Source organism: Klebsiella sp. V115_8, assembly GCF_029967715.1.
Taxonomy (GTDB): domain Bacteria; phylum Pseudomonadota; class Gammaproteobacteria; order Enterobacterales; family Enterobacteriaceae; genus Klebsiella; species Klebsiella quasipneumoniae.
Genome location: NZ_JASCAR010000027.1, coordinates 56,564 through 113,424, shown reverse-complemented (window position 1 = coordinate 113,424; position 56,861 = coordinate 56,564). Strand labels below are relative to the sequence as shown.

Below are 56,861 nucleotides of genomic sequence, written 5' to 3'. Positions count from 1 at the left end.
CAGATAGTCGAGAGCCGCGTTCAGGTTCTCCTGCAGGATAAAAGTCATCACCAGACGGCCGCCGGGATAGAGCTGCTGCCACGACCAGTCAATCAGTTCGTCGAGACGGCCGCCGCTGCCGCCCATAAAAATGGCGTCGGCCCGCTCGGTAATCACCATCGGCGCTTCACCGGGCAGGATCTCAATATTGCCGCAGGTGAAATGCTGGCGATTTTCGTCCAGCAGCCGGAGAGCCGCGGGGTTGCGTTCGATGGCGGTTACCTGCAAAGAGGGATACTGCAGCGCCGCCTCAATCGACACGCTGCCGGTACCGGCGCCGATATCAATCAGGTGGCTTGCCCGGTGCAGTTCAAGTTTGGCCAGCGCCAGCGCGCGAACCGCTTCTTTGGTCATCGGCACCTTCTCGCCGCGCAGAAAAAGCTCATCTTTCATCGAGGATCACCACCGCGTTCATCTCATATTCGGCATCGACCTCACTGACCGGTAGCCAGTGGATCCGCTCGTTATCCATCGCCAGATTTTCGCCAATCACCATCCAGCGATACCCTTTACCCCGAGCCGCCAGCTGGGCGGCGATTTCCCGCGGCCCGCAGCGCCCGTCGGTCACCATCGCCACCTTGCGCTGACGCGCCAGCTCATCAAAACAGACGTCTCGCCCGTGGCTGCTGGTCAGCCAGATATCATTCATATCGATACCGGCCTTCGCGCAGAGATACTGCACCGCGCTGATACCGGGAATAATGCGCACGCGATCGATGCCAAAGTGGGCTATCAGCCGCGTGCCGATCCCGTAAAAGAGCGGGTCGCCTGAGGCCAGCACCACCACCTTCTGCGCTGCGCGTTCGCCGAGCCAGACCAGCAGTTCGGCAATATTGGCGCCCAGCGCAAACCGTTCGCCGCGAAATCCGGGGAACTGCTGCAAATGCCGCTTACCGCCTACCAGCGCATCCGCACTGGCGACCGCATCTTGCGCCGCCGGCGTCATCAAATGCAGGCCTGACGGCCCCATGCCAACCACCGTTAACATGACATCTCCCGCGCAATCTCGGCCACCGGGCGATTGCTGCCGAGGACCTTGTTATCAAAGGAGAACATGATGGCGTCGCAGACGGGCGGCGTTTTGGTAAAACGCAGCATCTGCATCACCCGCAGGCAGATGCGTTCAGCAAGATGGTTATAGATAGTCTGAAAACCGTACGCGTCAATGTGCTCCATCGCCGCTTCGGTGGTATCGCATTCGCTCACCAGTTGCAGCAGCGCCAGCGGCGCCCCCAACAGCGCCAGATGCGCGACCAGCGTTTCCATGCGCGCATCGGCGATATGGCTGTGGGTATGGAAGATCCCGGCGGCGACTTTAATCAGCTTGCCGGGATGGCCAATCAGCACAATCTGACGGAACCCGAGGCGGACGGCCTCTTCAATCATGTAGCCGACGAAGTTGCTCATGGTGACCACCACCTGCGAGTCGATGCCCATCTGCTCGCGTACGAAGCGTTCACCGTGGTTGCCCGGCACCAGCACCACCCGCTCCAGCCCCGCCGCGCGCTTAATTTCCAGCTCCAGCGACAGCGAACGCTTCCAGCTCTCTTCCGACATCGGCGTCACGATACCGGTGGTGCCGATAATCGAGATACCACCCAGGATCCCCAGCCGCGAGTTATAGGTTTTCTGCGCCCGCTCCTCGCCCTCCGGGGCGAAAATCTCTACCGTCGCCCCACGCGACGGGCCTATCGCTTCGCGCACCGCCGACTCAATGGTGTGGCGCGGGGTGCGGTTTATCGCCGGGCTGCCGATAGGCAGGCCGATTCCTTTACGGGTGATGGTGCCGATACCTTCGCCGCCGCGCAGGGTTATCTCGCCGGAGTCGTCGAGCGTCACGCGGGCGAAAATCAGCATCCCGTGGGTGGCGTCAACGTCATCGCCGCCGTCTTTACGAATCGCGGCGATCGCCTGCTGCCCTTCGACGTGCGGCGATTCGACGTTAAGACACAGGGTGACGCCGGAAGGAGTCACAATGGAGACCTGATGAATGAGGTGCTGGCGCATCACCATCAGCGCCGCGACCTTTGCCGCCGCCGTCGCGCAGGATCCGGTGGTATAGCCTTTACGCAGCGCCTTGCCGTTGTGCCACACCGGGGCGTCGAAGGATTGCTCGCTCATCTCGCCCCCTGTAAGTGGTATAAAATGGCGTTGACGATAGCGGCGGCGACGTTGCTGCCGCCTTTACGACCCAGCGCGGCAATGCCCGGCAGGCCGCTCTGCGTCAGGGCGTCTTTCGACTCCGCCGCGCCGACGAAGCCGACCGGCACGCCAATCACGCCGTTGACCGCGACATCATGCTCCAGCAGACGAAACAGCGCGGTGGGCGCATTGCCGAAAACAAACACCTTCTCGCCCTCTTCGGCAACCGCAATATCGACCGCCGCCATCGAGCGGGTCATCCCCTGCGCTTTGGCCTCCGCCACCACCCGCGGATCGCTGATATAGCAGCGGCACTCGCCGCCGAATTTCGCCAGCAGAGTTTTATTGATCCCGGAAAGGGCCATGGTGGTATCGGTATAAAGCGTGCAGGGCTGGCTCAGGGCGGCGCTTAAGCGAGGAAGCACGTCGGGTGAAAACCACAGGATATCCAGCCAGTCAAAATCGGCGGTGGTGTGGATCACCCGCTTGATAATGGCTTCGTGTAGCGGGCTGGCAAAGCGGTAGTCCGGGCGGGTCTGCGCAATAATGTCGCCAATAATGTCGAAGCTTTTCGCCTCAATCGCCTGCGGTTGCTGGATATAGTGCATTCATTTGTCCTCAGGCTGCGCCGACCAGCCAGAACCGGATCGCCATAAACAGCGCCAGCGCCAGGGTCGAAGACACCCACATCAGTCGAATCGTTCGGGAAATATCGTCTACGGAAACGTCGCGCGTCGCCTCGCCAATCCACGGCTTCTCCACGCGCTGACCAAAGTAATCGTTAGGGCCGCCAAGCCGAATGCCGAGCGCCCCGGCGACGGCGGCCTCCGACCATCCGCAGTTCGGGCTGCTGTGGTTGTAGCGGTCGCGCCAGCCGATGCGCAGCGCGCGGCCGCCCGCTTCACCGCAGAGGAGCGCGGCGAGGCTGATAAGCAGCCAGCTCAGGCGAGCGGGGATAAAGTTGGCGACATCATCGAGGCGGGCGCTGACCATGCCGATGGCGCGGTATTTTTCGTGCTTATAGCCGACCATCGAATCCAGGGTGTTGACCGCTTTATAGGCCATCGCCAGCGGTGCGCCGCCGAGCAGCAGGAAGAAGAGCGGCGCGATAATCCCGTCAACGGTGTTTTCCGCCACCGTCTCAACAACCGCGCGATTAATCTGCTGCGGCGCAAGCTGCGTCGTGTCGCGGCCGACAATCCATGAGAGTTTGACGCGGCTTTCCGCCAGATCCCCCGCGCGCAGCGGTCGCTCGACGTCCCGCGCCGACTGCGCCAGGCAGCGTCCGGCCAGCACGGTGAAAATCATCCAGACCTCAGCCAGCCAGCCAAGCCACGGATGAATCCTCTGCGCCAGCGTCAGCACGCCCCAGCAGATGCTCCACGTTAGCCCGACCACCACCAGCCACATCACCCCGCCGCCGACGCGCAGGGCGACATCGCTGCGGCAATAGCGGCGCACGCCGCGCTGAACGGCGGCGATCAGGCTGCCAATCCAGCGCACCGGATGCGGCCAGCTCTGCGGATCGCCGATGATAAAATCGAGGAGCCAGGCAACGCCCCATGCCAGCAGCGTCATAGCGCGCTCCTTGCCGCAGCCAGCCAGTGGTTGAGCATGGTGGGGCGCTGCGCAAAGTGCAGGTGCAGATAGCTGGCGAACGTGTTGCCCACCTGCCAGCCGCCGGACCACTGCTGAAGGGTCATACCGTCGCGGACCTTGCGGCAGGCCAGAACCGCCGGGGACTCGGGAGTAAAATCCGAGTAGTGAAATTCATGTCCGCGCAGGGTTTCGCCGGGCGCCGCCAGCAGCGTTTGCCGCATCGCTCGCGCCTCGCAGTAGCCAAAGCGGGTAAGCCGTTTACCCATTTTGCTATGGCCGGGAATAAGGTTGGCCATCGGGTAGATGTCACCGTTGGCGTCTTCCAGGGAGCTGCCGAGGTACATCAGACCGCCGCACTCGGCGTAAATCGCCACCCCGCGCCGGTGCGCCTCCCGCAGCTGCGCCAGCATCGGCGTATTGGCCGCCAGCGCGGCAGCATGAATTTCCGGATAGCCGCCGCCGAGCCAAATCATCTGGCACGGTGGCAGCTCGCTATCGCGCAGCGGGCTGAAGCGCACGATATTCACTCCGCAGCGTTCAAGCAGCGAGAGGTTATCCGGGTAGTAAAAGTTGAAGGCCTCGTCGTCGGCCAGCGCCAGCGTCAGGCCCGCGCCAGCATCAGGGGACGGCAGCGCCGGCCACTCCCCGGTGGGCAGAATGGAGAGCTGGCTAAGAGCAAGGAGCCGTTCAATATCCAGGGTTCGCGCCAGCGTGTGGGCAAAATCGCGCCACGGCTGCTGGTTAACCAGCGACTCGCGAGCGGTAACCAGCCCCAGATGGCGTTCGGGTAACGCCACCCCTTCCATTCGCGGTACGTAGCCGAGCACCGGCAGCCCGCAATAGCGTTCAATGGCGCCTTTGAGAAGCTGATAATGGGATTCGCTGTTGACGCGGTTGACGATAACGCCGGCAATGTTGAGGCTGGGGTCGAAGTGTTGAAATCCCATCACCGTGGCGGCGATGGAGGTGGAAACCGCTTTGCCATCTACCAGCAAAATGACCGGACAGCCGAGCTGTTTAGCCATCGCGGCGGTGCTGCAGTAGCCAGGGTCGGTACCGAAGCCGTCATACAGCCCCATCACGCCCTCAATGACCGCGATATCCGCCCGCTGCATCTGTTCGCAAAATAGCGCGTTAAGCACCGGCTCCGGGAGCATAAAGCTGTCGAGGTTGTGGGAAGCGACGCCGCTGACGGCGGTGTGCCAGCCGGTGTCGAGGTAGTCCGGGCCGACTTTGCAGGGCTGAACCCGCATGCCGCGCTGCTTCAACAGGCTGAGCAGGCCAAGCGTGACCGTAGTTTTACCACAACCGCTGCCGGTTCCTGCGAGAATAAATGCGTGCTGCCTGGCTGCCATACCCCGATCCTGTGCCGGGTGGTAGGGCTGCGTGCATTCCCAGTCTTTCGACTGTACGCATCTGAGCAACCCACTTCCCACCGAAGTTGTTGATTATTACCGACAGGCAGGTCTTCTGGCTTAGCGTCGTCCTCTCCCATCCTTCCCAATCCGGTAAACAGATCAGTGGCTAAATATGGGTTCGTCAGCATCACAGCAGCGGGGGCTGCGGGGGATTCACACCCCCTTCCCTGGCGCCTGTCGGTTTAGTCCGTCATGATTCGAGCGGGATGAAACCCACTTGAATGATTCCCGGAACATCTTACGGAAGCAGGATGGCTTCCGTCGTGTTTAATTTTTAAATACCAAAGCTATTTCATTACGCCGATGGCGCGCTGAAAGCCATTTCGGATATCACTCTATCCCATCAAATAAATAAAAACTGGTGCAGTTTATCGCTCTCTCATTATTATTTTGTTGCGCTATGACAATTTATTGCTGTGAATGAGATATTTTCATTTTAGAATGAGCAGGATACGCGTGTATAACAAAAACCGGCGATAACAAATTATTGCCATTTAAACTGACTCAGTTTGTGATCTGGCGTTAATTTGCTGACGATAGGCCTGCGGAGTCACCTGATAGGCCTGGCGAAAAACTTTGCAAAAATAGCTGGTTTGCGAAAATCCTAAATTCCGCGCAATGCTGGCGATGCTCCAGTCGCTGTGGCATAGCAGCTCTTTGGCGCTCACCATCCGCTGATGGTTGACCCAGGCATTAAAGCCGATACCCTGATATTTTTTGAACAGCTTACTGAAGTAATAGGGGCTGAGATAAACGTGAGCGGCGACGTCTTCCAGGCGAAGCTCGTCGGATAAATGGGCGTCAATGTAGCGCAGCGCCTTCTTCATTTTGCTGTCATGAGGGCTGGCGACCCGGCTGGCGCGCGCAGGTTCCGGCTGCTGGGGATTATCTTTAATCACCACAAAGTTGAGCTGTTTTTTAAGGCAGTTTTCGACGATAAGCTTCAGTAAATCAGCAGAAGCAATCACTCTGGCGTAGTCCATTTCCGGCACGTCGCGAAACGCTTTAAGCAGCTCGGGGTCGGCCTGCCAGCGGTCATCCACGTTGAGGATATCGACCAGTTCAACATCGTTGCTTAAGCGCACCTGGCCGCAAAGCACAAAGCCCACAAGGTGCCCGGCAATGACCAGAGGAATGGAGAAATCGGTTAACCCGGCGTGGCAGCGGTAGATACAGAGCTGATCGGTTTTAGACGCCTCAAGCCCGCCGCAGCGGTCGCTCATTCGACAGCGGGTGCTGTGCTGGGGATGCTGGCGCATCAGCTGGCAAAAAGGGGTGAAGTTAAACAGTTCAGATATTTCATCACCATGAATATTGACGACCACCACCGCCAGACTGGTGGCCTGCGCAAAATCCTGTGCGATTTTATTAATGAGTTCTGAGTTCAGTGTGCTCGCAGAAATCATGATAAAACCTCTCAGTTAATTTTTTGTTATAAATAAAACATTTCTTTAATATTTACTTCCTTTCATCATCCATTGCCGCTAACGATAAAAGAATAATACGATAGCAAAAGTCTCCCATCCGTGGGAGACGTTTTTGGCGAGTTCGTGATACCGGTTCATGAAAATTTTTGGCTATTTCAGCCGTGACCTTAATCCTCTAATTTACAGGTATTACACGGTAGATTATTACCAATCAGATAACGATAGATGGCCGCGCCGAGACAGGCGCCGATCAGTGGCGCAATAATCGGCACAATAAAGTACGGAATATCCCTTCCGCCGGTCATCGCGATATCGCCCCAGCCCGCCATCCACGTAAACAGCTTCGGCCCAAAATCACGCGCCGGATTCATCGCAAAGCCGGTTAGCGGCCCGGTTGACGCGCCAATGACCGCCACCAGCAGGCCGATCAGCAGCGGGGCCAGCGGCCCTTTCGGTACGCCGTTGCCGTCGTCGGTCAGCGCCATAATCATCCCCATCAGCATGGAGGTGATCACCACTTCAACCAGCGCCGCATGCCAGATGCTCAGCGATGCCGCCGGGTAGGTGCTGAAAATACTCGCCAGCTGCAGGCTCTCTACGCTGCCGCGCGCGATATGGTGGGCGGATTCAAACTCGGTAAACATCGTGCTGTACAGCACATAGGCCAGCACCGCGCCGCCGAAGGCGCCGGCAACCTGTGAAACGATATAGGGAAAAACTTTTCGGCCGGGAAAGCAGGCAAACAGCCATAACGCGACGGTCACCGCCGGGTTGAGATGCCCGCCGGATATTCCCGACGTCAGATAGACGGCAAGCGAGATCCCCAGACCCCAGATAATGCATATCTCCCACAGTCCGAGGCTGGCGCCCGCCACCTTTAACGCGCTCAGGCAGCCGATGCCGAAAAACAAAAACAGCCCGGTGCCCAGAAACTCGGCGGTACATTGCGCTTTTAACGAATCATTCATGGTGACACCTTCTTAGCAGAGTTCGTGTCCTGACCAGCCAACATCCTGCTGGCAGTAGAGTACAACGCGCACCACTATATGAACTCCCGTCCGCAAATTGTTGGCAACCTGCTGACGGCAGCCTCCGGAAAATTCGGGTATCAATAACAAATTATTGTCATTAAATAACGCAGAATTGCATTGCTCACGCGCGGCTTTCGCCATTATGCCAACGCCATGGCATGCAAAAATATTGCTAAAACCAGCTTATCGTTTTCCAACAAACATCACAAATCAGTTTCTCGCGCATAGCAGATAAAATTAAAATCGTCATGAACAAATTTGTAAATATGGAATATACAAAACAAGATAATCACATCAGCGAAAATAAAAACAACAAATAACATCAAACACTTAAATAAATAAACGACAATTTTATCTTATCCAATACCCACTATTTTTTCACCATCACATTGAAGTCAGCCATTCTTTTTCCTCGCATCTTCTTATAGTCCCCACTATCGGAACACTCCATGCGAGGTCTTTATGCAACAAGAAGCACTAGGAATGGTAGAAACCAAAGGCTTAACCGCAGCCATAGAGGCCGCTGATGCAATGGTTAAGTCAGCCAATGTGATGTTAGTGGGCTATGAAAAGATTGGCTCCGGGCTGGTAACCGTCATCGTGCGCGGCGATGTTGGCGCGGTAAAAGCGGCCACCGATGCGGGCGCCGCCGCCGCACGTAACGTGGGTGAAGTGAAAGCCGTACACGTCATCCCACGCCCTCACACCGATGTAGAAAAAATCTTACCGAAGGGAATTAGCCAATGAGCAGCAATGAGCTGGTTGAACAGATCATGGCTCAGGTGATTGCCCGCGTGGCAACGCCGGAACAGCAGGCCATCCCTACTGAAAACCATCCAATACGAGAGACGGCTATGGCAGAAAAAAGCTGCAGTTTAACGGAATTTGTCGGGACCGCTATTGGCGACACCCTGGGTCTGGTTATCGCCAACGTCGATACCGCCCTGCTGGACGCGATGAAGCTTGAAAAGCGCTATCGCTCCATCGGCATTCTCGGCGCCCGTACCGGCGCAGGCCCGCACATTATGGCGGCGGACGAAGCGGTGAAAGCCACCAACACCGAAGTGGTCAGCATTGAGCTGCCGCGCGATACCAAAGGCGGCGCGGGCCACGGTTCGCTGATTATTTTAGGCGGCAACGACGTGTCCGACGTTAAGCGCGGGATTGAAGTGGCGCTGAAAGAGCTCGACCGCACCTTCGGCGATGTTTACGGCAATGAAGCCGGACATATCGAGCTGCAGTACACCGCCCGCGCCAGCTACGCCCTGGAAAAAGCCTTCGGCGCGCCGATTGGCCGCGCCTGCGGCATTATCGTCGGCGCACCGGCCTCCGTTGGCGTGCTGATGGCCGATACCGCCCTGAAGTCAGCCAACGTGGAAGTCGTGGCGTATAGCTCTCCGGCGCACGGCACCAGCTTCAGTAACGAAGCCATCCTGGTGATTTCCGGCGACTCCGGCGCGGTCCGCCAGGCAGTCACCTCCGCGCGCGAAATCGGTAAAACCGTCCTTGCGACCCTCGGTTCTGAACCGAAAAACGATCGCCCGTCCTACATCTGATACCCACGAGGCTGATTCATGAGATCGAAAAGATTTGAAGCACTGGCGAAACGCCCTGTGAATCAGGACGGCTTCGTTAAGGAGTGGATCGAAGAAGGCTTTATCGCGATGGAAAGCCCGAACGATCCGAAACCGTCGATAAAAATCGTTAACGGCGCGGTGACCGAGCTGGACGGGAAACCGGTGAGCGATTTTGACCTGATCGACCACTTTATCGCCCGCTACGGCATTAACCTGAATCGCGCCGAAGAAGTGATGGCGATGGATTCGGTTAAGCTGGCCAACATGCTGTGCGATCCGAACGTTAAACGCAGCGAAATCGTCCCGCTGACCACCGCGATGACGCCGGCAAAAATTGTCGAAGTGGTTTCGCATATGAACGTCGTTGAGATGATGATGGCGATGCAGAAAATGCGCGCCCGCCGCACCCCATCCCAGCAGGCGCACGTCACCAACGTCAAAGATAACCCGGTACAGATTGCCGCCGACGCCGCCGAAGGCGCATGGCGCGGATTTGACGAACAGGAAACCACCGTTGCGGTAGCGCGCTACGCGCCGTTCAACGCCATCGCGCTGCTGGTCGGCTCGCAGGTAGGCCGTCCGGGCGTACTGACTCAGTGCTCGCTGGAAGAAGCCACCGAGCTGAAGCTCGGCATGCTGGGCCACACCTGCTACGCCGAAACCATCTCTGTCTACGGTACCGAACCGGTCTTTACCGACGGCGACGACACGCCGTGGTCGAAGGGTTTCTTAGCCTCCTCCTACGCCTCTCGCGGTCTGAAAATGCGCTTCACCTCCGGCTCCGGCTCCGAAGTGCAGATGGGCTACGCCGAAGGCAAATCCATGCTTTACCTGGAAGCGCGCTGCATCTACATCACCAAAGCCGCGGGCGTACAGGGGCTGCAAAACGGTTCCGTTAGCTGCATCGGCGTGCCGTCTGCGGTGCCTTCCGGCATTCGCGCGGTGCTGGCGGAAAACCTGATCTGTTCGTCGCTGGATCTGGAGTGCGCCTCCAGTAACGACCAGACCTTCACCCACTCCGATATGCGTCGTACCGCGCGCCTGCTGATGCAGTTTCTGCCGGGGACCGACTTTATCTCTTCCGGTTATTCCGCGGTGCCGAACTACGACAACATGTTCGCCGGTTCCAACGAAGATGCCGAAGACTTTGACGACTACAACGTCATCCAGCGCGACCTGAAGGTGGACGGCGGTCTGCGTCCGGTTCGCGAAGAAGATGTTATTGCCATCCGTAATAAGGCTGCCCGCGCGCTGCAGGCCGTTTTTGCCGGAATGGGGCTGCCGCCGATTACCGATGAAGAAGTTGAAGCCGCGACCTACGCCCACGGTTCGAAAGATATGCCGGAGCGCAACATCGTCGAAGACATCAAGTTCGCCCAGGAAATCATCAATAAAAACCGCAACGGCCTGGAAGTAGTGAAAGCGCTGGCGCAGGGCGGGTTCACCGACGTTGCCCAGGACATGCTCAACATCCAGAAAGCCAAGCTGACCGGAGACTATCTGCATACCTCCGCAATTATCGTCGGCGATGGGCAGGTGCTGTCAGCCGTCAACGATGTTAACGACTATGCCGGTCCGGCAACGGGCTATCGCCTGCAGGGCGAACGCTGGGAAGAGATTAAAAACATCCCTGGCGCTCTTGATCCCAACGAGATTGATTAAGGGGTGAGAAATGGAAATTAATGAAAAATTGCTGCGCCAGATAATTGAAGAAGTGCTCAGCGAGATGAAGGGCAGCGATAAACCCGTCTCGTTTACTGCGCCAGCGGCCTCCGCGGCGCCCCAGGCCACGCCGCCCGCCGGCGACGGCTTCCTGACGGAAGTGGGCGAAGCGCGTCAGGGAACCCAGCAGGACGAAGTGATTATCGCCGTCGGCCCGGCTTTCGGCCTGGCGCAGACCGTCAATATCGTCGGCATACCGCATAAGAGCATTTTGCGCGAAGTCATTGCCGGTATTGAAGAAGAAGGCATTAAGGCGCGCGTGATTCGCTGCTTTAAATCCTCCGACGTGGCCTTCGTCGCCGTTGAAGGCAATCGCCTGAGCGGTTCCGGCATATCTATCGGCATCCAGTCAAAAGGCACCACGGTGATTCACCAGCAGGGGCTGCCGCCGCTCTCTAACCTGGAGCTGTTCCCCCAGGCGCCGCTGCTGACCCTGGAAACCTATCGCCAGATTGGTAAAAACGCCGCCCGCTATGCGAAACGCGAATCGCCGCAGCCGGTCCCGACGCTGAACGACCAGATGGCGCGGCCAAAATACCAGGCGAAATCGGCCATTTTGCACATTAAAGAGACCAAGTACGTGGTAACGGGCAAAAACCCGCAGGAACTGCGCGTGGCGCTTTGATAAAGGATAACTCCATGAATACCGACGCAATTGAATCGATGGTGCGCGACGTATTAAGCCGCATGAACAGCCTGCAGGGCGAGGCGCCGACGACGGCTCCGGCGGCAGACGGCACGTCCCGTAGCGCAAAGGTCAGCGACTACCCGCTGGCGAACAAACACCCGGAATGGGTGAAAACCGCCACCAATAAAACGCTGGACGACTTTACGCTGGAAAACGTGCTGAGCAACAAAGTTACCGCCCAGGATATGCGTATTACCCCGGAAACGCTGCGCTTACAAGCTTCTATCGCCAGGGACGCGGGCCGCGACCGGCTGGCGATGAACTTCGAACGCGCCGCCGAACTGACCGCGGTACCGGACGATCGCATTCTTGAAATCTACAACGCCCTCCGCCCCTATCGCTCGACGAAAGAGGAGCTGCTGGCGATCGCCGACGATCTCGAAAGCCGCTATCAGGCGAAGATTTGCGCCGCTTTCGTTCGCGAAGCGGCAACGCTGTACGTCGAGCGTAAAAAACTCAAAGGCGACGATTAATTACAGGGGTATGTGATGCGATATATAGCTGGCATTGATATCGGCAACTCATCGACGGAAGTCGCCCTGGCGACTCTGAATGAGGCTGGCACGCTGACAATCACCCACAGCGCGCTGGCGGAAACCACCGGGATCAAAGGCACGTTGCGTAACGTGTTCGGTATTCAGGAGGCGCTCGCCCTCGTCGCCAGAGGCGCCGGGATCGCTGTCAGCGATATTTCGCTCATCCGCATTAATGAAGCGACGCCGGTGATTGGCGATGTGGCGATGGAAACCATTACCGAGACCATCATCACCGAATCGACCATGATCGGCCATAACCCGAAAACGCCCGGCGGCGCGGGGCTTGGCGTGGGCATCACCATTACGCCGCAGGAGCTGTTAACCCGCCCGGCGGACGCGCCCTATATCCTGGTGGTGTCGTCGGCGTTCGATTTTGCCGATATCGCCAGCGTGATTAACGCTTCCCTGCGCGCCGGATATCAGATTACCGGCGTCATTTTGCAACGTGACGATGGCGTACTGGTCAGCAACCGGCTGGAAAAACCGCTGCCGATTGTTGACGAAGTGCTGTACATCGACCGCATTCCGCTGGGAATGCTGGCGGCAATTGAGGTCGCCGTCCCGGGAAAGGTCATCGAAACGCTCTCTAACCCCTACGGCATCGCCACCGTATTCAACCTCAACGCCGAGGAGACGAAAAACATCGTCCCGATGGCTCGCGCGCTGATTGGCAACCGTTCCGCCGTGGTGGTCAAAACGCCATCCGGTGACGTCAAAGCGCGTGCGATACCCGCCGGTAACCTTGAGCTGCTGGCCCAGGGCCGGAGCGTACGCGTAGACGTTGCCGCTGGCGCCGAAGCCATCATGAAAGCGGTCGACGGCTGCGGCAAGCTCGATAACGTCACCGGCGAGTCGGGGACCAATATCGGCGGCATGCTGGAACACGTGCGCCAGACCATGGCCGAGTTGACCAACAAGCCCAGCAGCGAAATATTCATTCAGGACCTGCTGGCCGTCGATACCTCGGTGCCGGTGAGCGTCACCGGCGGTCTTGCCGGGGAGTTCTCGCTGGAGCAGGCCGTGGGCATCGCCTCAATGGTGAAATCGGATCGTCTGCAGATGGCGATGATTGCCCGCGAAATCGAGCAGAAGCTCAATATCGACGTGCAGATCGGCGGCGCCGAGGCCGAAGCCGCCATTCTGGGCGCGCTGACCACGCCGGGTACCACCCGACCGCTAGCGATCCTCGACCTCGGCGCAGGCTCCACCGATGCCTCCATCATCAACCCCAAAGGCGAAATCATCGCCACTCACCTCGCCGGAGCTGGCGATATGGTGACGATGATTATTGCCCGCGAGCTGGGGCTGGAAGACCGCTATCTGGCGGAAGAGATCAAGAAGTATCCGCTGGCCAAGGTGGAAAGTCTGTTCCATTTACGCCACGAGGACGGCAGCGTGCAGTTCTTCTCCACGCCGCTGCCCCCCGCCGTATTCGCCCGCGTCTGCGTGGTGAAACCGGACGAACTGGTGCCACTACCCGGCGACTTAGCGCTGGAAAAAGTACGCGCCATTCGCCGCAGCGCCAAAGAGCGGGTCTTTGTCACCAACGCCCTGCGCGCACTGCGTCAGGTCAGCCCCACCGGCAACATTCGCGATATTCCGTTCGTGGTGCTGGTCGGCGGTTCGTCGCTGGATTTCGAGGTCCCGCAGCTGGTCACCGATGCGCTGGCGCACTACCGCCTGGTTGCCGGGCGGGGAAATATTCGCGGCAGCGAGGGCCCCAGAAACGCGGTGGCCACCGGCCTGATTCTCTCCTGGCATAAGGAGTTCGCACATGGACAGTAATCACAGCGCCCCGGCTATTGTGATCGCCGCCATCGACGGCTGCGACGGCCTGTGGCGCGAAGTGCTGCTGGGTATCGAAGAGGAAGGCATTCCTTTCCTGCTCCAGCATCACCCGGCCGGGGATGTCGTGGACAGCGCCTGGCAGGCGGCGCGCAGCTCGCCGCTACTGGTGGGCATCGCCTGCGACCGCCATACGCTGGTCGTGCACTACAAGAATTTACCCGCATCGGCGCCGCTTTTTACGCTGATTCATCATCAGGACAGTCAGGCCCAACGTAACACCGGTAATAACGCGGCACGGCTGGTCAAAGGGATCCCGTTCCGGGATCTGAATAGCTAAGCAACAGGAGAACAGCAGTATGAATAACGCACTGGGACTGGTTGAAACAAAAGGGTTAGTAGGCGCCATTGAGGCCGCCGATGCGATGGTGAAATCGGCCAACGTGCAGCTGGTCGGCTACGAAAAAATTGGCTCGGGTCTGGTGACCGTCATGGTTCGCGGCGATGTCGGCGCGGTCAAAGCGGCGGTAGATGCGGGCAGCGCGGCGGCAAGCGTCGTAGGCGAAGTGAAATCCTGCCACGTGATCCCGCGTCCGCACAGCGACGTTGAGGCCATTTTACCGAAATCAGCCTGATTGATGGCGAATAAGGAGCACCGCGTGAAGCAATCACTGGGATTACTTGAAGTTTGTGGTCTGGCACTGGCTATTAGCTGCGCCGATATCATGGCGAAATCCGCTTCTATCACGCTGGTCGCCCTCGAAAAGACCAATGGTTCAGGCTGGATGGTCATTAAAATTACCGGTGATGTGGCCTCAGTACAGGCGGCCATCACCACCGGTGCACAGTTTGCCGAACAGCGAAACGGTCTGGTGGCTCATAAAGTCATCGCCAGACCCGGAGAAGGGATCCTGCCCGCAGAGGCTCCCCCACCCTCCGTCATGGAACCTGAGCCTGAAGAGTCAGAGACGGCTAATGTCGTTTCTGAAGCGCCAGCAGAAGAGCCCCTCCAGCAACAAGGCGTGGTCAGCTGCAACCTGTGCCTGGATCCCAAATGTCCGCGCCAGAAGGGCGAGCCGCGCACCCTTTGCATTCATCCCGGCAAGCGAGGTGAAGCGTAATGGATAAACAGCTTCTCGAATCAACGGTCAGTAAAGTCCTCGACGAGATGCGTCTGCGGCCCATTCCGCTGGGGGTTTCAAATCGTCATATCCACCTGTCGGCGTCGGATTATGAACGCCTGTTTCCTGGCCATCCCATCAGCGAGAAAAAAGAGCTGCTGCAGCCGGGACAGTACGCTGCGGAGCAAACCGTCACCCTGGTAGGGCCGAAGGGGCAGCTTAAAAATGTGCGCCTGCTCGGCCCACTGCGTTCGGTAAGCCAGGTGGAAATATCGCGTACCGATGCCAGAACCCTGGGGGTTGCGGCGCCGCTGAGAATGTCCGGCGATCTGAAAGGGACGCCGGGCATCCGTCTGGTCAGCCCCTATGGCGAACTGACGCTGTCGTCAGGAGTTATCGTCGCGCAACGGCATATTCATATGTCGCCGCTCGATGCGCTGATCCTGCGGGTTTCCCACGGCGATAGGGTCTCCGTGGTCATTGAAGGCGACGCGCGCGGGCTGGTTTTCAACAACGTGGCGATTCGCGTTTCACCGGATATGCGTCTCGAAATGCACATTGATACCGATGAAGCCAACGCCGCCGGCGCCGATAATCCGCAGGCCTTTGCCCGGCTGGTAGGCCCGCGATGAACGGCGAAGTTCTGCAGCGCATCGTGGAGGAAATCGTCTCCAGGCTGCAGCGTCGCGCCCATAGCACGGCGACGCTGAGCGTGGCGCAGCTGCGCGATGCCGACTGCCCCGGGCTGTTCAGCCAGCACGCCTCGCTGCGCATCCTGCTTGTCGACCTGCCGCTGCTGGGCCAGCTGACGGAGGCGGAAACCGACGATCCTGCGGCCCGGAAAATTCACGACGCGCTGGCTTTCGGCATCCGCGTGCAGCTCACCCTGCACAGCCAGCTGCTGCCGGTTATCCCGGTCAAAAAACTGGCGCGCCTGCCGGCGATCTTCACCGACGAGCGCGGGCTGCCGCTGATCCTGCACGCAGGATCGGTGCTGAGCTATCGCGACGTCGCGCAGCTGGGTCAGGGTCGCCTGGTTATCCACCGCAAATGCATCGTGACCGCGCTGGCGCGCGAAGCGGCACAGGCGCGGCATGTTCAATTAATTAAGCAGGAGTAAATCATGCATCTGGCACGAGTCACGGGCGCGGTTGTCTCCACGCAAAAATCGCCTTCCCTGATCGGCAAAAAGCTGCTGCTGGTGCGGCGGGTCAGCGCCGATGGCGAGCTTCCCGCCTCGCCGACCTCCGGTGATGAAGTCGCCGTGGATTCCGTCGGCGCGGGGATCGGCGAGCTGGTTCTGCTCAGCGGCGGCTCCAGCGCCAGGCACGTTTTTTCCGGGCCAAACGAGGCCATCGACCTCGCCGTTGTCGGCATTGTCGATACGCTTTCACGTTAAGGAGCGAATATGGCGATTTATACCCGAACGGGCGACGCTGGCACCACCTCACTCTTTACCGGCCAGCGGGTGAGTAAAACCCACCCGCGGGTTGAAGCCTACGGCACGCTGGATGAGCTGAACGCCTCGCTGAGCCTGTGCGCCTGCGCCGCCGCGGATGAAAATCACCGCGCCTTACTTGAGGCCATCCAGCAGCAGCTTTTTTGGTTTAGCGCAGAACTGGCCAGCGACAGCGAACGGCCGTCGCCGAAACAGCGCTACATCAGCAGCGAAGAGATTTCCGCTCTGGAAGCCGCCATCGATCGGGCCATGGCCCGCGTCGAGCCGCTGCACAGCTTTATTTTACCCGGCCGCTGCGAAGCCGCGAGCCGCCTGCATTTTGCCCGCACGCTGGCCCGCCGGGCCGAACGGCGACTGGTTGAGCTGGCGGCGGAAGTCAACGTGCGCCAGGTGCTGATGCGCTACATCAATCGCTTGTCAGACTGCCTGTACGCCCTGGCGCGCGCGGAAGATAGCGATGCGCACCAGAACAACATCATTCGTGAAGTGAGCCGGCGCTATCTGGCCGCCACTCTGCCGAGCCGCAGCAAGGAGAAGACGCCCGTGGCCCTCTCATTCCACGATCTGCACCAGCTCACCCGCGCCGCCGTTGAGCGTGCGCAGCAGCTTCAGGTGCCGGTGGTGATCAGCATCGTTGACGCACACGGCACCGAAACCGTGACCTGGCGGATGCCGGACGCCCTGCTGGTCAGCAGCGAACTGGCGCCGAAAAAAGCCTGGACCGCGGTGGCGATGAAAACGGCGACCCATGAGCTGAGCGAGGCCGTTCAGCCGGGCGCCGCGCTTTATGGCCTCGAAACGCATTTGCAGGGAAAAGTGGTGACCTTTGGCGGCGGTTACGCCCTGTGGCGCGACGGCTTATTAATCGGGGGTCTTGGCATCAGCGGCGGCAGCGTTGAACAGGACATGGATATCGCACAGACCGCCATCGCGGCCATTAACGTGGGAACTCATCAATGAATACTTCTGAACTCGAAACGCTTATTCGCACCATTCTTAGCGAACAGTTAACCCCAGCCCAAACGCCAAACCCGCCGCAGGGCAAAGGGATTTTTCAGTCCGTGAGCGAGGCCATTGATGCCGCGCATCAGGCGTTCTTACGTTATCAGCAGTGCCCGCTAAAAACCCGCAGCGCCATCATCAGCGCAATGCGTCAGGAGCTGACGCCGCATCTGGCCGCCCTGGCGGAAGAGAGCGCCAATGAAACGGGGATGGGCAACAAAGAAGATAAACTTTTGAAAAACAAAGCTGCGCTGGACAACACGCCGGGCGTGGAAGATCTCACCACCACCGCGCTGACCGGCGACGGCGGCATGGTGCTGTTTGAGTATTCGCCGTTTGGCGTTATCGGGTCGGTCGCGCCGAGCACCAACCCGACGGAGACCATCATCAACAACAGCATCAGCATGCTGGCGGCGGGCAACAGCGTCTATTTCAGCCCGCACCCGGGAGCAAAAAAGGTCTCTCTGAAGCTGATTAGCATGATTGAAGAGATTGTTTTCCGCTGCTGCGGCATCCGCAATCTGGTGGTCACCGTGGCGGAACCGACGTTTGAAGCCACCCAGCAGATGATGGCCCATCCGCGCATTGCGGTTCTGGCCATTACCGGCGGCCCGGGTATTGTGGCGATGGGCATGAAGAGCGGTAAGAAAGTCATTGGCGCCGGCGCGGGTAACCCGCCCTGCATCGTTGATGAAACGGCGGATCTGGTTAAAGCGGCGGAAGATATCATCGACGGCGCCTCGTTCGATTACAACCTGCCCTGCATTGCCGAGAAGAGCCTGATTGTGGTGGAGAGCGTCGCCGAACGTCTGGTGCAGCAAATGCAAACCTTCGGCGCGCTGCTGCTGGGCCCTGCCGACACTGACAAACTCCGGGCCGCCTGCCTGCCTGAAGGCCAGGCGAATAAAAAACTGGTCGGCAAAAGCCCATCAGCCATGCTCGAAGCGGCCGGGATCGCCGTTCCGGCGAAAGCGCCGCGTCTACTGATAGCGCTGGTTAACGCCGACGATCCGTGGGTTACCAGCGAGCAGCTGATGCCGATGCTGCCGATAGTGAAAGTTAGCGATTTCGATAGCGCGCTGGCCCTGGCGCTGAAGGTTGAAGAAGGACTGCATCATACCGCCATTATGCACTCGCAGAACGTGTCGCGCCTGAACCTCGCGGCCCGCACCCTGCAAACCTCGATATTCGTCAAGAACGGCCCCTCTTATGCCGGGATCGGCGTCGGCGGCGAAGGCTTTACCACCTTTACTATCGCCACGCCGACCGGTGAAGGGACAACCTCGGCGCGCACGTTTGCCCGCTCCCGTCGCTGCGTGCTGACCAACGGCTTTTCCATTCGCTAACCGAGGTCGCGATGAAAACTTTCTCACTACAAACGCGGTTGTACAGCGGTCAGGGTAGTCTGGCGGTGCTCAAACGCTTTACCCGCAAGCACATCTGGATTATCTGCGATGGCTTTCTTGCGCGCTCGCCGCTGCTGGAAACCCTGCGTCAGGCGTTGCCCGCAGATAACCGCATTAGCGTCTTTAGCGAGATAACCCCGGACCCCACTATCCACACCGTGGTACAGGGCATTGCGCAAATGCAGGCCCTGCAGCCGCAGGTGGTCATCGGCTTCGGCGGCGGATCGGCAATGGATGCGGCGAAAGCTATCGTCTGGTTCAGTCAGCAGAGCGGCATCAGCATCGAAACCTGCGTGGCTATACCGACCACCAGCGGTACCGGTTCAGAAGTAACCAGCGCCTGCGTAATTAGCGATCCGGATAAAGGCATCAAGTACCCGCTGTTCAACAATGCGCTCTATCCCGATATGGCGATCCTTGACCCGGAGCTGGTGGTCAGCGTGCCGCCGCAGATTACGGCCAACACCGGCATGGACGTGCTGACCCACGCGCTGGAGGCGTGGGTCTCTCCGCACGCCAGCGACTTTACCGACGCGCTGGCGGAAAAAGCCGCCAAACTGGTGTTCCAGTATCTGCCCACCGCGGTGGAAAAAGGCGACTGCGTGGCGACGCGCGGGAAAATGCACAATGCCTCAACGCTTGCCGGGATGGCGTTCAGCCAGGCGGGGCTGGGGCTTAACCATGCTATCGCCCACCAGCTTGGCGGGCAGTTTCATCTCCCGCACGGACTGGCCAACGCGCTGCTGTTGACCGCGGTTATCCGCTTTAACGCCGGTCATCCGCGCGCCGGAAAACGCTACGCGCGGCTGGCCAAAGCCTGCGGCTTTTGTCCGGCAGATGCCAGCGATAGTACGGCGATCAATGCGCTGATCCAGCAAATCGAACGGCTCAAGCAGCGCTGTGCGCTGCCGTCACTGGCGGTCGCGCTGAAAGAGGGACGTGCCGCGTACTCAGCGCGCATTCCGGCCATGGTGCAGGCCGCACTGGCTGACGTGACCTTGCGCACGAATCCTCGCCCGGCCAGCGCCGGGGAAATTCAGGAACTGCTGGAGGAACTGCGATGAGTACCGCCGTCAACGCTGTTGAAATGGCCAGAAGCGCCGAGGAGATCCGCGAGCGCGTGCGTGCTGCGGGCGTCGTCGGCGCGGGTGGAGCGGGTTTTCCCGCCCACGTGAAGCTGCAGGCGCAGGTGGAGATCTTTCTGGTTAACGCCGCCGAGTGCGAACCGATGCTCAAGGTCGACCAGCAGCTGATGTGGCAGCAGGCTGCACGTCTGGTACGCGGCGTGCAGTACGCGATGACGGCAACCGGCGCGCGCGAAGGGGTGATTGCCCTGAAAGAGAAATACCGCCGGGCTATCGACGCCCTTACCCCGCTGCTGCCTGCCGGTATTCGCCTGCATATTCTGCCGGATGTCTATCCCGCAGGCGATGAGGTGCTGACTATCTGGTTGGCTACCGGTCGCCGGGTCGCGCCCGCCGCGCTGCCAGCCAGCGTTGGGGTCGTGGTGAATAACGTACAAACGGTGCTCAATATTGCCCGTGCGGTTGAGCAGCAGTTCCCGGTGACCCGCCGCACGCTAACCGTTAACGGCGCGGTCGCCCGACCGCTGACCGTCACCGTCCCCATCGGCATGTCGCTGCGCGAAGTGCTGGCGCTGGCGGGCGGCGCGACGGTCGACGACCCCGGTTTTATTAACGGCGGCCCGATGATGGGCGGCCTGATTACCTCGCTGGATAACCCGGTGACCAAAACCACCGGCGGCCTGCTGGTGCTGCCCAAAAGCCATCCGCTTATCCAGCGGCGGATGCAGGACGAGCGCACGGTGCTTTCCGTGGCCCGTACCGTCTGCGAGCAGTGCCGACTGTGTACCGATCTCTGCCCACGGCATCTGATCGGCCACGAACTCTCCCCGCACCTGCTGGTGCGGGCGGTGAACTTTCATCAGGCCGCCACGCCCCAGCTGCTGCTGAGCGCGCTCACCTGTTCGGAATGCAACGTCTGCGAAAGCGTGGCCTGCCCGGTGGGGATCTCGCCGATGCGCATCAACCGCATGCTGAAACGCGAGCTGCGCGCGCAAAACCAGCGCTATGAAGGGCCGCTCTATCCGGCCGACGAAATGGCGAAATATCGCCTCGTGCCGGTGAAGCGACTGATCGCCAAACTGGGGCTGAGCCCTTGGTATCAGGAGGCGCCGCTGGTGGAAGACGAACCGGCAGTAGAAACAGTGACTTTGCAATTGCGCCAGCATATCGGCGCCAGCGCGGTAGCGAACGTTGCAGTGGGCGACCGCGTGACGCGTGGGCAATGCGTTGCCGATATCCCGGCAGGCGCATTAGGCGCGCCGGTTCACGCCAGCATCGACGGCGTGGTTGCGGCCATCAGCGAACAGGCCATCACGGTGGTAAGAGGTTAACCATGTCTCAGGCTATAGGAATTTTAGAACTCACCAGCATTGCCAAAGGAATGGAACTCGGCGATGCGATGCTGAAAAGCGCCAACGTCAATCTGCTGGTCAGCAAGACTATCTGCCCGGGTAAGTTTCTGTTGATGCTCGGCGGGGATATTGGCGCTATCCAGCAGGCCATTGAAACCGGCACTTCGCAGGCCGGCGAAATGCTCGTCGACAGCCTGGTGCTGGCGAACATCCATCCCAGCGTACTCCCGGCCATCAGCGGCCTGAACAGCGTAGACAAACGCCAGGCAGTCGGCATCGTTGAAACCTGGAGCGTTGCGGCCTGCATCAGCGCCGCGGACCGGGCGGTGAAAGGCTCCAACGTCACCCTGGTACGGGTGCATATGGCCTTCGGCATCGGCGGTAAATGCTACATGGTGGTGGCGGGCGACGTTTCCGACGTCAACAACGCGGTTACGGTAGCCAGCGAAAGCGCGGGTGAAAAAGGGCTGCTGGTTTATCGTTCGGTGATCCCGCGACCGCATGAAGCCATGTGGCGACAGATGGTGGAGGGATAATGGAAAGACAGCCAACAACGGATCGCATGATTCAGGAATACGTTCCCGGGAAACAGGTCACCCTCGCGCACCTGATTGCCAATCCCGGGAAAGATCTCTTTAAGAAACTCGGCCTGCAGGATGCGGTGTCCGCCATCGGCATCCTCACCATTACGCCCAGCGAAGCGTCGATTATCGCCTGCGATATCGCCACCAAATCCGGCGCGGTGGAGATCGGTTTTCTTGACCGCTTTACCGGCGCCGTGGTGCTGACCGGCGACGTTTCCGCCGTCGAGTACGCCCTCAGGCAGGTGACGCGCACCCTGGGCGAGATGATGCAGTTTACTACCTGCTCAATAACCCGGACGTAGCGCGATGAAACGTCTGATGTTGATCGGCCCCAGCCAGTGCGGCAAAACCTCGCTGACCCAGGGCCTGCGCGGCGAAGCGCTCCATTACAAGAAAACCCAGGCGATTGAATGGTCGCCGATGGCCATCGACACACCGGGCGAATATCTGGAGAACCGCTGCCTTTATAGCGCTCTGTTGACCAGCGCCTGCGAGGCCGACGTTATCGCTCTGGTGCTGAACGCCGACGCCCAGTGGTCGCCGTTTTCTCCGGGTTTTACCGCCCCGATGAACCGCCCGACGATTGGTCTGGTCACGAAAGCCGACCTTGCCGATGCGCAGCGGATATCGCTAATCGGCGAGTGGCTCAGGCAGGCTGGCGCCCAGCAGATTTTTATCACCAGCGCGCTGAATAATCTGGGGCTTGATGCCGTGCTGGATTTTCTGAATTCGAAGGAACCTTTATGTCTTACAAAATAATGGCCATTAATGCCGGCAGTTCATCGTTAAAATTCCAGCTGCTGGAGATGCCTCAGGGCGATATGCTCTGCCAGGGATTGATCGAGCGTATCGGCATGGCAAACGCCCAGGTGACCCTCAAAACGCCGGCGCAGAAATGGCAGGAAACGGCGCCCGTAGCCGATCACCGTGAAGCCGTCACCCTGCTGCTGGAAAAGCTCCTCGACCATCGGATTATCCAGAGTTTGCGGGATATCGATGGCGTCGGCCACCGCGTGGCGCACGGCGGGGAGCGCTTTAAAGATTCGACGCCGGTGACCGATGAGACCTTAGCGGAAATCGAGCGCCTGGCGGAGCTGGCCCCGCTGCATAATCCGGTCAACGCGCTGGGCATTAAAGTTTTCCGCCAGCTGCTGCCCGACGCGCCGTCGGTGGCGGTGTTTGATACCGCTTTTCACCAAACGCTCGACGAGCGCGCGTTTATCTATCCGCTGCCCTGGCGCTACTACAGCGAGTTGGGCATTCGCCGTTACGGCTTCCACGGCACCAGCCACAAGTACGTTAGCGCGACGCTGGCGGAAAAGCTGGGCGTACCGTTGAGCGCTCTGCGCGTGGTGAGCTGCCATCTCGGCAACGGCAGCAGCGTATGCGCAATCAAAGGCGGGCGCTCGGTTAACACCTCAATGGGCTTTACGCCGCAGTCCGGCGTGATGATGGGCACCCGCAGCGGCGATATCGATCCGTCGATTCTACCGTGGCTGGCGTTGCATGAGGGAAAAACGCCGGAGCAGCTTAATCAGCTGCTGAATAACGAGTCCGGCCTGCTGGGGGTTTCCGGCATCTCGCACGATTATCGCGATGTCGAGCAGGCGGCGGACGGCGGCAATCGTCGGGCGGCCCTGGCGCTCTCGCTGTTTGCCGAGCGCATTCGCGCCACCATCGGCAGTTATATTATGCAGATGGGCGGCCTGGACGCGCTGATCTTTACCGGCGGCATCGGCGAAAACTCCGCCCGCGCCAGGAGCGCCATCTGCCATAACCTGAATTTCCTCGGGCTCTCGGTCGATGAAGAGAAAAACCAGCACAACGCTACCTTTATTCAGGCCGAAAATGCGATGGTCAAAGTGGCGGTCATCAATACCAATGAAGAGCTGATGATTGCCCGCGATGTGATGCGCCTGGCGCTGCCGCAGGCGCACGAGCTGGCGGTGTCGGTATAAACGGCGCCTCTCCCCTTGCGGAGAATCATGGTAACCGGCGAATCGCCGTGCCACTATGCGCCCTGGCGAAGGTAAGCGGAAAGGTGAAAACGTGGCCGTTGCACAATGTCCCGCCTCGTGCGGAGAACTTATCCAGGGCTGGATCCTCGGCAGCGAGAAGCTGGTCTCCTGCCCGGTGGACTGGTACAGCACCGTCGAGGTCGAGACCGGCACGCCGCGAAACGATGAGCGGCCACTGTCGCGGGCGATGGTCGACCAGCTGCTGGCCCACTGGGGCTACCCGGCGGCGCTGAGTCAGCAGATCCGCATCACCCTGCACTCGACGATCCCGGTCGCCAAAGGGATGGCCAGCAGCACCGCCGATATCGCCGCCACCGCGGCGGCTACCGCCCATCATCTGGGCCACGCGCTGGATGAGCCGACGCTGGCGCGCCTGTGCGTCGCGCTGGAGCCCACCGACAGCACCCTGTTCCGCCAGCTGACGCTGTTCGACCATAATACCGCCGCCACGCAAATCGCCTGCCCTGCGCCGCCGGCGCTCGACCTGTTAGTGCTGGAGAGCCCGCTGACGCTGCGCACCACTGACTACCACCAGCTGCCGCGCGAGCCGGGTCTGCTGGCTAACGCCTCCCGGCTGCAGCTGGCGTGGGAGAAAGTGCAGCAGGCCTGCCAGCGCGGTAGCCCGCAGCTGCTGGGCGAAGCGGCGACCATCAGCGCCATCGCCAGCCAGCGGCTGTTGCCCAAGCCGGGGTTTGACGCGCTGCTGGACCTGGTGGAAAGCGCAGGGCTCTATGGCCTTAACGTGGCGCACAGCGGCAGCGTCGTCGGCCTGCTGCTGGACCGCCGTCGTCATGACGTCGACTTTTTAAAATGGCGGCTGGCAGAAAGCGACATCGCCGCCCACTGGCCTCTGCAGCACTTGCTGGCGATGGTCCCGGGGGGCGTCACCCTGCAATAGGGCTCAGGCCAGCGCCCGGCGCAGCGCCGCCAGCAGCTGGTCGTTTTCGCCGGCGCTGCGGATCGCCACCCGGAAATAGCGGCTATCAAGCCCCGGGTAATTCGCGCAGCTGCGGATCAGCACATGCTGGCGCAACAGGGCATATTGCAGGTCAAGCTCTGGTCTGTCGCAGCGCAAGAACAGGTAGTTGGCGCGCCCGGGCCACACGGTCAGCCCGGCTATCTCCTGCAGCTGCGCGTAGAAACGCGCCCCCTCCTCCTGCAGCCACTGCCAGGTGGCCCGCTGATACGCCCGGTCCTGGAGGATGATCTCGCCGGCCAGCGCGGCATACGCATTGATGGACCACGGCATTTGTCGCTCGCGCAGTCGGGCTACCGCCTGCGCGTCAGCATTGAGCAGGTAGCCAAGACGCAGTCCCGGAATGGCATAAAACTTAGTGAGCGAGCGCAAAACCCAGACGTGCGGATACTGCGCCAGCAGGGGAATAAACCCCTGCTGGTCGGGGATAAAGTCAAGGAAGGCCTCATCGAGGATCAGGCTGATGTTCAGCGCCTGGCAACGCCGGGCAATGGCTTCCAGCAGGCCCCGCTCTGGCAGCAGGCCGGTGGGGTTGTTCGGCGTGCAGAGAAACAGGCAGTCCAGCGCCGGGGTGAGGGCATCGAGGATCGCGTCGGTCAGCTGCCAGCCATCGCACTCCCGAAGGGCATACTCCACGACCGCGCAATCCACGGTTTGCAGCGCCCGCCGGTACTCCGCGAAGCCAGGAATGACGATCATTGCCCGCCTCGGCTTAAGGCCGTGGGCGAGGGTGAAGATCGATTCGGTTTCGCCATTGCCGGCGAGGATATGCCCCGCCGGCAGCTGATGGTGGGCCGCCAGCGCCTGGTGCAGCTGTTGATATTCGACGTCAGGATAGCGCTCGGCGCAGCCGAGGTTATCGACGATCGCCTGCCTGAGCGAGGCAGGCATTCCCAGCGGATTGATGTTGGCGCTAAAATCCAGCAGCTCGTTGGGGGCAACGCCCAGCAGGGCGGCGGCCTCGCGGATATTGCCGCCATGGGCGCTTTTCAGTAAGGCCATATCCTTTTCCTGTGTGGTTATCCACGCCGGGCCAGCGTCGCGCCGTCGGCGAAGTACGCTTTAATCCCTGCAAGGATCGACTCGGCCACCTCCTGCTGGAATTTGGCCGTTTTCAGCTTCCGCTCCTCTTCCACGTTACTGATAAACGCCGTCTCCACCAGAATGGAGGGGATATCGGGTGCCTTGAGCACCGCAAAGCCCGCCTGCTCTACCCGATTTTTGTGCAGATTATTGATGTTACCCATTTTCTCCAGCACCGCCTTACCAAATTTGAGGCTGTCGGCGATGGTGAGGGACTGCACCATATCGAACATGGTGTGGTCGACATAGCGATCGCCGCTCTTGCTGACCCCACCGATCAGATCCGAGGCGTTCTGCGTCTGGGCGAGATATTTTGCCGCGGTACTGGTGGCTCCCTTGGTGGAGAGCGCAAACACCGAGGAGCCGCTGGGCTGGCGGCTGGTAAAGGCGTCGGCGTGAATCGATACGAACAGGTCGGCGCGCTGTTTCTGCGCCTTGGCGACACGCACCTTCAACGGGATAAACACGTCTTCGTTGCGGGTCATATAGGCCTTCATATTGCCTTCTTTGTCGATCAGCGCCCGCAGGCGACGGGCAATCTGCAGCACCACGTCTTTCTCGCGGGTGCGATACTTGCCCACAGCGCCCGAATCTTCGCCGCCGTGCCCGGGATCGAGCATAATGACAATCGGCCGATCGCGCCCGGCTTTACCCGGCTGCGGCCCGCTTTGCGCCGGCGGTACCTGACGCTGCAGATCGCCTTTGTTGTAATCCTCGAGCAGCGCCAGCAGCGGATCCTGCACATCGGTGGCGTTGGCGGGGTAAAGATCCATCACCAGACGCTCTTTAAAGCCGGCCACCGGCGCAAGGGCAAACAGCTGCGGCTTAACGTTCTGCTTGAGCTCGAAGACCATGCGCACGGTTTGCGGATCAAACTGGCCCACGCGGGCGGACTTAATAAAGGGATCGTCATCGCGGATCTGCCCCCCCATGCCTTTCAGCACCGAGTTCAGATTAACCCCTTCCAGATCCACCACCACCCGTTCCGGATTACTGAGGGCAAACTGCCGGTATTTCAGCACATGATTCGATTCCACCGTGACGCGCGTGTAGGTCGATGCAGGCCAGACGCGAACGGCAACCACCCGCGCGGCGGCGGCCAGCCCAACGGGGCTCACGCTCATTAACCACATGGCGCCCGCGCCCTGCAGCAGACGGCGACGGCTTAATCCAGAGTTGTATCCCGACATGCCACTCCCAAGCAATAAAACGCATTTATACCCAAAACAAACAGATTGACCAGAAACTTTAACGAAAGGCATATAACCTGTCATCTATAAAAGGGTAAACATTCATTGACACCCTGCGCCGGGTCACATGTTTTTCAGGGCTTAGCCTCAAATTGGGGCTTGCGTTTAACGGCAAAACAGAATAAAAATACAATAATTACGAATAATCATGCATTGAGGGTTTGTCATGGTGAAGGAACGTCGCACTGAACTGGTAGAAGGATTCCGCCATTCTGTTCCCTATATTAATGCCCATCGGGGAAAAACGTTTGTCATCATGCTGGGCGGCGAAGCCATTGAGCATGAAAATTTCTCAAATATTGTCAATGACATAGGGTTATTGCATAGCCTGGGCATTCGCCTGGTGGTGGTCTATGGCGCCCGCCCGCAGATTGACGCTAACCTCGCCGAGCACCATCACGAGCCGGTCTATCACAAGCAGACGCGAGTGACTGACGCCAAAACGCTGGAGCTGGTTAAGCAGGCGGCGGGGATGCTGCAGCTGGAGATCACCGCCCGCCTGTCGATGAGCCTCAACAACACCCCATTGCAGGGAGCCCATATCAACGTCGTCAGCGGCAACTTTATCATTGCCCAGCCGCTGGGCGTTGATGACGGCGTTGATTATTGCCACAGCGGCCGCATTCGCCGCATTGACGAAGAGGCGATTCATCGCCAGCTCGACAGCGGCGCCATTGTGCTGATGGGGCCGGTCGCGGTGTCGGTCACCGGCGAAAGCTTTAACCTGACTTCGGAAGAGATCGCCACCCAGTTGGCTATCAAGCTGAAAGCAGAGAAAATGATCGGCTTCTGTTCTTCGCAAGGGGTTTACAACCAGGCCGGGGAAATTGTCTCCGAACTGTTCCCCAATGAAGCGCAGGCCCGCGTCGAAGAGCTGGAAGCGGACGAAGATTATAACTCCGGTACCGTGCGCTTCCTGCGCGGGGCCGTGAAGGCCTGCCGCAGCGGCGTGCGGCGCTGCCATCTGATCAGCTATCAGGAAAATGGCGCGCTGCTGCAGGAGCTATTCTCACGCGACGGCATCGGCACCCAGATCGTCATGGAGAGCGCAGAGCAAATCCGCCGGGCGACCATCAACGATATCGGCGGAATTCTCGAGCTGATAAGCCCGCTGGAACAGCAGGGCATCCTGGTGCGCCGCTCCCGCGAGCAGCTGGAGATGGAGATCGACAAATTCACTATTATTCAGCGCGATAACACCACTATCGCCTGCGCCGCCCTCTATCCTTTCCCGGAAGAGAAGATCGGCGAAATGGCCTGCGTGGCGGTGCATCCGGATTACCGGAGCTCGTCGCGGGGAGAGGTGCTGCTGGAGCGTATTGCCGCCCAGGCCAGACAGATGGGGCTGAGCAAGCTGTTTGTGTTAACCACCCGCAGCATCCACTGGTTCCAGGAGCGCGGCTTCACGCCGGTGGATATCGACCTGCTGCCGGAGAGTAAAAAGCAGATGTATAACTATCAGCGCCGGTCGAAGGTGCTGATGGCCGACCTCGCTTAAGCCCTTCTTCGCTGTTGCTAACGGCCCGGGATAACACGGCGTTTATCGCTCCCCGGGCCAGTCCCCTGCTACGCCTGGCCGGCACGCTGTCTGCGGCTCGCGGGTAGAATTCTGCTTTTCGCGTAGACCCTTTACCTCGCTGGCTCACCGATATGCGCCCAGCCGTCGAGGAGCGTCGTCACGCTACCCGTCGCCCAAACGCGGCATCTCAGGGGGCTTTGTGCCCGGCGAAGATCTCCGTCAGGCCGCTTCGCCGCTCGGTTCGCGTCACAATGGCCTGGGAGAGCACCTGCTCGTCGGCATAGAGCGACAACCGCTGTTTCGCGCGGGTGATCGCGGTGTAGACCAGTTCGCGCGTCACCAGCGGGACGCTGCGCGCCGGCAGGATCAGCGCCGCATGGTCGAACTCCGATCCCTGCGATTTATGCACGGTCATCGCCCAGGCGGTATCATGCTCCGGCAGGCGGCTCGGCTGCACCGACTTGATGGCGCCGTCGGGCATCAGGAACCACACCCTCAGCTCGCCGTTGCGCTCCAGCGCTATCCCGATATCGCCATTAAACAGTCCCAGCGCGCTGTCGTTGCGCGCGATCATAATCGGCCGGCCGTCATACCAGCGGGAGTGGCGCGGCAGGGCGATCGCCCGCTGACGGTTGAGCCGCTGCTCCAGCCGCTCATTGACGCCGCTCACGCCGTACGGCCCTTCCCGCAGCGCGCACAGCAGCTGAAATTCGCTGAAGGCGGCCAGCATCGCCTGCGGTTCCGCCCGCTCGCGGCGCAGCTGCAGGTAGCGCTCATAGCCCTGCTGTGCCGCGCCGAGCATGGCTTCGTACTCTTCGGTCGTGCTGAGGGGATGAAGCGCGATATCGTCAAACGGCTGGCGCAGCGTGGCCTTCACCTCCGCGCGCGCGCCAGCGTTCACCGCCCGCGCCAGGTTCCCAATGCCGGAGTGACTGCCGAAGCGATAGCTCTTTTGCAGCAGGCACAAGCTATCTCTCAGCGCGCCAGCGATAGCCCCCTCGCCCGCCGGTACCGGCGAACCGGTCAGCCGGGTCAGCTCCTGCGCCCGCGCGGCGGTATAGCCCGAACTCGCCCAGGCGCAGATATCCCCCAGCACCGCCCCCGCTTCCACGGAGGCCAGCTGGTCGCGATCGCCGAGAAAAATCACCCGCCCGTGAGCCGGCAGCGCGTCGATGAGCCGCGACATCATCGGCAGGTCGATCATCGAGGCTTCATCCACCACCAGCACGTCCAGATGCAGCGGGTTGCCGGCGTGATAGCGCATGCGCTGGCTGCCGGGCTGGGCGCCCAGCAGACGATGCAGCGTGCTGGCCTCGGTGGGAATCAACGCTTTCTGCGCGTCGGTCAGCGGCAGTTTTCTCAACGCCGCGCCCAGCGATTCGGTCAGGCGCGCCGCCGCTTTCCCCGTCGGCGCCGCCAGGCGAATACGACAGCGCGGACTGTCTTCAATCTGGATTAGCGCAGCCAGAAGTTTGGCCACGGTGGTGGTCTTCCCGGTCCCGGGACCGCCGGAGATCACCGAGATGCGGCGGGTCAGCGCCACCGCCGCGGCCACTTTTTGCCAGTCGGTTTCGCCGGTGGCAGGGAACAGAGCGTTCAGGGTTGACGCCAGCCGGGCCTCATCCATCTCCAGCACCCGGTTGGCTTCGTTGAAGAAGCGGGCGACGGTCAGCTCGTTGCGCCACATCCGGTTCAGATAGAGCCGGTCGCCGCATAAGATCATCGGCGCCGGGGCATCGCCGCCGCTCACCGCCGACGAAGCGAGCAGCAGCGCGGGCCAGTCTTCAGGCGCGCCGGCTTCGGCCAGCAGCCGATCGCGGATCTCCCCCGCTTTCCCGCCGAGCGCCTCGTCGCCGCTCAGCTGCGAGAGCGGCAGGCATACGTGCCCCTCGCCGGCGTCCCGGCTCAGCAAGGCCGCCGCCAGCTTGACCGCCGGCGGGTCGTTTTGCGCCACCATCAGGGCAAACTGGACATCCAGCGGCCGCAGCAGACGCTGCTCCACCGCCGCCAGCAGTAGTTGTTCGAAAGTCATGAGGCCTCCTCCTGAGTTTCTCCGGCAAAAAGCTGATCCAGACCGTCAATCAGCGGTCGCACCGGCCGGGTGGTGAAGATCCCCTGCCCCCCCTCCTGCCCGTCCATGCCGCGCAGGAAGAGATAAATCACGCCGCCGAAGTGGCGATCATAGTCGTAATCGGCCAGCCGGTGGCGCAGATAGCGGTGGAGCGCCAGGCTGTACAGCTGATACTGCAGATCGTAGCGGTGAGCCCGCATCGCCTGCTCCATCGCGGGCCGGGTATAGGCCTCGCGATCTTCCCCCAGCCAGTTCGATTTGTAATCCAGCAGGTAATAGCGGCCTTCATGGCGGAAGACCAGATCGATAAAGCCCTTCAGCATGCCGCGCACCTGGCGGAAATCCAGCGGCGGCGTGTCGGCGGAAAGGGGATCGTACTGGCGGATAAGCGCGTCAAGGCGCTCCGCCGTCAGCAGCTGGGCGATGGGCAGGTAAAATGCCATCTCCACCTGTTTATCCCGCGCCGCCAGCTGATTGAGCGCGATATCCGGCCCCGGCAGACGGGTCTGCAGCACGCCCCCCAGCCAGTCGGTCAGCACCGGCGCCCACTGCGCGTCAAACCCGCTCAGCTGTAGTTTCTCCGCCATCCACCCGTCCGGCACCGGCTGGGTAAAGTCCAGCTCCTCAAACAGACTGTGCAGGAAGGTTCCCGGCGCGGCGCCGCGCGGAAACTGGTGTGGGGTCAGCTGCGGATCTTCCACGACTTCGCCGACGCCGGCGGCATCGACATCCAGACGCGGCAGCAGATCCTGTCCGCCGCTGAAACCATGCTGCTGCAGCCCGGAGTAGCTGGTCACCCGCCAGTCGTCGGCGATGCGGCGCTGCAGCTCGCGCGCCGACAGCGGGGGAATGCTCGCCGCCGGCGCCTGCCACGGGGTCAGATCCAGCTCGCCAGGTCTCTGTAATGCAATATCGCCATGGCAGAAGTCCGCTAAACGCGCGGCCAGCCCGGCGGCATCCATGGCTTCGCCCGCCTGCAGCAGCCGCCCGAGGGCGCTCAGATGAAAATCGCTGTTGCCGGACTTTCGACTGCTGAGGGGCGCCACGCCAAGGCTGCAGTGCCAGACCGCGCGGGTGAGAGCGACGTACAGCAGGCGCAGATCTTCCGCCAGCCGTTCCGCCTCCGCCAGCTCGAGGCTGGCCTCATCCTGGCCCAGATCCAGTACCGCCGCGAACGTCTCGCGATCGTGATAGAACGCCTGGTCCTGTTTGCGAAACCGGGCGATAAACGGCAGCCAGACCAGGGGATATTCCAGTCCTTTTGACTTGTGAATAGTGACGATTTGCACGAGGTGCTTATCGCTTTCGAGACGCATCTGCTGGCTGGCGGCGTTGCTGTCCGGCTCGGCGATATGCTGCGTCAGCCAGCGCACCAGGGCATGCTCGCTTTCCAGCTGGCTGGCCGCCTCCTGCAGCAATTCGCTGATGTGCAGTATGTCGGTTAAGCGCCGCTCGCCGCCCCGGGTCGCCAGCAGGTTCTCGGCGATGTGCCGGGCCGTCATCAGCGCCCGCAGCATCGGCATCACCCCGCGCTGACGCCAGATCTGGCGGTATTCGCTGAACTCCTCCACCAGCGCGTCCCACGCCTGCTCATCCTGGTTGAGGTTTTCAATATCCAGCGCGGTCAGGCCAAACATTGAGGTCGCCAACGCGCTGCGCAGGGTATTTTCCCGCTCCGGGGACAACACCGCCTGCAATAGCCAGAGCAGCTCCTGGGCCTCCAGCGTCTCAAAAACGCTGTCGCGGTTGGAGAGGTAGACCGAGGGGATGCCCAGCGTCTGGAGCGCTTCACGCACCTGCGCCGCCTCCAGCCGGTTGCGCACCAGCACGGTAATATCCGAAGCCTGCACCGGGCGCGAAGTTTCCCCACGCCACAGCCGTGCGCGCCCCTGCTGACCGGCGCTCAGCCAGTCGCGGATCTGCGTGGCGCAGAGCTGGGCCATAAACGTCTGATAATCGCCGGCGCCAACGGTGTCGCCGGGCATCAGCCAGACGTTCATCGCCGGGACATCCGCTGCGTCAACGGTAAAGCGCAGCCCCTGGTTCTTCGCCGCCGACTTCACCGGCAGGAACGGTATCTCGCGAAACATGAAGGGGTTATCGCTGAGGCTGAACAGCCGGTTAACGCTGCCCACCATGCCAGGGGAGGAGCGCCAGTTGGTGTCAAGCGTGTAGTGCGCGGCAACGTCGCCGCGCGCTTTCATATAGGTAAAGATATCGGCGCCGCGAAAAGCGTAGATGGCCTGCTTCGGATCGCCGATCAGCAGCAGCGCCGTCTCCGGACGCTGGCGCCAGATACGGCGGAAAATCCGGTACTGCTGGGGGTCGGTATCCTGAAACTCATCGATCATCGCCACCGAAAAACGCTGGCGAATGGCGCTGGCCAGCGCCTCGCCGCTGTCGCCGCGCAGCGCCTCGTCAAGCCGGCTGAGCATGTCGTCAAACCCCAGCTCGCCGCGGCGGCGCTTTTCGCGCGCGACCGCATCACGGATCTCGACCATCGCTCTCGCCAGCACCAGATCGGTGAGCGTCAGCGACGAGGCCAGCAGCGATTCGACGGCGCTAAACAGAGGATGCACGGGCGGTTCGCCACCAGCTTTGGTACGCTCAAGCAGAAACGACTGGGCAAATTTCTCCAGCGCGTCGGGCAACTGATAGCTCAGCGTCTCTTCCTGCGCCCAGGCGGTCACTTTCTCAAGCCATTTGCCCTGGTTGCCGCGATTGAACTTCCGCCGGTCAAGGCCGGAATCTTCAAGCACGCCTTCGATCTCCCCCACCTGCTCGCGCCACTGCTGCTTGAGCGAGTCAATGCGGCCGATGATTTGCTGATGGCGTTCGGCCAGCGTCTCGTCGGCGGCTGGCGGCGACTTGAGCTGCGGCGCTTCGCCCTGCAGCCAGCGGTCAAGGGACTTCAGCAGGTCGCGCGGCCCTTTCCAGACGTCATGGATCACCGCCGCGATATCGCGGGTCAGTGGATAACAGTGACGGCGCCAGAAGTCGGCGCAGGCCTGATAGCGCAGGCGGGATTCATCCTCGATCAGCTGCTGCTCGAACAGCATGCCCGACTCGAAGGCGTTAAGGCTCAGCATCCGCTGGCAAAAACCGTGGATGGTGAACACCGCCGCCTCGTCCATCTGCCGTTCGGCCAACAGCAGGGTCTTCGCGGCATCGTCTTTATCGGCGATCTCCGCCAGCAGCGCGCTGTAGAGCGGGTTGTCGGATTCACCGCGCATACAGGCGATGCGCAGTTCATGGATGTTGCTGCGGATACGTCCGCGCAGCTCTTCGGTCGCCGCCTCGGTAAAGGTCACCACCAGCAGCTCTTCAACGCTGATGGCGCGGGGATAGGCGGCCTCGCCGCCCAGCCCCAGCAGCAGCCGCAGATACAGCGCGGCGATGGTAAAGGTTTTTCCGGTGCCCGCAGAGGCTTCTATCAGGCGCTCGCCCCTCAAGGGCAAGCGCAGGGGATCCAAAGACTCAGCGGTGTCGGTCATTCATTCTCTCGCATCAGGGGTAAGGATTGCTGCAATGCGCTGACGTTTTCCCACACTTTGCCGCCTGCCGGCTGGGCGTAGTCCGCTTTGCCATTCTGGCTACCGGAAATCTGGGACAGTATCGTCATGCCCTGCGGCTCCACCACCGTCTGATGGAAGAAATCGGCAAGTTTTTGCGGCGTCAGCAGTTTAATCTGAGCCACTACTTTATCACGTGAATCAAAACGCATATTACCGCGATCGAAATCTTTGCTCAGTTTCGATGCCTCTTCGCCCAGCGTCTGCGGCGCCTGCAGCATCTGGCTTATCACCGCCTGCTGGAGTTGGGCAAACTCTTCCGGCTTCATCGCCCGCAGCTTCGCCTCCGCGGTGGGGAAGAAGGCCTGGAACCGCTGCCAGAGGAAAGCCGGCTGCTTATCGCTACTCTGCAGCAGGAAGCCCATACCCCACTGGCGCCCCACGTTCATCGGGAAGGCAAAGACCGCGTAGCCGAGCTGCTCTTCGGTGCGCAGCTGGTTGTAGAACCACGGCTGAATAATCTGTCCCAGCAGGGTACTGGCGGCGGTGCTGCTGAACTCATCCACATTGGGCGGCGCAAACACCGCGGCCAGCGCGGAGTCGGTGCTGTTGCCCGCTTTGTTGAAGATCGCCAGCTGCTGCCGGTTCACCACCACGTCTTTATTGCGGCACCATTCGTTGCCGTCAGCGCCCAGCTGCTGCTGGATCTGGCGAGCCAGCGTCGTGGCGGCATCGGCGGACATATTGCCGATCACCATCAGTTCAGGGCGCCCCTTGGTTTTCAGGTTGGCGCGGTAGTCGAGCACTTCCTGCAAGGTGATGGAAGGCAACAGCGCCCGGCGTACTTCGCGCTGGAAATACGGTACCTGGGAGACCATCTGGATCGGCATTATCGCCTGATCGTAGGCTTTGCCCTTCTCAGCGGAGTCCATCATTTGCGCGTACCAGGATTTGGCCTGCTCCAGTTGCTCCTCGGTCGGCGTATAGCTGAAGTATCCCTGCAGCAGGTCGCTGAACAGCGCCGGCAGGTGCTGGGTGTAGCCGTTGGCATTGACCATTAACCCGTTATTGGCGCCGGTGGAGAACGAAATGCCGCCGACCGCCGCCTGGTTACTGAGCTGATCGAGGGCGATGCCGGCGAGATAATCGTTGAGGGCAAACATCACCTGCCGGCGAGCGCTGTCCATCGCCTGGGGATTACGCAGCACCAGGGAGATATCCGCCTTCGGCTCGCTGGCGAAATACTGGCTCGGGGCATAAACCACCCGCAGGGTCGGATCATCGAGGATCAGCTGAGGGTGCGGCCAGGCTTTATCGCTTTTGATGAGGGTGAAATCATCCGGAATATAGGGGTTGAGCGCCGGCAGCTGCAGCTTGATCGCCTGCGCTTTTTGCTGCCAGTCAGCGAACGTCTGCTCGCCGATCTTATCCACCTGATACGGCGCATCGACAAAATAAGCGGTCTTGTTATGCGGTTCCTGCGGGCTGATATACCAGATGCGCGCGTTCTGCGGAGTCATCATCGCCAGCCGGTCTTTGATCGCCTGCGGGTCGTAGCGATCGGCAATGTTGACCACGTCCAGCGCATGCTCGACCGGCACCCGGATCATGGTATCCGCCAGCCATTCCACGTAATCCATGTCGCGGTTGATCGACGGATAGCGGAAATCCAGCGCCAGCACATGCGCCAACTCGTCAAAGTAACGTTTGTCGACGCCCTGGGTACGCAGCAGGTTGAGGTAGCTGAATATGGCCGCCGTCACTTCGTCGCGGTGCGCCAGGCCTTTATCGGTGAGGGTGGCAGAGATCGCCAGCACGCCGCTGTTGCCGTTCACCACCGGGTCAGAATCCGCGCGGATACCTTCCGCCAGTCCCTGCTTTTGCAGCCAGTCGGAGAGCGTCCCCGGGCTGCGGTTGCCGATCAGGTAAGTGACCAGTTCATCCGTTTTGCTGCGGAAACGATCGCTGTTGTTGTCGATGCGAAACTCGACGCGCAGCACTTTACGCGGCATCGCCGGCACATAGTGAATAATGATGCCTTTTTGCGCATCGGTTACCACCGGGACGCTTATTTCCGGCCTGCTGATGTGACGATTCGGCACGCGGCCAAAGGTGTCAGCGGCCATGCGCGCCAGCTCCGGCAACGGCTTGTTGCTGTAGATCACCGCTTTCATCAGGTTGGCGGAGTACCAGCTATCGCGGAAGGTGTGCAGCGCATCAAGAACCGGGTTGCCGGGCTTATCGCTAAGCGTCTCGAGGTTGCCGCCAGAGAAGTGGGCCGCCGGGTGAGCCGGGTTAATGGTTTCTGCGCTGACCTGGGCCATGCGCATCCCGTCTCGCGTCCGGGCCATCGTCAGCTCGGCGTTGACCGCGTTACGTTCGCGGTCGGCATATTTTTTATCCAGCAGCGGCGCGGCGATGGCGTCGGCCAGCCGGTCTACGGCCCCGTCCAGCGCATCATTCTCCACTTCGAGATAGAACGCGGTGCGGTAGGGCGCGGTGCTGGCGTTATGGCTGCCGCCATGCAGCTTAAGAAACTCTGCAAGGCTGTCAGGCTGGGGATATTTTTGCGACCCCATCAGCGTCATATGTTCCAGAAAATGCGCCAGCCCCTGATGATCGGCCGGATCCTGCAGGGATCCCACCGGCACCACCAGCGCCGACAGCGATTTCACCGCCTGCGGATCGGAAACCAGCAGCACGACCATGTCGTTATCAAGACGGATCGCCTGATACTGACGCGTATCTTTTTCGCTTTTGCGGATCGTCTCCTGAACAGGCTGCCATCCGGTGTCGGCTTGACTCAACGGCGCCCAGAGGGCGGCCAGCACTACAAAAACCTTGAACCATAAACTGCGGGGCATTCACGAACCTCATCATTAACAAACTTGCGCTGCACGGCGTGCAGCCTTTTATGTCCATCAGTCCGTGATACGTTGCGCATAATAAATGAACCGCCATTCACTGCGCAATTTTTATACTATTTAAATTTGTGTGGACTGATGGTAACGATATAGCGGTAACAGATAACGCTGCGTCTGGGCAATGATTTCTTCGTAATGCGCCGGCTCCAGCGAACGCCACAGGCGTTGATACCAGATATCGGCGCCCTCCCCGCTGACCACCATGTTACCTTCGTAGGTCTGCAGGAATTTGCTCCGCGCTTTCTGCTGCGTCTCTTCGTCCATTACGATGACATCCTTTTCGGCGTCATAACAGGCTTTCAGCCAGGCGCCACCGCTTTCCGGCAGCAGCAGCAGCGGCTGCGACATCCCCAGCAAATAGCCATCCACCAGCTCATTAAGGTACGCCTGCGCCTCGGCGGGCGCCAGCGGCGGAAAACGCCACTCTCCCTCTTTACGCACAAACAGCCGGCTCTCGCCGGCGCCGCCGCTGGCACAGTAGACAAGGTGTTCCAGCCAAAGTTGCATCCCCTGGGAGACGCTCAGCAGCGAAGGCCGCCAGCGCAGCAGCCCGTCCGGCTGCACCTGCTGCAGCCAGCCGGTCAGATTTACGCTGCCGCACTGGAGATCGATCTCCATGCTCTGCGCCTGCTGGCGCTCGGCTTTCACCCGCTCGGCCAGAGCCTGCATCTCCAGACGCTGCGTCTCCCACACCAGCTCGCCAAAGGCGCCATACGGCAGCTCGCCGGCGGCGCGGAAGCGGCGGAACATGGCCGAGGCGTCCTGCTCTTCGATAAGGGTATTGAGCAGTTGCTGGTTCAGTTGATAACGGCTCAGCCCTTCCAGGGTGAAGGGCTCGTCATCGGGAATATCATCCTCTTCCGCACGGAAATTGACCCGCAGACGCTGCTGAAAGAACGCGCGAACCGGGTGCTGCCAGAAGCGCAGGAGCTGCTCGAACGGCAGGCTGTCTATCGGCGGCGGGGTAAGCGGTTGAATGAAGTCGCTATGCGCCTCACCCTGCTGGCCGGCGGCAGCCAGCCATTCCCGGGCGTAGCTCTTGTTCTCGTCCTCCTGGAAATTGGCGATGTCGAACGGCATGCGGGTATGCAGGTGAGTGATGTGGGCTTTAACCCGCGCCTCGCTGGTGTCGCAATCAAGCTCCTCGTCGCCGGCGAGACAGTGGCTCTGGCCGATGTAATCCACCAGCTCCTGCACCAGCACCGAGGGAAAGCGCTCGCTGTTGTCCTGGATAGAACGGCCGATGTAGCTGATATACAGCGTCTGTTCGGCGGACATCAGCGCCTCAAGGAACAGGTAGCGGTCATCATCGCGCCGGCTGCGGTCGCCGCGCTGCGGCTTCTGGCTCATTAAATCAAAGCCCAGCGGCGGCAGCGTTCGCGGATAAACCCCATCGTTCATCCCCAGCAGGCAAACCACTTTGAAAGGAATAGAGCGCATCGGCATCAGGGTGCAGATGTTGACCGGGCCGGCGAGAAAGCGCTGGCTGATCCGTTGTTGATCGAGGCGCTGGGCCAGCTCATCGCGCAACAGCGTCAACGGCACCTGGTCGCCATACTGCGCTTCCAGACCGCTATCAATCACCGCCAGCCACTGCTGCTCAATCAGCGCCAGCGCCGCTTCGGTCTCGCTGTCCGGCAGGAAAAAGTCATTCAGCAGATCGCGACAGACCGGCAGCCACTCCGCCAGCGGCCGCTGCTGGGCGAGACCGCGTCGCCACAGGTTAAGCTGCATCAGCAGCGATGCAAGGTTACCCACCAGTTCGGCGATCAAACCACTGGATTCGTCATAGGGCAGCACCGACTGCCATTCGCCCTCCCGGCTGTCCATCGCGTAGCCCAGCAGCATGCGGGTAAGGCCGAACCGCCAGGTGTGCTGGCCGGTCGCCGGCAGGTCAAGCTCACGGACGTTGTCGTCATCCATTCCCCAGCGGACCCCGGACTCGTTGACCCACTGACGCAGGTAGCGCAGCCCCTCTTCGTTGATGTTAAAGCGCGCCGCCAGCACCGGCACGTCCAGCAGCGCCAGCACATCTTCGCTGGCGAAGCGGCTGTCGGGCAGCGAGAGCAGCGTGATAAACGCCTGCAGCACCGGGTGCGACTCCCGGGCGCGGCGGTCGGAGATCGCCCACGGCAGCCAGCGGTCGCCGCTGGCGGCGCCAAACACCGCCTGTATATAGGGGCTGTAGCTATCGATATCCGCCACCATGACGATGATATCCCGCGGCGTGAGCGTCGGATCCGCCTCCAGCATCGCCAGCAGCCGATCGTGCAGAACCTCCACCTCACGCTGCGGACTGTGGCAGACGTGAATGCTCAGGCTGCGGTCGTCCTGCGCCAGCGGACGTTTGTCGCGACTGTGAGCGAACGCCTCTGCGCTCTGCCCGGCCACCGCCGCGTTGCGCAGTTCGAGGATATCCGACTGCAGGTTATGCAACAGGTTATCAGGAACGATATCGACAAAGGCGTCCAGCTCCTCATAGCGCTCCAGCCCCGCCAGCAGGTAGATATAGTCGCGTCCCAGCTTGCCCCAGGAGGCGAGCAGCGGGTTGCCGACATCCTGCTCCCCGGCGTCATTAAACAGCCCTGGCGCCTGCCCGGCGTCGCGGAACAGGGGCAGCGCGCGCGCCTCGCGGTGATGGCGTCGCTGACGCGACAGTAGCTTCGCCAGAAACGCCGGATCTTTAATATCTCCCCAGTAGTAGCGGCAGGGGTTGGTGAACAGCACATAGACATCGACATGCTTACCCAGCGCCTGCAGCGCCTGCAGGTAGACCGGCGGCAGCGCGGAAATTCCACAAATAAAGACGCGCGACGGCAGCCCGGCGGGCGGTTCATCGGCCTTTTCCAGGGCGCTGATAAAGCGCTGATAGAGATTGGCGCGGTGCCACTGCGGCTGACCGAGCTCGGCGGTATAGCGCACCAGCGCTTTCCACAGCGGCGCCTGCCACTGCTGGGCGTCGCCGAGGCCGTCAACCCGCTGGTCGGCCTCCCAGCGCATCAGCCATTCCGGGCGATAGACCAGATACTGGTCATAGAGGTCCGCTACCCGGGCGGCCAGCTGAAACAGCTTGCGTTTGTCGCCGTCATCGCTCAGATACTGGCGCAGCAGGATAAAATCGTCTTCTTCCAGGTGCTGCGGCAGGAGAGTCATCAGCTTCCAGCTCATGCTCTGCTTGCTGAAGGCGCTTTCGCCAGGGATATCTTTCAGGACGCGCACGAACATATCCCAGATAAAGCTCGCCGGCAGCGGAAACTCGATGTTGGCGGCAATTCCGAAGCGCGAGGCCAGGGTCATCTGCAGCCACTGCGCCATACCGGTACTCTGCACCAGCACCATTTCAGCCTGAAAAGGGTCATCCAGCCGCTGGCGCTCGACGATAAACTCCATCAACGCCTCGAGAACATCCAGCCGGTTTGAGTGGTATACCCTTAACATAATTGCTCCTGACTACTGGCTGACCGGGCAATGCAGCCGGGTCATCTGCGCCCGCTTTGCAACGGGCATACTGATCGTTACCGTGATGCTGACACATCTTTGCGTCGATGTCTGCATACGGCTTACCTGCTCGCCTGCCGGCGGAGGCGGCGCGGAAAGCTGGCTATAGCGCCAGGCGTCGCGCCATAGCTGACGCGTCTGGTTCAGCTGGTGGACTCCTTGCGCCATTCCGCGCTGATAGCTGCCCAGCGCTGCGACCGTCAGCACCATCAGCGCCATCGCCAGTACGGTCTCCGGCAGGCTAAAACCCCGCTGGCGCTTCATGGCATTTGACATAAGCTCACCTCCCTGAGCGGGCAAAAATCGCTCCAGCCATGGGCGGAGAAACGCACCTGCCCGCCGCGCACCTCGCCGGACTGCCAGACCTGCACCTCGCCGCTGGCGCTGCTGAGCAGCAGCGAACCGTCGTCGAAGATGCGCAGACAGGCGCGCCAGCCCTGCTGCGCCTGCTCGCGGCAGGCCAGCGGCGCCTGTGCCGACCAGGCCTGCTGCTTTCCCCACTGTAGCGCCGAATGGGCCACAGCCGTATCGCGGATCGCCTGCGTTTCGCTGGCGGTTTGCGCCAGCAGCGCCCGCTGCTGCAGGTTAAGCCCCTCAAGCAGCAGGCTACCGAGAGTCAGCAACAGGAGCACCATCAGCAGCGACGACATTCCACGCTGGCGGATCACAGGTTATACCCCGTCACCCGCTGCTCCACCTCGGCCGCCAGACCCGCCTGCCGGGCAGAGCGCGCCGCCAGCGTCACGATCAGCTCCGGCGCGAAGCCCTCGGTCAGCAGACGCTGCGCCGCAAAGCGCGTCACCACGATAGCGGCCGGATTGGTGATTTTCTCCCATCCGCTGCCGCGGCAGTCACTGGCTCCGCGCAAAGTCTCCAGCGCGCCGTCGCGCAGGCGAAAGCCGGTGCTCTCCGCCGCTGCCGCAGGAGAGGTTTCCCATGTCCCATTGCTGTTCGCGTCCCAGCGCACAATCAGGCACTCGCCGTCGGCGGCAAGCTCCAGTCCGGCTCCGCCGCACGCTCCCCGGCAGTATCCGGCGCGCTGCAGATGTTTACCCACGGCATGCACCCGCTGCCACAGTTCGTTCTCCAGGGCCAGCTGTTCGCCCTGGCGCAGAATATGGCGCTGCAGGGCGGGTAGAAAGCGGCAGGCGCCAATCAGCAGCAGCGAGCCAATCGCCATGGCGATAAGCGCCTCCGCAAGGGAAAACCCGCGGCGGCTCACTGGCACCCTCCCGCGCTGTCGCTGCGGCATAAACGAATCCGCCCCCAGTGTGAAATCACAATGCTCCAGCTGCCGGCCTCGCTCTGCAGCCGCAGATTCCCCGCCCAGGCGGTGCTGCGCAGGCCGTAGAATCCCAGGCCAGGCGTGACGCCTGCCAGCGAGATCCCCGGCCAGCGCGGGCGCAGCGTTAAGGTCGACGCGGAGGCGCACGCCGGCGCCTCCCCCTGCGCACTCAGGCACCAGCCCTCTTCATCCTGGCCGACGCGAAGCACGCGGTCCCGGTTGTAGGCGTTGGCGTCATCGCGCAGGAAGACCAGGAAATCCCGCACCTGGACGGCGGTTTGCCACAGTCGTTGCTGCTGCTGCCAGCGCTGCCAGCCGTACAGGCCGCCGACGCTGAGGATCATCATTAACGTCAGCGTCACCAGGGTTTCCATCAGGGTATAGCCATGTTCTCTGTTCATGGCGCAGAGTATGCCGCGGCGGTTAGCCCTGGCGCGACGACGGAAAATAGCTTTCCCGGCCAGACACGCAAAAAAGGTTTGTATGATCAACAGCAGAACATTTTTTTGCGAGCCTCTTTCCAACATTCCCGCCCACAACCGCCTGTGGCTAGGGGGCGGGGTGAAGCGTTCCTATCCTAATGGCGACGAGGGCTGCCACTCATTCAGGTGGTGAAAACGGCATAAAAAAACCGGCGTCATCGGACGCCGGTTGGTCATATCTGCAGAGGGGGTTAAATCGCCACTGGCGCTTTGATTCCCGGGTGCGGATCGTAACCTTCAATCTCGAAGTCTTCAAAGCGGTAGTCGAAGATCGACGCGGGCTTGCGTTTGATGACCAGCTTCGGCAGCGGACGCGGTTCGCGGCTCAGCTGCAGATGAGTCTGCTCGAGATGGTTGCTGTACAGATGGGTGTCGCCACCGGTCCAGACGAAATCGCCGACCTGCAGATCGCACTGCTGCGCCACCATATGCACCAGCAGAGCGTAGCTGGCGATGTTGAACGGCAGGCCGAGGAAGACGTCGCAGGAGCGCTGATACAGCTGGCAGGAGAGCTTGCCGTCGGCGACATAGAACTGGAAGAAGGCGTGGCACGGCGCCAGGGCCATCTTATCCAGCTCGCCGACGTTCCACGCCGAAACGATGATCCGGCGGGAGTCCGGGTCGTTTTTCAGCTGGTCCATCACCGTGCTGATCTGGTCGATATGACGACCGTCCGGCGCAGGCCAGGAACGCCACTGTTTGCCGTAAACCGGCCCCAGGTCGCCATTTTCATCTGCCCACTCGTCCCAGATGGTGACGTTGTTATCGTGCAGATAGGCGATGTTGGTGTCACCCTGCAGGAACCACAGCAGTTCATGGATGATGGAGCGTAAATGACAGCGCTTGGTGGTCACCAGCGGGAAGCCTTCCTGCAGGTTAAAACGCATCTGATGGCCGAAAATAGAGATCGTGCCAGTGCCGGTGCGGTCATTTTTTGGCGTGCCCTCGGCGAGCACTTTCTGCATCAAATCAAGATACTGTTTCATGGTTCCTCAAGAATTCAGTTGCTGCGGACGGTGGCGGTAAGCCCAAACCATCATGATGATACCCGCAAGCACCATCGGGATCGAAAGAATCTGCCCCATGCTGATGTACTGCACCCAGCCGCCGGTGAACTGGGCGTCGGGCTGGCGGAAGAATTCCACGATAATGCGGAACAGGCCGTAGCCAATCAGGAACAGGCCGGAAACGGAACCGGTCGGGCGCGGTTTACGGATAAACAGGTTCAGGATCAGGAACAGCACCACGCCTTCCAGCGCCAGCTCGTACAGCTGCGACGCGTGGCGCGGCAGCGCGCCATAGGTATCAAACAGCGATTGCCATTCCGGGTGGGTCGGCAGCAGCGCCAGGTCTTCAGCACGGGAGCCCGGGAAAATCATCGTGTAGTGGAAGCTCGGGTCCACGCGGCCCCACAGCTCGCCGTTGATAAAGTTGCCCAGACGCCCGGCGCCAAGGCCAAACGGGATCAGCGGCGCGATAAAATCGGAGACCTGGAAAAAGGTCCGTTTGGTGCGTCTGGCGAAGATAATCATCACCAGGATCACGCCGATCAGGCCGCCGTGGAACGACATGCCGCCGTCCCAGACGCGGAACAGATACAACGGATCGGCAAGAAAGACCGGCAGGTTGTAGAACAGCACGTAGCCGATACGGCCGCCCAGGAAGACGCCGAGGAAGCCCGCGTAAAGCAGGTTTTCCACTTCATTTTTCGTCCAGCCGCTGCCCGGACGATTCGCCCGACGGGTGGCCAGCCACATCGCAAAGACAAAGCCCACCAGGTACATTAAACCGTACCAGTGGAGGGAGACCGGGCCTAGAGAAAAAATGACCGGATCGAACTCCGGAAAATGCAGGTAGCCACTATTCATCTGTCACCATAAAGACTTGTTATTCCGCCGAAAGTGGACAGCGGTGATGATCCATGCCCGATTAAAACGGGCACGCCGAAGGAGGCGAATCATAGCATAAGCCAGGTGTGCGATCCGCGCCGGCGTGTAAAAGATATGTATACGGATGCTAACAGAATGCCGTTTTCCCGGTGGTATCCTATTTTGCCGGAGGGTGCGAACAGAGGATTCCCGGGTTACGGCTTACGCCTCACCCGGGCTACCGCTACCGCCCGCCGCGGATCAGGCCGCCGAGACCGCGCCGCTCCATAAAGGCCGCCACCTGATGGCGCACCTCGGCGGTCATCTGGGCTTCGAGGCTGCGACGCGACAGCTCCTGCGCCTCTTCGATATCGATGCGGCGCAGCAGATATTTCACCCTCGCCACCGAGCGGCCGTTCATCGACAGATGGCGATAACCGAGACCGATGAGGATCGTCACGCACATCGGGTCGCCTGCCATCTCGCCGCACAGTCGCAGATCGATGCCAAAGCGCTCCGCGTCATGGGCGATCATCGCCAGTGCCCGCAATACCGCAGGATGCAGGCTGTCATACATGCTGGCGACCCGGGTATTGTTACGGTCGACGGCCAGCAGGTACTGGGTCAGGTCGTTCGTGCCTACCGAGATAAAATCGATCCGGCTGGCCAGCTGCGGCAGCATAAAGACCATTGACGGCACCTCCAGCATCACCCCCAGACGCGGACGCGGGATGGCGTAGCCGATCATCTCTTCCACTTCCCGGCTGGCGCGGTCGATCAGCCGACGGGCCTCATCGACCTCTTCCAGACTGGTCACCATCGGCAGCAAAATGCTGAGGTTGCCGGTGGCGGCGTTGGCGCGCAGCATCGCTCGCACCTGGATCAAAAAGATCTCCGGCTGATCGAGGGTGATGCGGATCCCGCGCCAGCCAAGGCACGGGTTCTCTTCACTGATCGGCATGTACGGCAGCTGTTTATCCGCGCCGATGTCCAGAGTACGCAGGGTCACCGGTTTGCTGTTAAACATCTGCAGCATGCCCTGATACTGGGCGACCTGCTCCTCTTCTGAGGGGAAGCCGCTCTGCAGCATAAAAGGAATTTCGGTACGGTACAGACCAATACCGTCAACAAAGCTGCCGAGCTTCTCTTCGTGCTCCGGGCTTAAGCCGGCGTTGAGCATGACTTTCACCCGTTCGCCGCTTTTCAGCTCCGATGCGCGCTGGAGATCGTCCTCCGCCAGGCGGCTGAGCTCGTTCTCTTCGCTGATAAGCCGCTGATATTCCTGCAACAGAACAGGTTCAGGATCCACCAGCAGCTCACCGCGATAGCCATCGACAATCAGCGTATGGCCATGCAGCAGAGAGGGCTGAATATCGGCGCCCATCACCGTTGGGATGCCAAGGGCCCGCACCATAATGGCGGCATGGGAGTTGGCAGCGCCATCGCGCACCACCACGCCGGCCAGACGATCCTGCGGCACCTCGGCGAGGGTGGTGGCCGACAGCTCGTCCGCCACGAGGATAATGCGCGCCGGCCAGGTGTTAGGTCCCTGAATACTGTCGTCGAGATGGAACAGCAGACGCTGACCCAGCGTGCGCAGGTCGCCGGCCCGCTCTTTTAGATAGCCGTCGCTCAGCGCGGCAAACTGTTCGGCGAACTTCTCGATGATCTTTTTGACCGCCCACTCGGCGACGGCGCCTTTGTCGACTTCGGCAAAGAGCTCGCGACGCAGGCGGGCGTCGGAGAGCAGGTGCGAGTAGAGATCGAAGATCGCCGCCGTCTCTTTTTGCGCGCCGGCGGCGTAGCGTTTGCTGTAGCGACGAAACTCGTTGGCCGCTTCTTCCAGCGCGCCGGTCAGGCGTTCACGTTCCGAGGCGGTGTCCAGCGTCGAGGCTTCATACACCTGCTCCATCAGCGGCAGGCTGACGTCCATCCAGCCCTCGGCGATCGCCACCCCGGAAGAGGCCGGCAGAGCGCGAATGCGCGTCTGACGATACTGACCGAACAGGGCGTTCAGCTGGGACTGGGAGAGGATCGCCGCCATCTGGGTGGCGAGAGTGACGAGGAAAGACTCTTCGCTTTCATCAAACTGGCGCAGCTCACGCTGCTGGACCACCAGCACGCCCAACAGCTGGCGGCGCTGGATGATCGGCACGCCAAGGAAGGCGCGGAAGCGGTCCTCTTTGACGGCGGGAATATACTTGAAGCTGGGGTGTTTTTGCGCATCGGCGAGGTTGATGGGCTCCGCCAGGCGGCCAACCAGCCCCACCAGGCCTTCATCGAACGCCAGCGCAACGGTGCGCCCGCGAGGTTTTTTTAACCCGCGGGTAGCCATCAGGTAATAGCAGCGTCGATCATTGTCAGCCAGGTAAACCGAGCAGACTTCCGTCTCCATCGCCTGGCAGACATCCGTCACCAGAATATCCAGCGCCTCGTTTAAACGCGGCGCACTCGCGACCTTCTCGACTATTTCTCGCAACCGAGTGAGCATAATGTGCGTGGCTTAACCTCTTTTACGTCGATAAGCAGGCGCGCTTTGCGGCTTAGGTGCGCTCTCCGCCAGCGACATAGTGACGCTGGCGAACTCTTTCATCACCCGGCGGTAGACGTCGCGTTTGAACGACACCACCTGACGCACCGGGTACCAGTAACTCACCCAGCGCCAGCCATCAAATTCAGGTGTGCTGCTGGTTTGCATATTGATGTCCGCGTCGTTACCGATCAACTGCAAAAGAAACCACTTTTGTTTCTGGCCGATACAAACCGGCTTTGTGTCCCAACGCACCAAACGTTTAGGCAACTTGTAACGCAGCCAGTTACGGGTTGAGGCAAGGATCCGCACATCTTTACGGCTTAACCCGACCTCTTCAAACAATTCCCGATACATCGCCTGCTCTGCGGATTCTCCTGGATTTATGCCCCCTTGCGGGAACTGCCACGAGTGCTGACCATAGCGTCGGGCCCACATGACCTGGCCCTGACGATTACAGATTACAATACCGACATTTGGGCGGTAGCCATCGTCATCAATCACCGGACTACCTCAAGATAAGCTTCAATGTGAATGATTGTTTCACACTCGTCGGAAACGGTAAACCACTCTGTTCGCACACTGAGAACGGATAACATTTGAATAACTCACAGTAATTGCCAGAGTTATAAACAGCGAAAGCGCCCGACGTCCGATTTTATTCACTTTTTCTGTGGATAGAGTTGTGAAGAAGTACGGAATTAACCCGGGAAAACCCGGAGTAATCTGAACATCGCACTGCTAGCACCTTATAATAATGATAGCATATTCATTAAGTTAGAATATATTCCTTTCACTTATTACAGCATAACGTGACGATCATCACACATGCGATCCGCCGACTGATGAAAGATCGAGCAATGTCGATTTTATCCACAGATTACGCGCAGGTCGCGGGCATATTTTCTCTAAAAATTCGATTTTCGTCGCACGTCAAGGCTGTAAATCGAACCAGTAGTGGGGCTTTTCCCCAGTTATCCCACTTTTCTGTGGATAACATGGTGTAAGATCCTGTTTATTGTCAGTGACCAGTTCTGGAAAACCTGTTTTCATGGTTTTCACCTGCCGCGTAATGACCTTAAAAAATCATATAAATCATGGGATTGGTATAGTTACTCAGAAAACGATAAACTCTATCCACAACGCGCAAAATTAGCGCTCATTTTTTAACCAAAGGTGTCGCCCTATGCCCGCTATCGCTCCGCTCTCCTCTCCGCCGCAAAGTCAGGAACAGCTGTTGGCCCAGGCCCGCCAGCTGGCCGGCTATACGCTGGGTGAGCTGGCGGCGCTGGCCGGGATCCCCATTCCCCGCGATCTGAAACGTGATAAAGGCTGGACGGGCATCCTGCTGGAGCTGTGGCTGGGGGCCAGCGCGGGCAGTAAACCCGAGCAGGATTTCGCCGCGCTGGGGGTGGAGCTCAAAACGATCCCTATCGACAGCCGGGGCCGTCCGCTGGAGACCACTTTTGTCTGCGTCGCCCCGTTAACTGGCAATAGCGGCGTCACCTGGGAGAGCAGCCATGTGCGGCATAAGCTGCAGCGAGTCCTGTGGATCCCTGTGGAGGGAGAGCGCACCATTCCTCTGGCGGCGCGGCGCGTCGGCGCACCGCTGCTGTGGAGTCCGGACGAAGAAGAGGAGCGCCAGCTGCGCATGGACTGGGAAGAGCTGATGGATCTTATTGTCCTCGGTGAGGTGGAGCGCATTACCGCCCGCCACGGCGAGGTGCTACAGCTAAGACCGAAAGCGGCCAACAGCAAGGCGTTGACCGAAGCCATCGGCGCCCGCGGGGAGACGATCCTCACGCTGCCGCGCGGCTTCTACCTGAAAAAGAATTTTACCGCCGCCCTGCTCGCCCGCCATTTTTTGTTACAACACGATTAATTTTTTGTTCTGCGTTGGGGCTTGCATATAATTGCTGCTTTCTATTTTGCAGGACTTTGAACAATGTTATTTGCATGGATAACCGATCCTAACGCCTGGCTGGCGCTGGGCACCTTGACGCTGCTGGAGATCGTGCTCGGGATCGATAATATTATTTTTCTCTCTCTGGTTGTGGCCAAGCTCCCCACCGCCCAGCGCGCCCACGCGCGACGGATCGGTTTAATGGGGGCGATGGTCATGCGCTTGGCGCTGCTGGCCTCTATCGCCTGGGTCGTTAAGCTGACCAACCCGCTCTTTACCGTCCTCGGTCAGGAGATTTCGTTTCGCGATCTGATCTTGCTGTTTGGCGGACTGTTCCTTATCTGGAAAGCCAGTAAAGAGATCCATGAATCTATCGAAGGCGAAGAGGAGGGGCTTAAAACTAACGTTCACTCCTTCCTCGGCGCCATCGTGCAGATCATGCTGCTGGACATCATCTTTAGCCTCGACTCGGTGATCACCGCCGTCGGCCTGTCGGATCATCTGTTTATTATGATGGCGGCGGTTGTGATTGCGGTGGGGGTCATGATGTTCGCCGCGCGACCGATCGGCGATTTTGTTGACCGTCATCCGTCGGTAAAAATGCTGGCGCTGTCGTTTCTGATCCTCGTCGGCTTTACCCTGATGCTGGAAAGTTTCGACGTCCATGTGCCGAAGGGATACATCTACTTCGCGATGTTCTTCTCTATTGCGGTGGAGAGCCTTAACCTGCTGCGCAATAAGAAAAACCCGCTGTAAACCACAAAATTGCAGCCTGGTCACAGGCTGCAACCCTTTTTCAGACTTTACTGCTTTTTATGTCTCACAAATCAGGCTATTAATAGACAGGTATGGGGTGCAGCTACTCAAGAGGTGATGACGATGAAAAAATGGGCAGTATTGATTTCCGCCGTAGGACTGGCGTTCTCGGTTTCCGGTTGCAGCAGCGATTACGTCATGGCGACCAAAGATGGGCGAATGATCCTGACCGACGGTAAACCCACCGTGGATGACGATACCGGTCTTATCAGCTACGAAGATCAGCAGGGTAATAAAATGCAGATCAATCGTGACGACGTTTCACAAATCATTAAGCGTTAATTTTTCCCCGTCGGCCCCAGCCTCTTTTGACGCTGCGCTTACCGACAACCAGTCTTCTGAGAAGAGTCGGGACACACCAGGACACCGCGGGTTTCACCCACCGCTCCTCCTCGTCACCCGGCTTTTTTGATTTTTTTACTTCCTCTTTTTCTCACCCTCTGCCATGTTGATACTCCTTTGTCGGGGAATGCCTGACCTTATAAATAAAAAGGAAGCTGGCTATGCAGTATCACCGTATCCCACACAGTTCACTTGAAATCAGCACCCTCGGGCTGGGAACCATGACCTTTGGCGAGCAGAACAGCGAGGCCGATGCCCATCAGCAGCTCGACTATGCGGTCGCCAACGGCATCAACCTGATCGATGTCGCTGAAATGTACCCTGTCCCTCCGCGCCCGGAAACTCAGGGGCTGACCGAAACCTACGTCGGCAACTGGCTGGCGAAACGCGGCAATCGCGAAAAGCTGGTGCTCGCCTCGAAGGTCAGCGGGCCCGCGCGTAATAACGACAGCAGTATTCGACCAAACCACGTCCTGGACCGGAAAAATATCCGCGAGGCGCTGCACGCCAGTCTGAAGCGTCTGCAGACCGATTATCTCGACCTGTATCAGGTACACTGGCCGCAGCGCCCCACCAACTGCTTTGGCAAGCTGGGCTACACCTGGGCCGACGCCGCCCCCGCGGTGACCCTGCTGGATACCCTCGAGGCGCTGACCGAGTTCCAGCGCGCCGGCAAGATCCGCTACATCGGCGTGTCGAACGAAACCGCCTTCGGCGTGATGCGTTATCTGCACCTGGCGGATAAGCACGACCTGCCGCGGATCGTGACCATTCAGAACCCCTACAGCCTGCTGAACCGCAGCTTTGAAGTCGGCCTGGCGGAAGTGAGCCAGTTCGAAGGCGTGGAGCTGCTGGCCTACTCCTGCCTGGCTTTCGGCACCCTGACCGGGAAGTACCTCAACGGCGCGAAGCCGGCGGGGGCGCGCAATACGCTGTTCAGCCGCTTTACGCGCTACAGCAGCGAGCAGTCGCAGAAAGCGGTGGCGGCGTACGTGGATATCGCCAAACGCCACGGCCTCGATCCGGCGCAAATGGCGCTGGCCTTTGTGCGTCGGCAGCCGTTTGTCGCCAGCACCCTGCTGGGGGCGACGACCATGGCGCAGCTGCAGGCCAACGTGGAAAGTTTACAGCTTGAGCTGAGCGAAGAGGTATTAGCGGAGATTGAAGCGGTGCATCAGGTTTATACCTACCCGGCACCGTAGCACGACCTGTCGACGCCGGCTTCTGGCGTCGCGTTGTTGCCCGGTGGCGGCTACGCCTTACCGGGCCTACGCTACCCCGGTCGGGTAGCCACCTCAGCAGCCGCGGTAGCCCGGGTCAGGCGCAAGCCGCAACCCGGGATTTCCCTCTGCCCGCGCGCCTGGCAGGGGTTACGATTTCGAGTCAACCGCGACGAGAAGTTATTTACGCCGCCCCCAGACCCACAGCGCGGCGATGGCCACGGCAAACACCGCGCCAAAACCTATCCCCACGGCGACCGGCGGAACGCCCACGCTCACCGCCAGGGAATAGAGCCCCAGCATCAGCAGCATCGCCACGTTTTCGCCCAGGTTCTGTACCGCAATCGCGTTACCCGCCCCGACCGAGTGTTTCCCGCGCTCCTGCAGCAGCGCATTCAGCGGCACGATAAAGAAGCCGCCGAACACCCCGAGCAGCAGTAGCAGTCCGAACGCCGGCAGCAGCGACTGCTGCACCGCAAACGCCATTACCGCAATACCGATCAATATCCCGGCCGGCATACAGCGCGACACCGTCTCCAGAGTCACCAGCTTCGCCGCCGCCCCGGCCCCCAGCACAATCCCCACCGCCACCATCGCATTAAGATAGGTGGGCATGGCGTTGCTGGTAATGCCCAGCGCTACCGGCACCCAGATCACCAGCAGGAAGCGCAGGGTCACGCCAGCGCCCCAGAACAGGCTGGTGCCCATCAGCGAAAAGCGGGTTTCGCCGTTGCGCCACAGCGTGCGGCAGGCGCTGAAGAAGCTGTGCGTCATCGGCTTAAAACGCCATGACTGCCCCGGACGCGCCGCCGGCAGCCTGGGTATCCACAGGTTAGCCACCACCGCCCCGCCGTAGACCAGCGCGCAGACGCTCAGCGCCGCCAGCACGTGCCAGTCGGCGAGGATCCCGCCGGCCATGGAGCCCAGCAGGATCGCCGCGATGGTCGAGGACTCCATCAGTCCGTTAGCCTTCACTAACTTATCGCCGGTGGTCAGTTCGCCGAGAATGCCATACTTGGCCGGCGAATAGGCGGCGGCGCCAATCCCCACCAGCGTATAGCCGATAAACGGATTAACGCCGAAGCAGATACAGCCGGCGCCGAGCAGCTTCAGGCCGTTGGCCACCATCATCACCCGGCCTTTGGCAAAGCTGTCGGCGAACTGGCCGACAAAGGGAGCAAACAGGATGTAAGCGCCCACAAACAACATCTGCAGGACCGGCTGGCTCCACTCCGGATAATAAAGCTGCTTCATCAGCGCCAGGGTGGCGAAGAGAAGCGCATTGTCGCCGAAGGCCGACAGGAACTGGGCGCAGATCACCGCCATCATCCCTTTCGAATACAGCGAAGGGTTAGTATGCACTGACTCACTCATGGGTTGTTTCCGCCTCGTCGACCATGTTTTTCAGGGTGACATAGTCTGGCTTGCCGCTGCCGAGCACCGGCAGCTGTTTCAGCCAGCGTATATCGCGCGGCACCGCCAGCTCCGGTACGCCGTGCTGACGAGCGTAGCGCAGCAGGGCTTCGCGAGTCAGTTCATTATCGGTGGTAAACAGCACCAGCGCCTCGCCTTTGCTGGCGTCCTGTTTAATCGCCGTGGCGTGCATTTTGTCCGGCGATGCGCCGAGGGCCACCTGCTCCACCATCTCAAGAGAGATCATTTCGCCAGCGATTTTGGCGAAGCGCTTCGCGCGGCCCTGGATGCGGACATAGCCCTGCTCGTCGAAGGTGACGATATCGCCGGTGTCATACCAACCCGCTTCCTTTTCGCCGTGCTGATTTTCCGCCGTCGGCGCTTCCAGCACCCCGGGATTTTCCACCCGCAGGTAGCCTTTCATAATGTTCGGCCCTTTCAGCTGCAGCCGCCCCCCTTGCTCAATGCCAGGCATCGCCAGCAGGCGGGCGTCCATCCCCGGCAGGATACGCCCCACGGTGCCGACCTTCGCCGCCATCGGCACGTTGATCGAGACCACCGGGGCGCACTCGGTCACGCCATAGCCTTCGAGAATGCGCAGGCCGAATTTATCCTGCCACAGCTGTTTGGTGCTCTCCTGCAGCTTCTCCGCCCCGGCGACCACATAGCGCAGTCGATAGAAATCATAGGGGTTAGCGAAGCGGGCATAGTTGGCGAGGAAGGTCGAGGTGCCGAACAGCACTGTGCAGTTGCGATCGTAGACCAGCTCCGGCACCACGCGATAGTGCAGCGGGCTGGGATAGAGAAACACCTCCGCGCCGGTAAGCAACGGCGTCAGCAGACCGACGGTGAGGCCAAAGGAGTGGAACAGCGGCAGCGCCGACATAAAGCGGTCATTAGCGGTAAAGTCGGCAATGGTTTTGATCTGCTCGACGTTGGCCAGCAGACTTTTATGGCTGTGCACCACCCCTTTCGGATTGCCCTCCGAGCCGGAGGTGAAGAGGATCATCGCCGCGTCTTCCGGCTGCTGCTTAACCTGCGCCAGACGCGGCGCCAGCAGATGGCCGAAAATCCACAGTTTGTCCGCAGGGGTGATATCGCCTTTGAGATCTTCCAGGAACACCCAGCGCACCTGAGTCAGTTGCTCCGGCAGGTGCCAGAGCTTGCCTTTATCAAGGAAGGTGCGCGAGGTAAAAATGGTGTTGAGTTCCGCGGCGGCGATGGCGCTGCTGAGCCCTTTCACCCCGGCGGTATAGTTCATCATCGCCGGAATGCGCCCGCGGGCGATCGCGCCGAAAATCACCGCCGCGCTGATGCCGGCGTTGGGCAGCATCAGACCGATCTTCTCGCCCTGCTGGCTGTATTTTTCCAGAATGCGGGCGACAAACAGGGTTTTGGTCAGCAGCTTGCGATAGGTATCCGGCTGGAAGTTGATATCCTCCACGCAGGGTTTGCGCGCGCCGAAGCGGTCCTGCGCCGCCAGCAGCGACTCATACAGGGTTTCCCGCGGACGCACCGCCATCCGGGCTTCCATCATGATCTGATGCAGCATTTCTCCGGCGATTTTGCGCCGGTCGCGGGCGCGCGGCGCCTCAGGCATCGGCAGATGGGTGGGCGGCAGCAGATGCAGCTGAATACGCGGGAACAGGCGACGTTTCACCAGCCCCTTCAGCCGGCTGAAGGGCGTCAGCTCAGCGCCTTCAATGCGCAGCGGCACGATGGTCGCCTGCGATTTGGCGGCGACAAAGGCGGCGCCGTCATAAATTTTCATCAGCGAGCCGCTGACCGAAATTCGCCCTTCCGGGAAGATGACCACCGGCCGCCCCTGTTCAATCAGGCGCACCAGATGTTTGATCGACATCGGTTTGGTCGGGTCCAGCGGCACAAAATCGATAATCGGCGTCAGCGCGCGCATAAACCAGCGCTGGCTGATTGAGGTATAGACGGCAAAAACCGGTCGGACCGGCAAAAACAGCGCCAGCAGAATGCCGTCGAGGAACGAGACGTGGTTCGGGGTAATTAAGACTTTTTGCTGGTGCAAAGCCTGCGTGTCGCCGGTCAGTCTGACCCGGTATAACCCCTTGAACAGCAGTCTGAAAAATCCCAAAAGCATAACAACTCCATGTGACCGGTGATGAGTCAAAGCAGGTTACACGAGAAGGCGTGGGAAAGCAGTGCAGCGGGGGGATTTTCAGAATAAAAAAAACCTGCGCATCCGCGCAGGCTGGTGTAAGACGTCCAGTACGAAGAGCGTACCTGAGAAACTCACCTATCAATACCTCTGGGATCTCGATTGTCGCGTTTTTCGCCCGGTTCGGGCCAGCGGGAAAACGCAAGGGAGTGAGCCTAAGTGCAACCAGTTATTACGATTTTCGCTATCTGTAACAACGCCGGCGACGGGCAAAAAAAAACCTGCGCATCTGCGCAGGCTGGTGTAAGTAAAGTGGTCAACATGACGTTGACTCCACCTATCAATACCTCTGGGATAGCCAGAATATCAACCTGCTCGGCGGACAAACCAGCGAACATTCGCAACAGCGCATCGCAAAGTGTAAGCAAAGGTTTGTATTTCCCCGAGCCGGTTTCAATTACTGATTGCGTCAATGTAAACAGGTCACCGATAAGCCCGCTCTGAATCACATTTGCGCCATTCCTTCGCCGCCGCGCCTTGAATCTGCCGCTCTTTCCCGTAACATAGCAGTATGTAAACGCTTACCCTATAAAAGGCATGGTATGGCGACAATTAAGGATGTAGCCCGACTCGCAGGAGTCTCCGTCGCTACCGTCTCCCGCGTCATCAACAACTCTCCCAAAGCCAGCGAAGCCTCGCGTCAGTCCGTGGGCGCGGCGATGGAAACCCTCAACTATCACCCCAACGCGAACGCCCGGGCGCTGGCCCAGCAGTCCACGGAAACTGTCGGCCTGGTGGTGGGCGATGTCTCCGACCCCTTCTTCGGCGCGATGGTCAAAGCCGTCGAACAGGTGGCCTATCGCACCGGCAACTTTTTGCTGATTGGCAATGGCTACCACAACGTGCAGAAGGAGCGCCAGGCGATAGAGCAGCTGATCCGTCACCGCTGCGCGGCGCTGGTGGTGCATGCCAAAATGATCCCCGATGAGGAACTCGCCGGGCTGATGAAGCAGATCCCCGGCATGGTGCTGATCAACCGCATCCTGCCCGGATATGAAACGCGCTGCGTAGCGCTGGACGATCGCTACGGCGCCTGGCTGGCGACCCGCCATCTGATCCAGCAGGGGCACACGCGTATCGGCTACCTGTGCTCAAACCACGATATCTCTGATGCGGAAGATCGCCTGCAGGGGTACTACGCGGCGCTGGAGGAGAGCGGCCTGCCGTGCAACGACCGGCTGGTCACGTTCGCCGAGCCGGATGAAAGCGGCGGCGAACAGGCGATGACCGAACTGCTTGGCCGCGGCCGCCACTTTAGCGCCGTCGCCTGCTATAACGACTCGATGGCCGCCGGCGCGATGGGGGTGCTGAACGACAACGGCATCGACGTCCCGCGGGAAATTTCGCTGATCGGCTTCGACGATGTCCTGATTTCGCGCTATGTTCGCCCGCGGCTGACCACCGTCCGCTACCCGATCGTCACGATGGCGACCCAGGCGGCCGAGCTGGCCTTAGCCCTGGCGGAGCAGCGCCCGGCGCCGGAGATCACCCACCTGTTCAGCCCGACGCTGGTGCGCCGTCATTCGGTGGTGGCCCCGCAGGAAGGCGATAAGTCGTAGCGATAGAGATGCACGGCGGTGGCCGGGTAATCCAGCCCCTCGCCGATGTAGCGCCAGCCGAAGCGTTCATAAAAATCGCGGCAGGCGGAGTAGAGATAAAGCTCCCGATAGCCCGCGCGGCGGGCATAATCGATCACATGCCGCTGCAGTTGTCCGGCCAGCCCCTGACCGCGAGCGGCGGGCGCGACGTACAGCGCCGCCAGCCAGGGAAACAGATCCTGGCGGCTGATCAAATCGCAGCGCCAGAGGCCAATCGTTCCCAGCAGTTGCTCCCCTTCCACGGCAATAAAGGTCAGCGGCAGCGCCTCCGCCGTCTGGCTATGCTGCACAATGCTGGCGAAAAACTCCCGCGGCAGCGCCTCGCCGCCAAAGGCCTGCCACAGCCAGTCGGTCACCTCCCGGGCGAACTGCGGCGCGGCGTACAGCGG

The 56,861-nt window shown here is 60.4% G+C and carries 52 protein-coding genes, 2 pseudogenes and 1 riboswitch (2 of these 55 running past the window's edge); of the genes and pseudogenes, 28 read left to right on the top strand and 26 right to left on the bottom strand.

The window, feature by feature from the left end; all coding sequences use genetic code 11:
- The 8 genes from QLG03_RS11550 to pduF all read right to left on the bottom strand — a co-directional run.
- Positions 1–432 carry the 5' portion of a decarboxylating cobalt-precorrin-6B (C(15))-methyltransferase gene (locus QLG03_RS11550; protein WP_004105104.1) on the bottom strand. Its footprint begins 138 nt before the window's first position, so the window shows 432 of its 570 coding nt (coding positions 1–432); it begins with the start codon at positions 430–432; its stop codon lies beyond the left edge, outside the window.
- Entirely contained in the window at positions 422–1,027 is a 606-nt protein-coding gene (locus QLG03_RS11545) for a cobalt-precorrin-7 (C(5))-methyltransferase (RefSeq protein ID WP_004114996.1), read from the bottom strand. The genes QLG03_RS11550 and QLG03_RS11545 overlap by 11 nt, the downstream gene beginning before the upstream one ends.
- On the bottom strand, positions 1,021–2,160 hold the full coding sequence (gene cbiD, locus QLG03_RS11540) for a cobalt-precorrin-5B (C(1))-methyltransferase CbiD (protein ID WP_023330004.1): 1,140 nt from the start codon (positions 2,158–2,160) through the stop codon (positions 1,021–1,023). The genes QLG03_RS11545 and cbiD overlap by 7 nt, the downstream gene beginning before the upstream one ends.
- Positions 2,157–2,789 carry a cobalt-precorrin-8 methylmutase gene (locus tag QLG03_RS11535; protein ID WP_004105109.1) on the bottom strand — a complete coding sequence of 211 codons (633 nt, stop codon included), beginning with the start codon at positions 2,787–2,789 and terminating at the stop codon, positions 2,157–2,159. Before QLG03_RS11535 ends, cbiD begins: the two co-directional genes overlap by 4 nt.
- Positions 2,790–2,799: 10 nt before the next feature.
- Positions 2,800–3,759: an adenosylcobinamide-phosphate synthase CbiB gene (cbiB, locus tag QLG03_RS11530; RefSeq protein WP_255988719.1), complete on the bottom strand. Its 960-nt coding sequence runs from the start codon at positions 3,757–3,759 to the stop codon at positions 2,800–2,802.
- A complete protein-coding gene (locus QLG03_RS11525; RefSeq protein ID WP_255988721.1) occupies positions 3,756–5,135 on the bottom strand; it encodes a cobyrinate a,c-diamide synthase in 1,380 nt (459 codons plus the stop codon). Before QLG03_RS11525 ends, cbiB begins: the two co-directional genes overlap by 4 nt.
- A gap of 87 nt (positions 5,136–5,222) precedes the next feature.
- A riboswitch (cobalamin riboswitch) is annotated at positions 5,223–5,391 on the bottom strand.
- Positions 5,392–5,692: 301 nt separating this feature from the next.
- The gene (pocR, locus tag QLG03_RS11520) at positions 5,693–6,604 is read right to left on the bottom strand and encodes a regulatory protein PocR (RefSeq protein WP_023290877.1); all 912 of its coding nucleotides are present in this window, start codon (positions 6,602–6,604) and stop codon (positions 5,693–5,695) included.
- A gap of 188 nt (positions 6,605–6,792) precedes the next feature.
- A complete protein-coding gene (gene pduF / locus QLG03_RS11515) occupies positions 6,793–7,593 on the bottom strand; it encodes a propanediol diffusion facilitator PduF (protein WP_004105118.1) in 801 nt (266 codons plus the stop codon).
- Positions 7,594–8,118: 525 nt separating this feature from the next.
- Between pduF and pduA the strand changes: the two genes are divergently transcribed.
- The 21 genes from pduA to QLG03_RS11410 all read left to right on the top strand — a co-directional run bounded on the left by pduA (position 8,119) and on the right by QLG03_RS11410 (position 24,889).
- On the top strand, positions 8,119–8,403 hold the full coding sequence (gene pduA / locus QLG03_RS11510; protein WP_001183618.1) for a propanediol utilization microcompartment protein PduA: 285 nt from the start codon (positions 8,119–8,121) through the stop codon (positions 8,401–8,403).
- Positions 8,400–9,212: a propanediol utilization microcompartment protein PduB gene (pduB, locus tag QLG03_RS11505; RefSeq protein WP_004105122.1), complete on the top strand. Its 813-nt coding sequence runs from the start codon at positions 8,400–8,402 to the stop codon at positions 9,210–9,212. The genes pduA and pduB overlap by 4 nt, the downstream gene beginning before the upstream one ends.
- An 18-nt stretch (positions 9,213–9,230) precedes the next feature.
- The gene (gene pduC, locus QLG03_RS11500; protein WP_004105132.1) at positions 9,231–10,895 is read left to right on the top strand and encodes a propanediol dehydratase large subunit PduC; all 1,665 of its coding nucleotides are present in this window, start codon (positions 9,231–9,233) and stop codon (positions 10,893–10,895) included.
- Between the two features lie 10 nt (positions 10,896–10,905).
- Positions 10,906–11,580, top strand: a complete 675-nt coding sequence (gene pduD, locus QLG03_RS11495) for a propanediol dehydratase medium subunit PduD (RefSeq protein ID WP_004105135.1) — start codon at positions 10,906–10,908, stop codon at positions 11,578–11,580.
- Between the two features lie 14 nt (positions 11,581–11,594).
- The gene (pduE, locus tag QLG03_RS11490; RefSeq protein ID WP_255988724.1) at positions 11,595–12,116 is read left to right on the top strand and encodes a propanediol dehydratase small subunit PduE; all 522 of its coding nucleotides are present in this window, start codon (positions 11,595–11,597) and stop codon (positions 12,114–12,116) included.
- 15 nt (positions 12,117–12,131) lie between these two features.
- Entirely contained in the window at positions 12,132–13,964 is a 1,833-nt protein-coding gene (gene pduG / locus QLG03_RS11485; protein ID WP_004105140.1) for a propanediol dehydratase reactivase alpha subunit PduG, read from the top strand.
- Positions 13,954–14,304, top strand: coding sequence for a propanediol dehydratase reactivase beta subunit PduH (pduH, locus tag QLG03_RS11480; protein WP_255988727.1), 351 nt, complete (start codon positions 13,954–13,956; stop codon positions 14,302–14,304). Before pduG ends, pduH begins: the two co-directional genes overlap by 11 nt.
- Before the next feature lie 19 nt (positions 14,305–14,323).
- Positions 14,324–14,599, top strand: a complete 276-nt coding sequence (pduJ, locus tag QLG03_RS11475) for a propanediol utilization microcompartment protein PduJ (RefSeq protein ID WP_001057755.1) — start codon at positions 14,324–14,326, stop codon at positions 14,597–14,599.
- A gap of 3 nt (positions 14,600–14,602) precedes the next feature.
- Positions 14,603–15,085, top strand: a complete 483-nt coding sequence (locus QLG03_RS11470) for a BMC domain-containing protein (protein WP_089503766.1) — start codon at positions 14,603–14,605, stop codon at positions 15,083–15,085.
- The gene (locus QLG03_RS11465) at positions 15,085–15,717 is read left to right on the top strand and encodes a phosphate propanoyltransferase (RefSeq protein WP_255988730.1); all 633 of its coding nucleotides are present in this window, start codon (positions 15,085–15,087) and stop codon (positions 15,715–15,717) included. Before QLG03_RS11470 ends, QLG03_RS11465 begins: the two co-directional genes overlap by 1 nt.
- A complete protein-coding gene (pduM, locus tag QLG03_RS11460) occupies positions 15,714–16,205 on the top strand; it encodes a microcompartment protein PduM (protein WP_048335204.1) in 492 nt (163 codons plus the stop codon). The genes QLG03_RS11465 and pduM overlap by 4 nt, the downstream gene beginning before the upstream one ends.
- Positions 16,206–16,208: 3 nt before the next feature.
- Positions 16,209–16,484 carry a propanediol utilization microcompartment protein PduN gene (gene pduN / locus QLG03_RS11455; protein WP_000549823.1) on the top strand — a complete coding sequence of 92 codons (276 nt, stop codon included), beginning with the start codon at positions 16,209–16,211 and terminating at the stop codon, positions 16,482–16,484.
- 9 nt (positions 16,485–16,493) lie between these two features.
- Positions 16,494–17,504 carry a two-domain cob(I)yrinic acid a,c-diamide adenosyltransferase PduO gene (gene pduO, locus QLG03_RS11450; protein WP_255988731.1) on the top strand — a complete coding sequence of 337 codons (1,011 nt, stop codon included), beginning with the start codon at positions 16,494–16,496 and terminating at the stop codon, positions 17,502–17,504.
- On the top strand, positions 17,501–18,892 hold the full coding sequence (gene pduP, locus QLG03_RS11445) for a CoA-acylating propionaldehyde dehydrogenase PduP (RefSeq protein ID WP_255988732.1): 1,392 nt from the start codon (positions 17,501–17,503) through the stop codon (positions 18,890–18,892). The genes pduO and pduP overlap by 4 nt, the downstream gene beginning before the upstream one ends.
- An 11-nt stretch (positions 18,893–18,903) precedes the next feature.
- On the top strand, positions 18,904–20,016 hold the full coding sequence (gene pduQ / locus QLG03_RS11440) for a 1-propanol dehydrogenase PduQ (RefSeq protein ID WP_255988733.1): 1,113 nt from the start codon (positions 18,904–18,906) through the stop codon (positions 20,014–20,016).
- Complete coding sequence (pduS, locus tag QLG03_RS11435; RefSeq protein WP_087824518.1) at positions 20,013–21,368, top strand: cobalamin reductase PduS; 1,356 nt, start codon at positions 20,013–20,015, stop codon at positions 21,366–21,368. Before pduQ ends, pduS begins: the two co-directional genes overlap by 4 nt.
- Positions 21,369–21,370: 2 nt before the next feature.
- Entirely contained in the window at positions 21,371–21,925 is a 555-nt protein-coding gene (pduT, locus tag QLG03_RS11430; RefSeq protein WP_000075777.1) for a propanediol utilization microcompartment protein PduT, read from the top strand.
- Positions 21,925–22,275, top strand: coding sequence for a propanediol utilization microcompartment protein PduU (pduU, locus tag QLG03_RS11425; RefSeq protein ID WP_032453966.1), 351 nt, complete (start codon positions 21,925–21,927; stop codon positions 22,273–22,275). The genes pduT and pduU overlap by 1 nt, the downstream gene beginning before the upstream one ends.
- Positions 22,276–22,279: 4 nt before the next feature.
- A complete protein-coding gene (gene pduV / locus QLG03_RS11420) occupies positions 22,280–22,732 on the top strand; it encodes a propanediol utilization protein PduV (protein WP_004105216.1) in 453 nt (150 codons plus the stop codon).
- A complete protein-coding gene (locus QLG03_RS11415; protein ID WP_117129120.1) occupies positions 22,717–23,931 on the top strand; it encodes an acetate/propionate family kinase in 1,215 nt (404 codons plus the stop codon). Before pduV ends, QLG03_RS11415 begins: the two co-directional genes overlap by 16 nt.
- Before the next feature lie 91 nt (positions 23,932–24,022).
- On the top strand, positions 24,023–24,889 hold the full coding sequence (locus QLG03_RS11410) for an L-threonine kinase (RefSeq protein ID WP_255988734.1): 867 nt from the start codon (positions 24,023–24,025) through the stop codon (positions 24,887–24,889).
- 3 nt (positions 24,890–24,892) lie between these two features.
- On the opposite strand, the gene cobD is transcribed toward QLG03_RS11410, so the two are convergent.
- Both cobD and amiC read right to left on the bottom strand, forming a co-directional pair.
- Entirely contained in the window at positions 24,893–25,969 is a 1,077-nt protein-coding gene (cobD, locus tag QLG03_RS11405) for a threonine-phosphate decarboxylase CobD (RefSeq protein WP_255988736.1), read from the bottom strand.
- A gap of 17 nt (positions 25,970–25,986) precedes the next feature.
- The gene (amiC, locus tag QLG03_RS11400) at positions 25,987–27,240 is read right to left on the bottom strand and encodes an N-acetylmuramoyl-L-alanine amidase AmiC (protein ID WP_255988738.1); all 1,254 of its coding nucleotides are present in this window, start codon (positions 27,238–27,240) and stop codon (positions 25,987–25,989) included.
- 226 nt (positions 27,241–27,466) lie between these two features.
- Between amiC and argA the strand changes: the two genes are divergently transcribed.
- The gene (argA, locus tag QLG03_RS11395) at positions 27,467–28,798 is read left to right on the top strand and encodes an amino-acid N-acetyltransferase (protein ID WP_004149616.1); all 1,332 of its coding nucleotides are present in this window, start codon (positions 27,467–27,469) and stop codon (positions 28,796–28,798) included.
- Positions 28,799–29,006: 208 nt separating this feature from the next.
- On the opposite strand, the gene recD is transcribed toward argA, so the two are convergent.
- From recD to rppH, 12 genes are all read right to left on the bottom strand, one after another.
- Positions 29,007–30,851 (bottom strand): exodeoxyribonuclease V subunit alpha, encoded by a 1,845-nt coding sequence (gene recD, locus QLG03_RS11390; RefSeq protein WP_255988740.1) that lies wholly within the window; start codon positions 30,849–30,851, stop codon positions 29,007–29,009.
- Positions 30,848–34,384, bottom strand: a complete 3,537-nt coding sequence (gene recB / locus QLG03_RS11385; RefSeq protein WP_255988742.1) for an exodeoxyribonuclease V subunit beta — start codon at positions 34,382–34,384, stop codon at positions 30,848–30,850. Before recB ends, recD begins: the two co-directional genes overlap by 4 nt.
- Positions 34,381–37,266, bottom strand: a complete 2,886-nt coding sequence (ptrA, locus tag QLG03_RS11380) for a pitrilysin (protein WP_255988744.1) — start codon at positions 37,264–37,266, stop codon at positions 34,381–34,383. The genes recB and ptrA overlap by 4 nt, the downstream gene beginning before the upstream one ends.
- Positions 37,267–37,386: 120 nt before the next feature.
- Complete coding sequence (gene recC / locus QLG03_RS11375) at positions 37,387–40,764, bottom strand: exodeoxyribonuclease V subunit gamma (protein ID WP_255988745.1); 3,378 nt, start codon at positions 40,762–40,764, stop codon at positions 37,387–37,389.
- Between the two features lie 12 nt (positions 40,765–40,776).
- A complete protein-coding gene (locus QLG03_RS11370; protein ID WP_255988746.1) occupies positions 40,777–41,100 on the bottom strand; it encodes a prepilin-type N-terminal cleavage/methylation domain-containing protein in 324 nt (107 codons plus the stop codon).
- On the bottom strand, positions 41,085–41,492 hold the full coding sequence (locus QLG03_RS11365) for a DUF2509 family protein (protein ID WP_048298203.1): 408 nt from the start codon (positions 41,490–41,492) through the stop codon (positions 41,085–41,087). The genes QLG03_RS11370 and QLG03_RS11365 overlap by 16 nt, the downstream gene beginning before the upstream one ends.
- The gene (locus QLG03_RS11360) at positions 41,489–42,046 is read right to left on the bottom strand and encodes a prepilin peptidase-dependent protein (protein WP_032453975.1); all 558 of its coding nucleotides are present in this window, start codon (positions 42,044–42,046) and stop codon (positions 41,489–41,491) included. Before QLG03_RS11360 ends, QLG03_RS11365 begins: the two co-directional genes overlap by 4 nt.
- Complete coding sequence (locus QLG03_RS11355) at positions 42,043–42,594, bottom strand: prepilin peptidase-dependent protein (RefSeq protein WP_032453981.1); 552 nt, start codon at positions 42,592–42,594, stop codon at positions 42,043–42,045. Before QLG03_RS11355 ends, QLG03_RS11360 begins: the two co-directional genes overlap by 4 nt.
- Before the next feature lie 188 nt (positions 42,595–42,782).
- Positions 42,783–43,577 (bottom strand): thymidylate synthase, encoded by a 795-nt coding sequence (thyA, locus tag QLG03_RS11350; RefSeq protein WP_023290899.1) that lies wholly within the window; start codon positions 43,575–43,577, stop codon positions 42,783–42,785.
- Between the two features lie 6 nt (positions 43,578–43,583).
- Complete coding sequence (gene lgt, locus QLG03_RS11345) at positions 43,584–44,459, bottom strand: prolipoprotein diacylglyceryl transferase (protein WP_004205445.1); 876 nt, start codon at positions 44,457–44,459, stop codon at positions 43,584–43,586.
- A gap of 244 nt (positions 44,460–44,703) precedes the next feature.
- On the bottom strand, positions 44,704–46,950 hold the full coding sequence (gene ptsP, locus QLG03_RS11340) for a phosphoenolpyruvate--protein phosphotransferase (protein ID WP_023290901.1): 2,247 nt from the start codon (positions 46,948–46,950) through the stop codon (positions 44,704–44,706).
- A gap of 12 nt (positions 46,951–46,962) precedes the next feature.
- On the bottom strand, positions 46,963–47,493 hold the full coding sequence (rppH, locus tag QLG03_RS11335) for an RNA pyrophosphohydrolase (protein ID WP_004205443.1): 531 nt from the start codon (positions 47,491–47,493) through the stop codon (positions 46,963–46,965).
- Between the two features lie 453 nt (positions 47,494–47,946).
- Here rppH and QLG03_RS11330 point away from each other — a divergent pair.
- From QLG03_RS11330 to QLG03_RS11310, 5 genes and pseudogenes are all read left to right on the top strand, one after another.
- Positions 47,947–48,087: pseudogene (locus QLG03_RS11330) on the top strand (hypothetical protein); the annotation flags it as partial.
- A gap of 88 nt (positions 48,088–48,175) precedes the next feature.
- Positions 48,176–48,871, top strand: a complete 696-nt coding sequence (gene mutH, locus QLG03_RS11325; protein WP_032453976.1) for a DNA mismatch repair endonuclease MutH — start codon at positions 48,176–48,178, stop codon at positions 48,869–48,871.
- Between the two features lie 63 nt (positions 48,872–48,934).
- Positions 48,935–49,648: a TerC family protein gene (locus tag QLG03_RS11320; RefSeq protein WP_023290903.1), complete on the top strand. Its 714-nt coding sequence runs from the start codon at positions 48,935–48,937 to the stop codon at positions 49,646–49,648.
- A 123-nt stretch (positions 49,649–49,771) separates the two neighbouring features.
- Positions 49,772–49,990 carry a YgdI/YgdR family lipoprotein gene (locus tag QLG03_RS11315; RefSeq protein WP_002915974.1) on the top strand — a complete coding sequence of 73 codons (219 nt, stop codon included), beginning with the start codon at positions 49,772–49,774 and terminating at the stop codon, positions 49,988–49,990.
- 221 nt (positions 49,991–50,211) lie between these two features.
- On the top strand, positions 50,212–51,252 hold the full coding sequence (locus QLG03_RS11310) for an NADP(H)-dependent aldo-keto reductase (protein ID WP_008806332.1): 1,041 nt from the start codon (positions 50,212–50,214) through the stop codon (positions 51,250–51,252).
- A 198-nt stretch (positions 51,253–51,450) separates the two neighbouring features.
- Here QLG03_RS11310 and lplT read toward each other — a convergent pair whose 3' ends face one another.
- From lplT to QLG03_RS11295, 3 genes and pseudogenes are all read right to left on the bottom strand, one after another.
- Positions 51,451–52,644, bottom strand: a complete 1,194-nt coding sequence (lplT, locus tag QLG03_RS11305; protein WP_282473640.1) for a lysophospholipid transporter LplT — start codon at positions 52,642–52,644, stop codon at positions 51,451–51,453.
- Positions 52,637–54,796, bottom strand: a complete 2,160-nt coding sequence (gene aas, locus QLG03_RS11300) for a bifunctional acyl-ACP--phospholipid O-acyltransferase/long-chain-fatty-acid--ACP ligase (RefSeq protein ID WP_023290905.1) — start codon at positions 54,794–54,796, stop codon at positions 52,637–52,639. The genes lplT and aas overlap by 8 nt, the downstream gene beginning before the upstream one ends.
- A 262-nt stretch (positions 54,797–55,058) precedes the next feature.
- Positions 55,059–55,323 (bottom strand): annotated as a pseudogene (locus tag QLG03_RS11295) (hypothetical protein).
- Positions 55,324–55,416: 93 nt separating this feature from the next.
- Here QLG03_RS11295 and galR point away from each other — a divergent pair.
- Entirely contained in the window at positions 55,417–56,433 is a 1,017-nt protein-coding gene (gene galR, locus QLG03_RS11290) for an HTH-type transcriptional regulator GalR (protein WP_002915981.1), read from the top strand.
- Here the strand turns inward: galR and QLG03_RS11285 are convergent.
- Positions 56,394–56,861: the 3' portion of a GNAT family N-acetyltransferase gene (locus tag QLG03_RS11285; protein WP_023290906.1), read on the bottom strand. It continues 12 nt past the right edge of the window; 468 of the gene's 480 nt are visible here — the last part of the coding sequence; its start codon lies beyond the right edge, outside the window; its stop codon occupies positions 56,394–56,396. The two genes, galR and QLG03_RS11285, sit on opposite strands and share 40 nt — an antisense overlap.

What these genes read in the sequence shown, in the direction of transcription:
- QLG03_RS11535 (WP_004105109.1), bottom strand. Translation starts at nt 2,789, where the DNA reads ATGCACTATATCCAGCAACCGCAGGCGATTGAGGCGAAAAGCTTCGAC.
- argA (WP_004149616.1), top strand. Translation starts at nt 27,467, where the DNA reads ATGGTGAAGGAACGTCGCACTGAACTGGTAGAAGGATTCCGCCATTCT.
- pduM (WP_048335204.1), top strand. Translation starts at nt 15,714, where the DNA reads ATGAACGGCGAAGTTCTGCAGCGCATCGTGGAGGAAATCGTCTCCAGG.
- pduC (WP_004105132.1), top strand. Translation starts at nt 9,231, where the DNA reads ATGAGATCGAAAAGATTTGAAGCACTGGCGAAACGCCCTGTGAATCAG.
- lgt (WP_004205445.1), bottom strand. Translation starts at nt 44,459, where the DNA reads ATGAATAGTGGCTACCTGCATTTTCCGGAGTTCGATCCGGTCATTTTT.
- aas (WP_023290905.1), bottom strand. Translation starts at nt 54,796, where the DNA reads ATGCTTTTGGGATTTTTCAGACTGCTGTTCAAGGGGTTATACCGGGTC.
- thyA (WP_023290899.1), bottom strand. Translation starts at nt 43,577, where the DNA reads ATGAAACAGTATCTTGATTTGATGCAGAAAGTGCTCGCCGAGGGCACG.
- QLG03_RS11310 (WP_008806332.1), top strand. Translation starts at nt 50,212, where the DNA reads ATGCAGTATCACCGTATCCCACACAGTTCACTTGAAATCAGCACCCTC.
- amiC (WP_255988738.1), bottom strand. Translation starts at nt 27,240, where the DNA reads ATGTCGGGATACAACTCTGGATTAAGCCGTCGCCGTCTGCTGCAGGGC.
- galR (WP_002915981.1), top strand. Translation starts at nt 55,417, where the DNA reads ATGGCGACAATTAAGGATGTAGCCCGACTCGCAGGAGTCTCCGTCGCT.
- pduE (WP_255988724.1), top strand. Translation starts at nt 11,595, where the DNA reads ATGAATACCGACGCAATTGAATCGATGGTGCGCGACGTATTAAGCCGC.
- QLG03_RS11465 (WP_255988730.1), top strand. Translation starts at nt 15,085, where the DNA reads ATGGATAAACAGCTTCTCGAATCAACGGTCAGTAAAGTCCTCGACGAG.
- QLG03_RS11320 (WP_023290903.1), top strand. Translation starts at nt 48,935, where the DNA reads ATGTTATTTGCATGGATAACCGATCCTAACGCCTGGCTGGCGCTGGGC.
- pduU (WP_032453966.1), top strand. Translation starts at nt 21,925, where the DNA reads ATGGAAAGACAGCCAACAACGGATCGCATGATTCAGGAATACGTTCCC.
- recC (WP_255988745.1), bottom strand. Translation starts at nt 40,764, where the DNA reads ATGTTAAGGGTATACCACTCAAACCGGCTGGATGTTCTCGAGGCGTTG.
- pduQ (WP_255988733.1), top strand. Translation starts at nt 18,904, where the DNA reads ATGAAAACTTTCTCACTACAAACGCGGTTGTACAGCGGTCAGGGTAGT.
- recD (WP_255988740.1), bottom strand. Translation starts at nt 30,851, where the DNA reads ATGACTTTCGAACAACTACTGCTGGCGGCGGTGGAGCAGCGTCTGCTG.
- pduT (WP_000075777.1), top strand. Translation starts at nt 21,371, where the DNA reads ATGTCTCAGGCTATAGGAATTTTAGAACTCACCAGCATTGCCAAAGGA.
- pduP (WP_255988732.1), top strand. Translation starts at nt 17,501, where the DNA reads ATGAATACTTCTGAACTCGAAACGCTTATTCGCACCATTCTTAGCGAA.
- ptsP (WP_023290901.1), bottom strand. Translation starts at nt 46,950, where the DNA reads ATGCTCACTCGGTTGCGAGAAATAGTCGAGAAGGTCGCGAGTGCGCCG.
- pduV (WP_004105216.1), top strand. Translation starts at nt 22,280, where the DNA reads ATGAAACGTCTGATGTTGATCGGCCCCAGCCAGTGCGGCAAAACCTCG.
- pduA (WP_001183618.1), top strand. Translation starts at nt 8,119, where the DNA reads ATGCAACAAGAAGCACTAGGAATGGTAGAAACCAAAGGCTTAACCGCA.
- pocR (WP_023290877.1), bottom strand. Translation starts at nt 6,604, where the DNA reads ATGATTTCTGCGAGCACACTGAACTCAGAACTCATTAATAAAATCGCA.
- pduN (WP_000549823.1), top strand. Translation starts at nt 16,209, where the DNA reads ATGCATCTGGCACGAGTCACGGGCGCGGTTGTCTCCACGCAAAAATCG.
- mutH (WP_032453976.1), top strand. Translation starts at nt 48,176, where the DNA reads ATGCCCGCTATCGCTCCGCTCTCCTCTCCGCCGCAAAGTCAGGAACAG.
- pduH (WP_255988727.1), top strand. Translation starts at nt 13,954, where the DNA reads ATGGACAGTAATCACAGCGCCCCGGCTATTGTGATCGCCGCCATCGAC.
- QLG03_RS11415 (WP_117129120.1), top strand. Translation starts at nt 22,717, where the DNA reads ATGTCTTACAAAATAATGGCCATTAATGCCGGCAGTTCATCGTTAAAA.
- QLG03_RS11315 (WP_002915974.1), top strand. Translation starts at nt 49,772, where the DNA reads ATGAAAAAATGGGCAGTATTGATTTCCGCCGTAGGACTGGCGTTCTCG.
- pduJ (WP_001057755.1), top strand. Translation starts at nt 14,324, where the DNA reads ATGAATAACGCACTGGGACTGGTTGAAACAAAAGGGTTAGTAGGCGCC.
- pduD (WP_004105135.1), top strand. Translation starts at nt 10,906, where the DNA reads ATGGAAATTAATGAAAAATTGCTGCGCCAGATAATTGAAGAAGTGCTC.
- pduB (WP_004105122.1), top strand. Translation starts at nt 8,400, where the DNA reads ATGAGCAGCAATGAGCTGGTTGAACAGATCATGGCTCAGGTGATTGCC.
- recB (WP_255988742.1), bottom strand. Translation starts at nt 34,384, where the DNA reads ATGACCGACACCGCTGAGTCTTTGGATCCCCTGCGCTTGCCCTTGAGG.
- QLG03_RS11545 (WP_004114996.1), bottom strand. Translation starts at nt 1,027, where the DNA reads ATGTTAACGGTGGTTGGCATGGGGCCGTCAGGCCTGCATTTGATGACG.
- cbiB (WP_255988719.1), bottom strand. Translation starts at nt 3,759, where the DNA reads ATGACGCTGCTGGCATGGGGCGTTGCCTGGCTCCTCGATTTTATCATC.
- pduS (WP_087824518.1), top strand. Translation starts at nt 20,013, where the DNA reads ATGAGTACCGCCGTCAACGCTGTTGAAATGGCCAGAAGCGCCGAGGAG.
- pduG (WP_004105140.1), top strand. Translation starts at nt 12,132, where the DNA reads ATGCGATATATAGCTGGCATTGATATCGGCAACTCATCGACGGAAGTC.
- lplT (WP_282473640.1), bottom strand. Translation starts at nt 52,644, where the DNA reads ATGAGTGAGTCAGTGCATACTAACCCTTCGCTGTATTCGAAAGGGATG.
- pduO (WP_255988731.1), top strand. Translation starts at nt 16,494, where the DNA reads ATGGCGATTTATACCCGAACGGGCGACGCTGGCACCACCTCACTCTTT.
- QLG03_RS11525 (WP_255988721.1), bottom strand. Translation starts at nt 5,135, where the DNA reads ATGGCAGCCAGGCAGCACGCATTTATTCTCGCAGGAACCGGCAGCGGT.
- cbiD (WP_023330004.1), bottom strand. Translation starts at nt 2,160, where the DNA reads ATGAGCGAGCAATCCTTCGACGCCCCGGTGTGGCACAACGGCAAGGCG.
- cobD (WP_255988736.1), bottom strand. Translation starts at nt 25,969, where the DNA reads ATGGCCTTACTGAAAAGCGCCCATGGCGGCAATATCCGCGAGGCCGCC.
- QLG03_RS11470 (WP_089503766.1), top strand. Translation starts at nt 14,603, where the DNA reads ATGGCGAATAAGGAGCACCGCGTGAAGCAATCACTGGGATTACTTGAA.
- ptrA (WP_255988744.1), bottom strand. Translation starts at nt 37,266, where the DNA reads ATGCCCCGCAGTTTATGGTTCAAGGTTTTTGTAGTGCTGGCCGCCCTC.
- QLG03_RS11370 (WP_255988746.1), bottom strand. Translation starts at nt 41,100, where the DNA reads ATGTCAAATGCCATGAAGCGCCAGCGGGGTTTTAGCCTGCCGGAGACC.
- pduF (WP_004105118.1), bottom strand. Translation starts at nt 7,593, where the DNA reads ATGAATGATTCGTTAAAAGCGCAATGTACCGCCGAGTTTCTGGGCACC.